The following is a 57,671-nucleotide window of genomic DNA, read 5'->3' as shown; positions in this document are numbered from 1 at the left end:
TAAAGGCAATCAAATCACCGCGCGGCGACCACACAGGCGTTGAATACTGTCCTGGCCCAAAGGATATGCGTGTCGCACCGCTTCCATTTGAGTTCATCACATAAAGCTGCTGAGAACCGCCACGGTCACTTTCAAACACCACCTGACTTCCATCCGGAGAGAAAGAAGGACTGGTGTCGATAGCGGCTGTATTGGTCAGGCGCGTAGTCCGGCGTGTCCGGAGATCCATGAGATAAAGGTTCGCATTGCTGCCCTGCTGCAAGCTCATGATGACCTTTTGACCATCAGGAGAGAAGCGCGGCGCAAACGTCATACCTGGGAAGTTTCCAAGAACCTCACGCTGCCCGGTTTCAATGTTGAACAGGTAAACCTGCGGATTACCGCCTACATAAGACATGTAGGTCACTTCCTGAGAGACAGGAGAGAACCGAGGTGTCAGCACAAGGTCATCACCACGAGTCAGATAGCGAACATTCGCGCCATCCTGATCCATAATCGCCAGGCGCTTACGGCGCGCATCCTTCGGTCCGCTTTCATCAATAAAGACCACGCGGGTATCGAAGTAACCTTTTTCACCAGTCAAACGCTGGTAAACCGCGTCGGAAATGATGTGTGCCAGACGGCGCCAGTTTTCTGGTGTGGTGAAGAACTGCTGGCCAATCAACTGCTGACCGGCAAACACATCCCACAAACGAAATTCTGCCCGGATCTGTCCGTTTGCCTGCTGCGCGATAGAACCAGTCACCAAAGCCTGAGAACCAATGGTTCTCCAATCGCCAAAGCGCGGCATGGTGCCCACATTCATTCCCTGCTGAATATGCGCTGTCGGATCAATCGGGCGGAATAAGCCCGAGCGCTGCAAATCCGCTGCAACAACTTGAGAAATCTGCCCTGCTACGTCTTCCTGCAAGCCGGAACCTGCAAAGGGAGAAATTGCAATCGGCATAGGTTCAACGTTGCCCTGAGTAATATCAAGCTCAATCAGGGCATATGCAGGTTGAGAGATCGCAGCAACAGTAACAGCAGCAGCCACAAGGCGACATGCATGACGCCATAGCTGCTTGACTCCTGTTGTACGCATTGGGTTAAGCCCCATCACAAAGGACATAGACCTAAGCTCCTTTCAATCTCAATACCTAGTATCCAAGCATGTCGCGAGGATCAAAATTCAAGATGACGGTTTTCCATGCATCATATTTAGCTGCTGGCAGAGAATACGGACCGCAGCGATAGACCGCGCGTTCTGCACTGCTTGCAGCAGCTCTGAATGTTGGGTTACTGCTGGAATTCAGAACCTTCATCTGCCCTTCAACTTCACCAGTACGGCTCAGGTTGAATTGCAGACGAACGGTCAGATCTTCAGCACCAGCTGCACCCACAGGCGGGTTCCAGCACCGGGCGACCTGCCCGCGAAGCGCATCCAGTTCAGACTGGCTCATCTTCACGTTGGTCTGACCCAATTCGGATCCAAGAGAAGCCGGCTTGGCAGACTTTGCAGTCCCACTCGACTTCGCATTCGTTTTGTTCAGCAAAGCCGCCATCTTCGAGTTAAAGTCTTCCTTCTTCTTCGGCTCTTCCTTCTTCGGCGCTTTAGGGCGCGCTGGAGGCTTGGGCTTGGAACGTGGACGAACTTTAACGACCTGCTTTGGCTTTTCTGTCTTTTCTATTTCAGGACCAAGTTCTGCAGTCTCCACAGGCGCCTTCTCTTTTGGCACCTCCTTTGGAGCTGGCTCTGGTTCAGCTGGTTCTGGTGGCGGCGGCGGTGTTTCAGCCTGCTGCACTTCCTTCTTCGCTTCCTGAACCTTCTTCACCTCTTTCTTAGCTTCACCGGTCTTTTTCTCCGGTTCTGGCTTTTCTGCAGGCTTCTTGGTCGGCTGCAAAGCAGCCTCTTTGATTTCCTTCGCTTCTTTTGTGCCCAGCTGCAGCTTTGTCAGCTCGCTCACAGGCACAAGATCCACGGGCAGTGAATCCACCGGGGCAGTGTTCAGCTCTTTGCCGAAGTTAAGCGAAACCGCTCCGGCAACAAGCACGACCACGTGAACAATTAGCGATGCGATAAGGCCTGCACGCATTCCCGGTTAACCCTGCTCCTCTAGAGTGACGAGCCCAATGCGCTTGTATCCAGCTGCATTGATGCGACCCATAACTTTCATGATGATTCCGTAATCAGCATCCTGATCACCACGCACGTAAATACGCTCGTTGTAACCATTCTCGGCAATCGCACCGAGTTTCGCGATCAACTCATCGATAGGGATCTCGGTATCCTGAATGAACACGCCCCCATCGGACTTCACCGAAATCGCTATCGGCTCAGTGTCACCCTCCATCGCTTTTGCGCGAGTTTCAGGCAGGTCAATCGGCACGCCGACAGTTAGCAAGGGAGCTGCCACCATAAAGATGATCAGCAGTACCAGCATCACGTCCACCATCGGCGTTACGTTGATCTCGCTCATCGGTGCGTGAGAATGCCTGCGGCGACCACGTCTGCCACCTGCACGACCACCACCACCAGCTGCTCCAGTGCTCATACCCATGGGTTATCCTCGCTCATCAATGCGGCGAGACAAAATGGCGGAAAACTCGTCTGCAAAGCCTTCCATACGCGCGGCAAGCTTGCCGGAATCACTCTGCAGTTTGTTGTAAGCAATAACCGCCGGAATAGCTGCAATCAGGCCCAAACCGGTCGCAAACAGCGCCTCGGCGATACCCGGAGCCACAACGGCAAGGTTGGTATTCTTGGAAGCCGCAATGGACGTAAACGCATTCATGATGCCCCACACCGTACCAAACAGGCCAACAAATGGAGCCGCACTGCCAATCGTTGCAAGGAACAACAGGCGCTTTTCAAGGCGCTCAACTTCGCGGGAGATGGTCAAATCCATCACACGGTCAATTCGCTGCTGCAAGCTGGCAATCGCAGGCTTATCGCCTTCATGAGAGCGCTTCCACTCACGCATCGCAGCCACGAACAATGCAGACATGCCGTTATTCGCGCGGGAGGATAAAGACTTATAGAGCTCTTCGAGAGACTGGCCGGACCAGAACACATTCTCAAAACGGTTCATCTGGCGACGAGAGCGACCGTATAGAACAATCTTGTCAAAGATAATCGCCCAGCTCCAGACAGAAGCAGCGATCAGACCGATCATTACAATCTTGACGACGATGTCTGCTTCCAGAAACAACGAAATGTAGGACAAGCCCGAACCCGGAGCTGCACCCAGCTCAACAGATTGCACGTCCTGAGCCGTTGCAGCCAATGGCGTCAACAAAGCCGCCGCTGCGCTCATGGCCACAACGAGTTTCATCACCTTAGAGTTCATGTAATAAGGACCTCTTGCCCTGATAACCCAAAGACCTGTCCACGGTAGAACCCCTGCCATGGACACAACCAGTCTATTAAACATTTAGCAGCCTTCCTGCCTGTCGAATTTGGCGAAACTTCGACTACAGCCAGCATTGAAGGCATAAATGAAAAGACCTGTTTAAGGTTACTGAAGGATTAAAAGGTTTCCAGTCCCGTTTACTTTGAATGAATATTGGTGATTTTTCGCGATGATTATTGCGCTTATTCGCCGTTCATTTGGGCGACTAGATCCTTGGGCAATCTGCGTGGTTTCCCGTCTGCAGAAATAGCCACAGCAGTCACACGTGCTTTGATCAAAACTTCGTCACCACGCATAACTCTCTGGCTTATAAACATCCGGACACCCTTCACTTCACTGATATCCGTATGAACTTCAAGCACATCATCGATTCGTGCAGGCTTGAGAAAATCAATGTCCATATGACGAACAGCAAACGCCAGACGCTCCCCATGCATGCCTGAATCCAGCTCATGATGATGCACACCGCGCATACGCAGCAGCTCAGTGCGGCCGCGCTCCATGAACTTCAGATAAGCTGCGTGATAGACGACCCCGGAAAAATCGGTGTCCTCGTAATACACACGTACAGGCAAAATATGTTCGTTGCCGTCAATTCGTCCCGTCAGATCGGGCCAATTTGCCTCAGTTTTTTTAGTGTTCATATCTGCAGATCAGTCTTCAGCGTGTTGAAAAAGAGCCATCTGAGGTGCATTCGGATTATCAGGCACCGCCAAACCAAGGTGTTTAAAAGCGATTGGCGTCAAAATTCGGCCACGTGGTGTCCGTTGTAGATAGCCATTCTGGATAAGGTAGGGCTCAACAATCTCTTCAATCGCATCACGTGGCTCAGAAAGAGCTGCTGCAATCGTCTCGATCCCAACTGGTCCACCACCAAAGTTCAGGGCTATCTGCTTCAGATAACGCCGATCAAGACTATCAAAACCAGCGCTGTCCACTTCCAGCTGCCGCAAAGCCCTGTCGGCGAGCCCATTATCAATCTCAGCATCCCCGGCCACAATCGCAAAGTCCCGCACACGGCGCAACAAGCGCCCCGCAATACGAGGCGTCCCGCGGGAACGTTTGGCGATCTCTCGTGCACCAGCATCACTCATGCCGATTCCCAAAAGCCGCGCGCCGCGCTTCACAATCAGCTCCAGTTCTTCTGGAGTATAAAACTCAAGCCGAACAGGAATACCAAACCGGTCACGTAACGGTGTCGTCAGCAAGCCAATACGGGTCGTTGCAGCCACCAGAGTAAACTTCGCCAGATCAATCTTCACAGACCGCGCAGCTGGTCCCTCACCAATGATGAGATCGAGCTGGTAATCCTCCATTGCCGGATACAGCACCTCTTCAACCGCAGGGTTGAGACGGTGGATCTCGTCAATGAACAGAACATCCCGATCTTCCAGATTGGTCAGCAACGCAGCAAGGTCGCCTGCCTTTGCAATCACAGGACCAGACGTCGCACGGAAATTCACACCAAGCTCGCGCGCCATAATCTGCGCCAGTGTTGTCTTGCCAAGGCCCGGAGGCCCAACAAACAACACGTGGTCCAGCGCCTCACTTCGTGCTTTCGCCGCTCCAATGAAAACCTTCAGGTTTTCACGCGCCTGCGCCTGTCCGGTAAAGTCATCCAGTGTTTGCGGACGCGTGCCACTATCAATCTCGTCGCCCCGGATTTCAGGAGTAACAAGGCGATCCTCACCCTCATTCATTACGCAAGTTCCTTAAGGCCGAGGCGAATAAGTTTTTCAGCGCTCGCATCTTCACCCGCCGTTTTCACAGCAGCTGCCACAGCAGCGGACGCCTGTGCAGGCTGATAACCGAGATTGGAAAGAGCCGAGACAGCATCTGCAACAGGCCGGGACGCCACATTTTCCGCAACGCTTTGCGAAACGGCAATGGTGTCATCTTCAACAGAAGCGAAGGCAGGCGCCTTGTCTTTCAGCTCTGTCACGATACGTTCTGCCACGCGCTTACCAACACCCGGCGCCCGTGTAATCGCAGTCTTATCGCCCAGCGCAATCGCATTCGCCACTTCAGACGCCCGCATGATGCCCAAAATGCCCAGCGCAACCTTCGCACCAACACCTTGAACAGTCATGAGAATGCGGAACCACTCACGCTCGCTGTCCTCGGAAAAACCGAAGAGCTTGATCATGTCCTCACGCACCATGGTCTCAATAGCCAGCACAGCGGCTTCGCCTACGCGCGGCAATTGCTGCAGCACACGAGAGGGGCAATGCACCTGATAACAAACACCTTGCACATCCAGCAGGACGAAATCATCGCCGTAACTGTCGACGATACCCTTGAGTTTCCCGATCATTTCAAACGCGCCTCCGCTGCGGCCAGACGGCCCGTTACACTACCCCGGTGATGACTATGGCAGATCGCAATCGCCAGCGCATCCGCCGCGTCGTCCGAATTAAACGTCGCCTTCGGCATCAACACCTTCACCATCATACGGATTTGCTCTTTTTCCGCATGCCCGGTTCCCACCACGGTCTTTTTCACCAGGTTCGGAGCATATTCTGAAACCACGAGATTGTGCAGAGATGGCACAAGCAGAGCGATCCCCCTCGCCTGTCCCAGTTTAAGCGTAGCCCCTGCATCCTTGTTCACAAACGTGTTCTCAACCGCAGCTTCAGAAGGATCAAAGCGTTCAATCACTTCTTGCAAGCCAGTGTACAGCTGCTTGAGACGTTCTGCGAGAGAGTACTTGTTGTTGGATTGTATCGTGCCGCTCCCGATGAAGCTGACGCGATTACCTTTGGCATCAATAATGCCCCAACCAGTGTTCCTGAGACCAGGGTCAACACCCATGATTCGAATTGAATGATCCATAGAACAAACCGGTAACGAAAAATCTCCGAAGACGCTAGCCAGTAACCTCAACCAATCGCCTAATCCGCTAAAATTCAGGAGTAATCCACGCGTTCCTGCGTCAGTTGCAGATTAGGACCCGCAATGATTGAAGCCTTGTACGCCCACTCAGCCTTGCAGTTGTCCTTAGTCGCAGGAGCCATCCTTCTGGCCGGTCTAATGCGTGGTTTCGCTGGCTTTGGGTCAGGCATGGTCTGGATCCCGCTCGCCGCACTGGTCATCGGCCCAAAGCTCGCTGCGGCTACACTTCTCATCCTCGACACCATCATCGCATTGCCGCTCATTTTTCCGGCAACCAAGCTCTGCCGATGGAAAAGCGTAGTGCCTGCTGCCATTGGAGCGATCCTTGCTGTCTCTGTCGGCGCATGGATCCTCGCCAACGCACCACCCATCATTCTGCACTGGGGCATATCCATCGTAGTCCTCGCACTACTCGCCGTCCTCATGTCCAACTGGACCTATTCAGAGGAACCCAGCCGCAAGCAAAACCTCAGTGTCGGTGCGCTCTCCGGCTTGCTTGGCGGTTTCAGTCAGATGCCGTCCATCCCCATCTACACGCTTTGGGCCACCGGCCCCCATCCACAAAACATAATTCGAGCCAACATGATTGTGTTTATCGCGATAGCCGATGTCTCCGCCTATGCCTCTTACGCTTACAACGGTCTTTTCACAAAAGAGCTCATCCCGGTCCTGATCATCGCAGGCCCAATCTATCTGGGCTGCCTTATGTTTGGTGCGAAAGCCTTCAAAAGCGCACCTCCCACCTATTTCAAATGGGCAGCAAAAGGCATCATCTTGCTCGCAGCAGTCGTTTCGCTGCCATTCTTCCACGACCTCTAACCATACCCGCCTCATCCAATTTCCCGCAGTTTCACAAGGCTAACGGGCAGATTGTCATCTCTTGAAGGGGGTAATTGAGAAATTCTCGACAATTCGGCCAATTGTCCCGATTGGAGGAAGGCACCTTCGTAACTTATAGTCCGCACAACTAGGAAGCCTTAAACCGATCTTCTCAGCAGAGGCATATATGCTCCCAGACGTCGCAGGACTCGAATCCCCGACCTTCTTGATGGTGTGCGCAACCATAGCGCTCGCTGGGTTGACTCGTGGGTTTGCCGGGTTCGGAGCCGCGATGATCTACATGCCCATCGCCTCAGCTATTATGGAGCCAAAACTGGCCGCGGCTTCCCTCCTCATGGTCGATGCAACAATCTCACTGCCCATGGTGGTCTCTGCCACCAAAATCTGTGATTGGAGAACGGTTCTCCCCGCAGCAGGTGGGGCAGTGATCACTGTATCTATCGGAGCATGGGTACTCACGAATGCCGATCCCTACGTATTACGCTGGGTTCTGTCCGCGGTGGTCCTCCTCCTGCTTATCATTTTGATTTCAGGCTGGCGCTATACCAAGGCACCCAACAAACGCACGTCTTTCGGTGTAGGCGCAGTTTCTGGCCTGCTCGGCGGCATGACACAACTGGCTGGCCCTCCGGTCATCACCTACTGGATGTCAGGCCCCCTGCCCGTCAGCGTTATTCGCGCCAATCTGATCACCTACTTCTTCTTCACCAGTTTCGGCTCATTTGCGGCGTTCTGGTGGAATGGCCTGATCACACAGGAACTGCTGCTCCTCTCACTCCTGATCTGCCCGGCATATGGCCTGAGCATCTATTTGGGAGCCAAAGGCTTCTCACGATCAAGTGGTCGTTCGTACCGTGCACTCGCTTATTCACTCATATTGGGAGCTGCCATCACAAGCATGCCAATTTTGGATGGAATTCTCAGATGAACTAAGACCAGACATGCGTTGATAACGGCCACAAGAAGCCAAGAACAACCGACACATCTTGCGAAACAAAGAAAAACACCTTAGTTTCCGCAATAATATCCCTATAAACAGACGAAAAAACCAGATTTATGCCAAAAACATCGCTCGACAAGATTGACCTAGAAATCCTGAAAAATCTTCAGGAGGATGGCCGCCTGACCAATGTAGAGTTGGCAGGTAAGGTCGCCCTGTCCCCATCTCCATGCCTGCGCCGCGTTAAAAACCTCGAAGACAGCGGCGTGATCAACGGCTACCAGGCATCCGTAAACCGCAAGACTGTTGGTCTTGGCATGACGGTCTTTGTCGAAATGCGCGTAGGCAAACAGAGCAAAGCGCAGATCATGTCGATCATTGAGCGCGTCACCTCTCAGCCAGAGGTCGTGTCGTGTCATCTGGTCTCAGGACAATCCGATATCCTTGCTGAGATTGTTGTTCCAACGCTGGAAGCCTATGACGTCTTCCTCTCAGATTTCTTGATGTCACTGGACGGCGTCGAGGACGTACGGTCCAACTTTGCCATCCGCACACTCAAAGCAAACGGCGCATTGCCATTACAGCATCTAGAATCCATTATCGACGACGATTAATCAATCACGAGGCGTCCTCGTTTTTACCTGAACCGGTAACGATCTGCGCCATACTGACCAGCTCGGAAATCCTGTCCTGAAGGAAGTTGCTGTTTTGAGCGATGAGCAGCATCTGCCTTTGAAAAAGACAGAAAAAGTAAGCACCAACGCAAAGCCCCAGTCCAATAAGGGAGAGGGGCTGCCCGAGCAAAGCAAGGCCGATGTAAAGCAAAGGTGGGAATACGGTCACAGTGACTGAACACAGGGATACCCACCACTCTCCCTTATGAAAACCATTAATCGGCATGGTCAAAATAGCCGCTGTCGCAATCAGGCAGCGCTCTTTCATAGTTCGTGCAATATTCACTGCCTGCCGCAGATACAACGCCGTCAACAAGCCAGCTACCGTCAACACATACGGTGCACTTAGCACGCAAAAGCCATAGATCCGCGCCACCAACGGCGCCCTCTCCTCCCAGACACCGGAAGGCGTTTCCAGCACGGCACCGATAACCAGCAGCGCCGCGTAGGCAATCGCCAGCAAATGTAACCGCCATGCCGAGCCTATGGCATGCTCAATCACGCGAACCTTATCGTTTTCCTCATTCACGAACTTGCCTTCAACTCTGATCATGGTCGCAAAAAGGTTTCACAGAGCCCCGACTAAGCCAACTCCATTGAAATCAGGGGCGCACTCGCAAAGCAAACACGCAACAAAAAAGGCGGCACGCAAAACGCACCGCCTTTAGAAAACTTAATCAGAAACAGGCTTAGCCGAGCTTTGCCATGATTTCCTCTGAGATGTCGAAGTTAGAGAAGACGTTCTGAACGTCATCATCATCTTCCAGCGCATCCATCAGTTTCATGATGGTGCCAGCTTTCTCTTCGTTCACTTCTACAAGGTTCTGCGGCTTCCAGATGGTCTTCACAGACTCAGCTTCACCCAGCGCTTCTTCCAGTGCTTTGGAAACCTCGGAGATGTCTTCGAAAGCGCAGATAATGGTATGGCCATCTTCGTCGCTCTCAACATCATCGGCACCACCTTCGATGCCAGCTTCCATCACTGTGTCAGCATCACCAGCTTCAGGCTTGTAAACAAGCTCGCCAACACGATCGAACATGAAGGAAACAGAACCTGTTTCACCCATGGAACCACCGTATTTGGTGAAGTAGGAACGCACATTGGCTGCAGAGCGGTTTTTGTTATCAGTCAGCACTTCAACAATAATCGCGGTGCCGCCTGGACCATAACCCTCATAGCGAATCTCGGTATAATCAGCACCTTCACCAGCCTGAGACTTTGCAATCGCGCGGGCAATGTTGTCCTTCGGCATGGACTGGGCCTTCGCGTTCTGCACAGCAAGGCGCAGGCGCGGGTTCTTGTCCGGGTCAGGATCACCCATTTTAGCAGCAACTGTAATCTCTTTGGAAAAGCGAGAGAACAGTTTGGAGCGCACAGCATCCTGACGTCCTTTGCGGTGCATGATGTTTTTGAATTTTGAATGTCCGGCCATAGGTCTTCCCGGCTTGTGTTTAGAATAAAACTTAAAGCTCAAAGGAGCGCTCACCAAGCCGCTGATAGCTTGGACAGCGCTCTCCCCGACACGCATGTCGCCTAAACGTCGAGCAAATTTGATGAAAGCTTATAAGACGCTTACACGACAAAATCCAGAGCAAGAAACTGCGAGAGAGGTCCCGACCTTCTTCTTCCCTGCCAATCACCGTGTAAGCATGACGTTTATTCAGGCTCAGCTGTTTGCTGCACTTGGCCAGAATGGTGGGATAATCTGCGACAAACGCCCACCAATTCGGACCGGAGAGACATGCTTGGCCAGGCCAGTGCGGTCATCCGTCTCAACAGCAACACCACAAATTGTTGCCTCACCCAGCGCAGGTGTAAAACGGCCACCATTCATTTTGCGCAGGAAGCGATTGACTGGCTCTTCCTTATCCATACCCAGAACAGAATCGTAATCGCCACACATACCCGCATCGGACATATAGGCCGTACCGCCCACCAATACCTGATGATCAGCAGTCGGAACGTGCGTATGTGTGCCAACAACCAGAGATGCACGGCCATCACAGAAGTGGCCCATCGCCTGCTTTTCACTGGTCGCTTCGGCGTGCATATCAATAATGATCGCATCAGCCATAGCGCCCAGCGGGCAGTCAGCCAGAATTTTGTCGATAGCGGCAAACGGGCAATCCAGCGCATCCATATAAACGCGGCCCATCACATTCACCACCAGCACGTCAGCACCGTTTCTGGCACGGTAAAGGTTTGCACCCTTACCCGGTGTTCCTGATGGATAGTTTGCAGGGCGCAGCAAGCGGTTCTGACGCTCAATATAAACAAGCGTGTCGCGCTGGTCCCAAATGTGGTTACCAGTGGTCACAACGTCAGCACCAGCATCCAGCACGTTTTCGAGAATTTCTTCGGTGATACCAAAGCCTGCTGCAGAGTTTTCGCCATTCACAACGACGAAATCCAATTGGTTGTCTTCAACAAGTTGAGGCAGTTCGTCAGTCGCGGCATTGCGACCAGCGCGCCCAACAAGATCCCCAAGAAACAGCAGCTGCATCTATACACCCTTTCAAACGTATCCCCGAAACGCCCATTCGGCTTTCTATCAGGACACGCACAAAACAAAACGTAGAACATGACGCGTAACTGCATTTAAACGCAGACATGCCCTGCCACGTATTCCAGACCTAAGGCTTTATAATGAAAGAATACGCGCACATCATTTGGACCAAATCAGATCCGCCAGTTGCCCAGCATTTCATGTAAAACGCTTGAGACTCTATGCCTGACAAATCACTCTAATCACCAGCTCTCAGAAGCCCACGATCCGTCAGGATTCCATCCAGTTGACGATCATGCGGCTCCATCGGAACCTCTTCTACCTCTTGAACCGCAAATGCAACCCCAATCGCAATGAGATTGGTAAGTTTTTCCAGTTCACTCAATGCACGGTCGTAAAAACCTTTGCCATATCCGATGCGGTTGCAATCCTGATCAAAGGCAGACAAAGGCACCAGCACCACATTAGGGTGCACAACCTCGGCCTCAGGCCCCGGCGCCATACTGCCAAAGCCCGCAGGTTCCAGCGCCCCATCCTGGTCCAAACGGCGGAACTCAAGATCATCCCCAACGACAACAGGAAGACATAAAGAACACCCGGTCTTTGCCAGTGCATCCATCAACGGACGCGGATCAACCTCATCTCGAATAGGCCAAAACCCGGCAACAACCGATCCCGGCTCCACTCCAAGCTCACCAGCATACCCAACAAGATCAAGCGACCGCTCAATCCGCTCCACTGGCGATAGAGTTGCTCGTGCAGCAAGTCCGGCTTTCCGCACGTCTCGCTTGGCCAGTTTACAATCGGCATTCTCGGTGTCTTGAGACGTCAACACGCACCTCACTTCTGTTGAATAGCGCATTCCCGAAAGGATTAGATCACTTATTGGGACACAATACGCATGAACGACGCGCATTATGGTGCAGCCTGCGAAAAATCGCAAAGCAAGAGAACATCACTGAAATGAGAGAGGAAAACAAAAAGATAAGAGCGCGCCACGACAGCCGTTGGAGAGTGTGCAATCCCGGAGAACCTACTATGTAGGTGGGCGCCGTGTCCCCAAGCCCACGAGCGAGGGAAGGAACAGCTCCCAAAGGAATGCGTAAGGCCCCGGGGATATGTGTCTCCTGACAAACCGCGCAGCAACGCAATGGGTGATATAGGCCAGAGCCGATATAATTACCAGTCCTTCTGATAAAACCTTCACATTAAATCAAGCGTAACCCACTGTCATAAACAAGTATCGCCAGCTCGTATGCGAGCGCTTTTTTAAGGCTATCAATTCGATTACCGAGAACCGTTCATAACGCAAGGGCATGTTCTGCAGCTTCTTCATAGTTTCCGCGTAAATAGGGGCACAAGAAAAGGAAGCCGGATTTCAAGGCCCCTGGGATTTTTCGAGAGGAAGGAAAGTTGAATGTCAAACAATGCGTTTGCAGGCGTTCAGAAGCTCGGGCAATCCTTGATGCTGCCAATTGCAGTGCTGCCAGTCGCAGCAATCCTCCTGCGCATCGGACAAGCTGACCTTCTTGATCTTCCCTTCGTTGCCTCTGCCGGGAGTGCAATTTTCGCCAACCTGGGCATGTTGTTTGCCGTAGGTATCGCAGTTGGCTTTGCCAAGGAGAACCACGGCGCAGCAGCTCTCGCGGGTTTGGTCGGCTTCCTCGTTGCACAACAAGGCGCTGTTGAACTGGCAGGGCTCAGCCAAGAACAAGCTCTCAAGATGGAAGGCCGTATTGCAGTCCCGGTCGGGATCATCATGGGTGTTACGGCAGGCCTGCTCTACAATAAATTCCGGGATATCAAACTTCCCGATTACCTCGCCTTTTTCGGAGGCCGCCGCTTTGTACCCATCGTGACCGGTCTCGCGGCACTGCTCGTTGCCGCCCTCTTTGGCTATGGCTGGCTTTGGTTCGATAGAGCTTTAATCTCCCTCACAAACACAATCACGCATATGGGTGATGCAGGGTTGTTCCTCTATGGCGCTTTGAACCGGTTGCTGATCGTCACAGGCCTTCATCACATCCTGAACAACATCGCTTGGTTCATTCTGGGCGACTATATTACGGCCTCTGGAGATGTTGTCACCGGCGACCTGAACCGCTTTTTTGCGGGAGATCCAACCGCCGGAGCCTACATGGCTGGTTTTTTCCCGGTCATGATGTTTGGCTTGCCCGCCGCATGCTTGGCTATGTACCATTGCTCAAAGCTAGAAAACCGCAAAGTCGTCGGAGGCATACTGCTCTCTATGGCGCTCACGTCATTCCTGACCGGCATCACTGAGCCCATCGAGTTTGCCTTTATGTTCCTGGCCCCTGCACTTTACGTGATCCACGCAATCCTCACAGGCGTCTCGATGGTTGTCATGAACGTGCTGGGTGTGAAGTTGGGCTTTGGTTTCTCGGCAGGTTTGTTCGACTACCTGATCAACTACGGCATCTCCACAAAACCGCTCCTGCTAATCCCGGTAGGCGCAGCATTCTTCGCCATCTACTATTTTCTGTTCGTGGCAACCATCAAGCTCTTCAACCTAAAAACCATGGGCCGTGAAACTAAAAGAGCGGATAAAACAGCAGACAACCTCTCCGACACGAACAGCAAAGCACATGCTTATCTGGCAGCCTTAGGTGGATCAGCCAACCTTTTGGAAATAGATGCCTGCGCAACCCGGTTACGCCTGAAAGTGAAAGATAGTGATGCCATCAATGAAGCGGATTTAAAACAACTCGGCGTTCACGGTATCATCAAACCTGCTGCTGGCTCTGTCCAAGTGGTTGTTGGCCCGATAGCGGACCAACTGGCAGGCGAGATAAAAGAAGAAACAAAGAAATCTTAAGCCGCGCTTTCGTCTTCGCGCAGCTCGCTGTCCATATCAGCGCTCAACTGCTCAATCTTGTCTGCGCTTTCCAACAGGCGCGCGACAATCTTGGCTTCTTTCTCACGATGCTCTTTTTCAAGCTCTTCAATACGGCTCAAATACCGCTGCTCTTGTGCAGCCAGACGCTCTTCAACAGAAGCCTCGGCTTTTCCAAGCTCTTCGATACGCCCTTCAGCAGCGCGCAATTTCCGCTCAACTTCGGCAAGGTGATCCGTCACCATGATGCCCGCCATCACGGTTAAGCGCTGATCGCCAATCTCACCAAAATTCTCTCTCAGGCTACTGATGCTGTCGTCAAAACGCTGAGCAAGACCGAGAAGCCGTTCTTCCTCACCATCATCGCATGCCATGCGAAAGCTGCGATCATTGATTGTAACTGTAATCTGCGCCATTGATCTTAGCTCTCCTGTCCGTCGAGAACAGTACGAATGGATTCCATGGCAGCAACAAGGCGGCGGGAAACATCTTTGTTGACATCTTCAAGTCGCGAACCACGCGCCTCGGCCTGATCAAGCTTTGATGCCAGCTGTGTTCGATCCTCACCAATTCTCTGCAGGTCGTTTTCTAACGCATCAAGGGTCTTGTCACGGGACGTCCTGCGATGAAGCGCCCCCTCAAGCTTCGTGATGGAGGCAGTAATACGATCCAGCGCACGATCCAGATCTTGCCCACTATCCATCTTCACCTCTGACATCTACCTGTATCCGTACTCACCAAAACATCAGTCACCATTGGGAGATGGTAACCCGACCTAATCCCGTCTAGGGAAGCGGAAGACAATTATCCATTAGCTGGAGGGAATCGTCGAGCTTTATTCACATCATATCTTAGGAATATGCGAGAACCATCTCATTTATCAGTGATTACAGAACTTACAAAGGCCTTCGACTCGGAAAATTACCCGACGCAACATTCGTGAACAAAATACAAGCTTCGCCACCATAAAAATCTAATGAACACGCATTTTACGCTAAGCAAATTCACTCATTAAAGAGACCTTGGCAACATAACTTATGTTGACAAATGCTATTCAAATTTCAAAAGCGCTCAACTTACGCAATAAACGGCACCAGAAGAGCTCAGTTTCATTGACTCAACTTTCTGACCTGCTATGTCTCCTTCCGTTATTCGTTCGTGGACAACTGCCAATTCGCATTAGTCTGGGGCAAAGACTATGGCACCTGTCATCGAATTTACACTAGCTATTAGTAAAGAACCGGCTGCCCTGCCGGGTCGACAGCGGGAATAAGATGACCGATCTCGAAAAGCACTCTCGCATGGCGAATGCGATACGCTTTCTTTCAATGGACGCCGTTGAAAAAGCAAAATCTGGCCACCCAGGACTTCCAATGGGTGCAGCCGACATCGCAACGGTCCTGTTTTCCAAGTTTCTGAAGTTTGATCCGAACTCCCCGAAATGGGCAGACCGCGATCGCTTTGTGCTCTCCGCAGGGCACGGATCCATGTTGCTGTATTCCACACTCTATCTGCTGGGATACGAAGACTTCTCCATTGAACAACTTCAGCAGTTCCGTCAGCTCGGCGCCCGCACATGCGGCCACCCGGAATTCGGTCATGGCGCAGGTATCGAGACCACCACTGGTCCTCTCGGCCAGGGCCTTGGCAACGCAGTTGGCATGGCAATCGCTGAGCGTCTGCAGGAAGAGCGTTTCGGCAAAGACCTCGTAAACCACTACACCTACGTTCTCGCAGGTGACGGTTGCTTGATGGAAGGTATCTCTCAAGAATCCATTTCTCTGGCAGGTCACCTCAAGCTGAACAAGCTGATCCTCATCTGGGACGACAACGGCATCACCATTGATGGTTCCGTAGATCTGTCAGACAGCACCGATCAGATCGCACGCTTCAAGGCATCCGGCTGGAACACCATCTCCATCGATGGTCATGATCCGGAAGAAATCGAAGCAGCGTTGACTGAAGCTCGCAAGAGCGACAAGCCAACAATGATTGCGGCGAAAACCACAATCGGCTTCGGTTCTCCAAACAAGTCCGGCACCAACAAAGTGCACGGTGCTCCTCTGGGCGCTGAAGAAATTGCAGCAACCCGCGAAGCTCTTGGCTGGTCTGCTGAGCCGTTTGAAGTACCAAGCGACGTTCTCGATGCATGGCGCATCTCAGGTCTGCGTTCCGCAAACGCTCGTAAAGAGTGGGAACAGCGCTTCAACGAAGCAAACCCTGAGCAGCGTGGCGAGTTCGAGCGCCGTTGCCGTGGCGACCTGCCATCCGGCTTCGACGCAGCAATCGACGCTTACAAGAAAGAGCTTGCAGACACTCAGCCAAAAATGGCGACCCGTAAGGCGTCCCAGGCTGTTCTGAAAGTAATCACAGGTGCTGTGCCTGAAACCATCGGCGGCTCTGCTGACCTGACTGGTTCCAACAACACCAATACAGAACATACACCACCAGTTACTCCGGACGATTTCTCCGGACGCTTCATTCACTGGGGCATCCGTGAGCACGGCATGGCTGCAGCAATGAACGGTATGGCGCTGCATGGCGGAGTTATCCCCTACTCTGGTGGCTTCCTGATCTTCTCCGATTACTGCCGTCCATCTCTGCGTCTGGCAGCCCTGATGAAGCAGCGCGTCATTCACGTAATGACCCACGACTCCATCGGTTTGGGTGAAGATGGCCCAACACACCAGCCTGTGGAGCACTTCGCGGCTCTACGTTGTATCCCAGATCTGCAGTTCTTCCGCCCAGCGGACATCACTGAGACCCTGGAATGCTGGCAGTTGGCGATGAAAGCCGCTGATAATCCAAGCGTTTTGGCTCTGACCCGTCAGAACCTGCCGTCCCTTCGTCCTCACTACGAAAGCGAAAACCTGTGTGCCAAAGGCGCATACATCATCGCTGACTGTGAAGAAGAAGCGACCGTTACTCTGTTCGCAACCGGCTCCGAAGTTGAAATCGCAGTCGACGCGAAAAAAGAGCTCGACGGCAAGGGAGTTGCGACCCGCGTGGTCTCCGTCCCTAGCTTCGAACTCTTCGAGCAACAATCTGACGCATATAAGAATGCCATCATTGGTGGTAGTCCGGTGAAGATCGCTGTGGAAGCGGGCGTTCGTATGGGTTGGGATCGCTTTGTCGGTTCTGATGGTGGTTTCGTAGGCATGTCAGGATTTGGTGCCTCCGCCCCTTACCAGGAGCTCTATGAGCATTTCGGGATTACTGCTGATGCAGTGGTCCAAGAGGCAGAAAAGCGCCTTGGCGATAGCGATAACGCCTAAAGCTGACTAAATGAAGCTTCTGGCTCCTCTCAGCCAGAGGCCTCTCAGAAGACGGCCGGCAAGAGCTGGCGAATATATAAAACGAGGGCGTTTTTTAAGACGCCGTACCGAAAGAGGTTCTTAAATGGCAGTCAAGGTAGCCATCAATGGCTTTGGTCGCATTGGTCGTAATGTTCTCCGTGCAATCATTGAATCCGGTCGTACCGACATTGAAGTTGTAGCAATTAACGACCTCGGCCCGGTTGAAACGAACGCACACCTGCTGCAGTTTGACTCCGTACACGGCAAGTTCCCTGCAAAAGTGACCGTAGACGGCGACACAATCGATTGTGGTCGTGGTCCAATCAAAGTAACCGCTATCCGTGATCCTAAAGAATTGCCTTGGGGTGAAATGGGTATCGACGTTGCGTTGGAGTGCACCGGCATCTTCACCGCAAAAGAAAAAGCTTCCCTGCATCTGGAAGCTGGCGCAAAGCGCGTTCTGGTTTCTGCTCCTGCAGCAGGCGCTGACAAAACAATCGTTTACGGCGTAAACCACGACACCCTGACTTCTGAAGATCTGGTTGTTTCCAACGCATCTTGCACCACCAACTGTCTGTCTCCGGTAGCTTACGTTCTGGACAAACTGGTTGGCATCGAAAAAGGCTTCATGACCACCGTTCACTCTTATACCGGTGATCAGCCTACTCTCGACACAATGCACAAGGATCTGTACCGCGGCCGCGCAGCAGCTCTTTCCATGATCCCAACCTCCACAGGTGCTGCTAAGGCTGTTGGCCTGGTTCTGCCTGAGCTGGCTGGTAAACTGGACGGCGTTGCAATCCGCGTACCTACTCCAAACGTTTCTGTTGTTGACCTGACCTTCATCGCGAAGAAAGAAACTTCCGTAGAAGAAATCAACGCAGCAATCAAAGCAGCGGCTGAAGGCGAACTGAAGGGCGTTCTTGGTTACACCGAAGTGCCAAACGTTTCTTGCGACTTCAACCACGACCCACACTCTTCCATCTTCCACATGGACCAGACCAAGGTCATGGAAGGCACAATGGTTCGTATCCTTACCTGGTACGACAACGAGTGGGGCTTCTCCAACCGCATGGCGGACACCGCTGTTGCGATGGCAAAGCTCATCTAATCAGAAAAGGGCCGCTTTTAAGCGGCCCTTTTTTCTCACATATACCAGTGCGGAGTGATCCAATCCCTGAGCCGCACCATTCAGTGCGAATACTCCCATAGATTTGATCACGAACTCCGCAAAGTCTTTCTGTAAGTAAGTCGACCAGTATAAGGTCACAGACAGAAATTCCGGAGATTTTTATGTCTTTCAAAACTCTTAGCGACGCCGAGCTTTCCGGCAAACGTGTTCTCGTCCGCGTAGACCTCAACGTTCCAATGAAGGATGGCACCGTTACCGATGCCACCCGTATCGAGCGTGTCCTGCCAACCATCCGCGAAATCTCCGAGGCTGGCGGCAAAGTCATCCTTCTCGCACACTTTGGCCGTCCAAAAGGCAAAGTAGTCGAAGAGATGAGTCTCGCACCTGTTGCTGGCCCTGTTGCAGACCTGCTTGGCAAACCAGTTGCTTTCGCTAAAGATTGCACTGGTGACGTAGCCAAAGCTGCCGTTGATGCAATGGCTGACGGCGACGTTCTGCTTCTGGAAAACACCCGCTTCTATGCTGGTGAAGAAAAGAACGATCCAGAATTCGCAAAAGCACTGGCTGCAAACGGCGACCTATACGTAAACGACGCATTCTCTGCAGCACACCGCGCACACGGTTCCACCGAAGGCATTGCAAAGCTGCTTCCTGCATTCGCGGGCCGCACCATGCAGGCAGAACTGGAAGCACTTGGTTCCGCACTTTCCACCCCTGAACGTCCGGTTCTGGCAGTTGTTGGCGGCGCAAAGGTTTCCTCCAAGATCGATCTGCTCGAAAACCTCGTGTCTAAAGTAGACATTCTGGTGATCGGCGGCGGCATGGCAAACACCTTCCTCGCAGCTAAAGGCGTGAACGTCGGTAAATCCCTGTGCGAGCACGATCTGGCTGACACAGCAAACCGCATCATGGCAGCAGCTGAAAAAGCAAACTGTGAAATCGTTCTGCCAACAGACGCTGTTGTTGCATGGGAATTTGCAGCAAACACCAAGAACGAAACTGTTGCTCTCGATGCAATCCCAGCAGACGCAATGATGCTCGACGTTGGCGCAGCTTCCATCGAAGTTGTGAAAGCAAAAATCGATGAAGCGAAGACCCTCGTTTGGAACGGCCCTCTCGGCGCGTTTGAAATCGAGCCATTCGACAAGGCAACTGTTGCAGCAGCACAGCATGCAGCAGCACGCACCAAAGAAGGTAAGCTGAAAACTGTTGCTGGTGGCGGTGACACCGTTGCAGCGCTCAACCACGCTAATGCAAGTGAAGATTTCTCTTACATCTCCACTGCTGGCGGCGCGTTCCTTGAGTGGCTGGAAGGCAAAGCACTACCTGGCGTTGTTGCTTTAGAAGCATAAGACAGTTAGTTCTTACATTATTCTGGATTGAGGGGCCTTTTTGGTCCCTCTTTTCGTTTTATTCTCGCTTTTGCCTAGAATTTGACACAGCCTCTTGAAAAAGAGAGCAAGACGCTGTTTAGAACTTATCCCAATGAATGGGCCAGAGGCTTGACGTAGGTTACACTACCGCCATGATCTCTTTTTACTGGAATTTTATCAGGAGCAACCTCAGTGCATCCGCGTCTGTATCTTGTCACACCACCAACCTTTGACCTCGACGAATTCGAAGGACAACTCAAACAAGCTTTGGAAGGTGGCGACATTGCGAGCCTGCTGATCTCCATGCCGGACGCAAACGAAAGCGACCTGCAGGCGGCTGCAAAGCGTCTGGTGCCACTGGCACAGGCCAAGGAAGTTGCTGTTCTGATTGAAAACAACACCCAGATCATGGGTCGCTCCGGTGCAGATGGCCTGCACGTTTCCGGTTCTGACAAGGATCTGGAAGAAGCCATGCAGTCCTTCTCGGAAGACCGCATCATCGGGCACGCAGGCGTCAAGACACGCCACGATGCCATGGTTGTTGCTTCTATGGGCGTCGATTACATGTTCTTCGGCCTGCTTTCACTCAATCAGGAAGAAGAGCCACATCGCAAATCACTGGACTACGGCACCTGGTGGTCTGAAGTGTTCGAAACGCCATGCGTCGTCCTGGCGGGCACCTCAGTTTCCTCAGTTGACACCGCAGCCCAAACTGGCGCTGAATTCGTAGCAGTACGTGAAGCTGTCTGGAATCACCCTGAAGGGGCCAAAGCAGCCGTTGAGCAGGCCAATGCAATCCTCTCAACACACACACTGGCGGAAGCTGAGGACTGATATTTTGAAGTTGTCTGGTTCTATCAAACTCGTAACTGTCGCAGCTGTGACCGGCCTGCTCGGCTTACAGGGCATGGCTGTTGCACAAACAACTCCGAGCGGTGGAACCACACCTCAAGGCGCAAGAACCGTTGATCCGTATAATCCAAACGGATCAACCCTGCTGCCCTCTCCTCTTTCAAAAGCACCATTCATTCCGCAGGTTTCACCAACGCCGGAAACCATTAAGGGCGACCCCGCCTATGGTGCCTTCCAACGCGGGTGGTACCTGACAGCTCTGGCACTGGCGACCCGTCAGGCTGAAGCTGGCATCACCAGCTCCAAGACGCTGCTCGGTGTGCTTTACGAATCCGGCAGAGGCGTCCCGCAGGATTTGCCATTGGCCGCAAGCTGGTATGAGCTCGCCTCAAATGATGGCGACCCGCAAGCAGCATTGCGCCTCGGCCTGCTCTATCTGGCTGGTGCTGGCACAACAGCTGACAAGAACAAGGCCGCCCAGCAGCTGGAAAAAGCTGCAGCTGCCAACATTCCCGAAGCACTCTACAATCTCGCCCTCCTTCATCAGGAAGGCAAAGTCCGTCCGAATGATCCCAAGCTGATCAAAGACCTGCTGGAACGCGCCTCAGAAACCGGCGATGCCGACGCCATGCTGGAACTTGGCATCTACCTGAAGGACGGCCCGGAAGAAATCCGCGACCCTCTCCGCGCCGCCTTCTGGATGGGCCGCGCCGCCCGTCGCGGACTGGTTCCTGCGCAGATTTACTACGCAACTCTGCTGTTCAAAGGCGAAGGCCTCGTCCCGAATGAGACCGAAGCTGCTGACTGGTTCGAGCGCGCAGCAACCAAAGGCAACCCAATCGCCATGAACCGCCTCGCCCGCATCTACGCCAATGGCCGTGGTCGACCGGTTGATCTGATTGAAGCCTCTGCCTGGCAGTTCCATGCAGGCCGTCAAGGCATTCTGGATAGTGAGTTGGAAGCGATTTCCAATTCTCTTTCTCTAGAACAGCAAGAGCAAGCTAGCAAACGCGCAGCAGCAATCGGAATTAAGATTGGTGCATCTCCAGTACTCCAATCAACTCAATAGATCTCAACTGAAGTTCTTTTGATGATAAACCTATGAGTTTTTGTGTAAAATTATCAGCAGATAAAGTATAGGAAACAGATAGACTCCAGCACACATCACATCAACTTACAAACGCCCAGCTTCGCGCAACGTCAGACGATTAATTTACTCAAGTCTTTTAATCGCAAAAGAAAACCCATGAAGCAAATAAGTATATTCATCAGTCGCTTGGTGCTAGCCTTAGGTATTGGTGTAATTTCATTTCTGACATTTGGTGAAATGGTCAGAACTGGCTTACTTGATATTGGCACTTCCAACCAAATAGCTGGGCTGGGCAAGGTGGTAACTTTCGTTCTCAGCGTCGTCTTTGTTGTACAGATTACTAAGCGCAGAAGCGATAAAAAGCCCTAAGATTTTCCGCACTCTCCTTGTGGATATGCACCGGAATGTAGGTTCGCGGTGAGCATCCGCTCTTTTTCCTTGAAAAACACGCGAAATTATGTTGCACAGACCTCCAGACAGGCTGCGATCCTAGGCCCAGCGCCAATCCGCATCAGCCTTTGCTAAAGCATATCCCTGATAAGAGCCAACCGGGCGACAGATCAGGATGCGCATGAAAACAAAAGTTAAGAATGTGGCGCGTAAAGATAAGTGAACGCGACATGCTCTGAACTTATCAAACTGATTGGTAGTTCTATGAAACTCAATGGCAACGAAATTAAGCCGGGCCACGTGCTTATGCACCAGGACACACTTTGGGCTGCGGTTAAAGTTCAGCACGTGAAGCCAGGTAAAGGCGGCGCATTCGCTCAGGTCGAAATGAAAAACCTGCTCGATGGTCGTAAACTGAACGAACGCTTCCGCGCAACCGAGTCCGTTGAGCGTGTTCGCCTTGAGCAGAAAGACTTCCAGTTCCTCTATGAAGAAGGCGACATGCTGGTATTCATGGACAACGAAACATATGAGCAGCTCGAACTCCAGAAGGAATTCGTTGGTGAGCGCGCAGCATTCCTGCAGGACGGCATGACCGTGACTGTTGAACTGCACGAAGAAAAGCCAATCGGCATTTCTCTCCCAACCCACGTCACTCTGGAAATCGTAGAAGCTGACGCAGTTGTAAAAGGTCAGACCCAGTCTTCCTCTTACAAACCAGCAGTTCTGGAAAACGGCGTACGTTGTATGGTGCCTCCGTTCATCACCTCCGGTGAGAAGATCGTTGTAGACACCGACTCCGTTGAATACGTTCGTCGCGCAGAGAAATAATCTAAAAGCAATAAAGATGAGGCAGCATACGGCTGCCTCATTACCCATTCAGGAACGGTGAATAAAAAATGGCACGTACGGCCCTTTTAAACGTAATGGTTCAGGCTGCGACAAAAGCTGGTCGCTCTCTGGCACGGGACTTCGGCGAAATTGAAAACCTGCAAGTATCCCGCAAGGGCCCAGGTGACTTTGTCTCCCAGGCAGATCACAAAGCAGAAAAAATCGTTCGTGAAGACCTTCAAAAAGCACGCCCAACCTACGGCCTGCTGATGGAAGAATCCGGCGAGATCGAAGGTACAGACGGTCAGCACCGCTGGATCGTTGACCCGCTCGACGGCACAACAAACTTCCTCCATGGTATTCCGATCTTTGGTGTTTCCATCGCTCTGGAACGCGCTGGTCAGATCGTTGCAGCCGTGATCTACAATCCGATCATGGACGAACTGTACACTGCAGAAAAAGGCGCTGGCGCATTCTGTAATGACCGCCGCCTCCGCGTTGCAGCACGTAAAGACATGACCGACTGCCTGATCGGCACCGGCATTCCATTCATCGGCGTTGGCGACCATGGCCGCGCGCTGAAGGAAATCCGTCACGTGATGGGCGAAGTTGCAGGTATCCGCCGCGCTGGTGCAGCTGCACTGGACCTGGCATGGGTAGCCTCCGGTCGTCTCGATGCATTCTGGGAAAACGGTCTGCATCCTTGGGACATGGCGGCAGGCGTTCTGCTGGTGCGTGAAGCTGGTGGTTTCGTGTCCGATGCCAACGGCAAGGACGACATGTTCGAAACCCGCTCCATCATCGCAGGCAACGAGTTCACACACCTCCAGATGCGTGAACTGCTGGCAAAAGCCAAGGCCTAATAGCTAGGTCGCTTAGCCAATACAAGTTCCAAAAGGCAGCTTGCTCCGGACCACTCCGGCAAGCTGCCTTTTTTGTTCTCAAAATCCTACATCCGCACCTGAAACTTCTTCGCAAGCACCTTCACAGCGGCATCCTCACTCAAACCTGCGATAGCTTGAATTTGCGCGGGCTCGTCAAAGAAACACTTCATCACGGCAATAGCGGGTGATTGATCCCAGTGTGCCCTGTCCACCTGCGAAATCTCCTGAGTGAGCCGCTGGTGGAACCGGTGCAGAGCAAACTTCGTGCTGTGCTTGGTCAGCGTATCAATGGCATGTCTCTTAATCTCCGCAACAACGGTACTTCGCCGCGCAGACCCACCCTGCCCAGTCGTAATATTATGCTTACGCGCATATTTCTGCATGGCTTGCTGATCACCCGCAATCACCTTCTGAAGCTGTTTGCTTTGATAATGGTGCACGCCCCATCTGATCAACCGCGTGGCCACAAAGGCCACTGAGCCCAAAACAAACGCCCCGCCAATTGCAGCCCCAACCGGTCCAGCCGCAGCTGCAACGCCAGCAGCCGCAACGCCTCCAGTGGCCGTCGCAACAACACCCGCAACACCGCCTACAGTCAGCGCAGCAAATCCAAGCCCGTCAACCGCAGACAAAACAGCCTTACCAATCTTGGTGTTTCGCGCCTTGGACTGATTGTTCGCAATGGTCTTTGTAATCATCGCCAGCTCCGCGTCCCGCGGTTGTGAGACCTTCCGCGATCCGTCCAGCCCTGAAACTGGCACCTCCTGCTGCTCTGAGAACAAGCGATGCAGAGCTTGCGCCTTTTTACCGGTCTGATGGTGCTTAAAAGCTTTGATAGCCGTGACACTGGCATCATAAGCCGACAGGCCAATCGCAAGTACACCAACGCCTGCTCCAACAGTGCCGGCAGCATAACCCAACCCGGTCGTAACCAGAGAAACCCCTTCAACATTTGAGGTCAAAGCTCTTTCCGCGATCGCCATGCCATCAGCAACCATGGCAAGCCCCCACACTTCTGCAGAGAAAATACTCACATGCATCTGTTTGTGGTAGTCATCTCGCATGGCCTTCGCCAGCTCAGCATTTTTGCCATAATTGGCAACAAGCCCGGTCAGTGTTTTATGAGCCCGATCAGCCTCTCGCACTCTCTGCTTAAGTGCGCCCTCAAGATGATCCAGACCACCCTTCAAATGCGCACTGTCAGTGGTGGAACTCTCGCCATAATGCAGCGCCACTTCATTGCGCAAAGTGGTCAGGCACTCAGTCTCTCCAGCGGTTCCCATCTCAGTTTTAACGTAAGCGTCCAAAGCAGCACTCGCGCGTGGTGATAAATCAGGAAACACCCCATGCAAAGCAACACCAAGTCCGTCCTGGGAAACCTTACCTGCCTTTACCGCCTGAGCCATCGTATCCAGCAGCGTTAAAGGGGAACCGCCACCTTTCTGCACATCCTTGACCATGCGGGACAACGCAGCCACTTCAGCAATATTCTTTTGCGCCTCAAGAAACTGCGAAGCCTCAGAGCGAAAGGTATCCAGTGCTGCATCCGCAGCTTTCATGCTCGTATAAGCAGACCGCGCTGAAATCAGGCTCTGGATTGCACCTAGAGCGTAATAAAAGCTGGTAAACCCGAAGCGACCATAAGCAACGCCATCCGTTATCGGGATTTCACCACGGAAAATCTCTGCGCGACCATTCACAGCTCCGTTGATCAACGGCGTGACATTGTGAGGAAACTTACCCAGAACATTTCTCACAAGCCCCTCTGTCTGCACGCCCTCAACAGCGGCTCCTCGTGCAGTCACCCGGGAGGGATGATACCCAGCATCTTTATCCTGCCCACCCGCAATCTCGGAAAGCTGCTTGGTCCGAACTTCATTCCATTCTGTCTGGCTGGCACGCAGCCGCGACTGCGCTCTGCCACCATCCAGCGCCCGATCAAGCGCAGGTTGCCTCTCTTCAACGTGGCGGTGTAGGTCTTTAATGACAGGCCCAAGAACACGCAGGGTCTGGCGGTTCGGCGTCGCTCCCCGTGCAATTCTCTTAAAGTGATCGACGAGGGTTTGCTTGGTCTCAGCCTGCTCAGGGTCAGAAAACGAGACAGCCGCCAGCTGCTTTTGCAGGTCAGCAGCCCGCTCTTTCGTTAGCAAGCTTGGGTCTTTGGCAAATGCCTGCAGCTCCTGCAGCATACGGTTCTCAGCACCAACCCCAGCAACCTTGTCACCAAACCGGGCCGTATGGCCCAGATAATCACGCTGAACAGGTTGAAGCTTAAGACGTGAATCCAGAAGCGCCCGCTCCATGGAGGAAATTGCAGGTGCCTCTGGTGCGAGCCGCGCAGTTTGCCCGGACACGCCAGAAGAAGGAACACGCCGGGGCTGAAAACTTGCCAGAGAGACCCTGCTTTGTTGAGAGGGAACACGCGCGTCTCGCCCACCACCAGCTACAGGTACTGCCGAAAGCCGGTAAGGCATCCGCGCAGACTGAGTATTGGTCCGCACCCTTTCCGGTCTGGTCTCTGTCGACCCAGAAGCCAGACTAACATTTGAACTGGCCGTACTGGCCTGCGTTGATATTCCGGTATTCCTCATAGTGGCGTCCCTCCCAAACCACTCAGACCAAAATATGCTCTGAGGACCACTGGCTTTCTGCGTCTCCGGCGTTGACCAGCGAATGGCGCAGCTGCAAAGCCTCACCAATAAAGCTCTTCAAAGCCTCCATCAGGTGTTCAACCGGATCAGTCATTTGCAAAAGGAGGTGTTGCCGCACAGCATAGCGCTGCCGGGCATCGAGTATCAGGCCACAGGACGTCAGTTGGCCCACACGAGCCAACAGGGTTTTCAGTTGAGGCAATTCCAGATCATTTTCTGGAAACACATCAGCTTCCAACTGAACCTCATAGCGCCGTTCCTGAAACCGCGCCCAAATCATTGTCGTAAGATGATGTTCATCAGAGTGAAGGGCAACTTGCCCAGCTCCGTTCGGCGCCAGAGCAGGCAATTGAAGCTCCGCCGCCAAACCATCAAATAGGTCTTGTAATTCCGTTTCCTGACATCGCTCCAAAATGCTCTCCCAAACAACTGCATGAAGCAAAAGCGAACAGGACAAGCCTAGAGAAGCAGTTGATGCACAAGTGTATCGAAGAGCACAACCACACCGCTAAGTTGATATTTTATTTCTCTACAATTCTAATCATTGAAATAAAATAACCCAAACTCAATAAAAGGTGCTGAAAAGAAGCAACGTGTATGGATGCTCTCCTCACACGTTGCCCAGCAGTCATGCGTAAACCTAAAGCAAAAGGTCTTCCTAAGGCTTTGGTCTCACGGCTTCATGCAAAATTGCAGGTTTAATATCAAGCAGTTTGGTCTCATTCAGGCAATCAAGACCCCGAACAGTAATCACACCATCTCCGATACTTAGAATTGGCAATTGAGAGACTGCAATGGGGTTGGGCCGATGAGGTGAGCGAAGCGCGAAACTCCCAATAAGGTCATCAGTTGAGTGGCTGCACCCTTTCTGCTGGATGAGAGATCTTTGCGTATTTTCAAACCAGTACAGCAACATAATCGCCTGCCCCGGCTGAAGGCCCTTTAATCCTGCCCAATAATCATGTTTCAGGATGACTTTGCATTCTGGCCCTTCAGGCTGAATGTTGTTCGGGCAATCCTCAACATCAAAATACGGGGTTTCAATATGCCCGATATAGATAAGTTCTCCAGTCATACTATACTCCTTAAGCTTCTTCCCTGCCGGAAATCACTGCGTAAATAAGGATCGTCACGACGATAATCGTGCCACCGATGAAGCTTTCCTGGTGCGGTATCTCACCAAAAAAACCGAAGGCAAAAAGAGGGGCCAGCACCGTCTCTATCATCAGCAACATGCCAACCTCTGGCGCTGTGATATAGCGCGTCGCAACTTGAGAAAGGACACGACCAAATGGAGCGGTAAACAATCCCATCAAGCCCATAATGACCCATGTGTTCAGGCTGTAAGTGGACGGCGCAGCGAGAAAAAACATAGCCACCGCCAACAGGAAGCCACCAACACCAACGCTCGCCATGCGGCTGACACCTTGATACTTGCGCAAGAGTGTTTGATTGAGAGACAAACACGTCACCGCTAGCCCTGCCAGTACATCCCCCATAAGAGTTCCGGACCCAAACGAACCGGAGACAACAATCGCAATTCCAATCATTATCGAAATGATAGAAATCCACGTTGCGCGTTTCGTCACCTCCCCAAGAAAAAGCCAGCTGAACGCAGCAGCTAATGCTGGTGAGATACTGAGGATAACAAAAGTGTTGGCGACCGATGTCAGCTTGATACTCAGCACCAGCGAAGAAGCACTCCCCAACATCAACAAGCCGGAAAACAAGACTGGCCATCCGCTCGCCCGCAACGCCCCAATCACCCCGCGCTCATCCCGCATCTGGATAAAGAATGGCATTGAGATAGCTGTAAAAAGCCCGAATAAGAATGCTGTATCAAACCCGCTTACACCCGAATACCGGATGAAGATCGGGTCAAAGCTCATCAGCACAGCACCCAGCAGGGTGATAAGAATTCCGGATACTCTCAGATTTTTCTGGTCTAACGTGTACCCTGTTAGATAAGACATGATGTATACCTTCAATAATCATACCGCTCAGTATGATTTATTCAGATACACACGAATGTCAACAAAATCATACTGATTGGTATGATTTTGTTGCAAAGGGCAAAGTATGGGGAAGATCGAGCAAAACAAAGAGAAGAAGCGCCGTGCGATTCTGGAAGCAGCACAACACGTGTTTCTCTCAGAGGGCTATATACTGGCCAGCATGGACAAGATCGCTGATCAGGCTCAGGTCACAAAGCAAACGGTTTACCGTTACTTCTCCTCCAAAATCGACCTGTTTCAAGCAACCTTGATGCACATGGGATCCGATTCAGAAGACAACTTCTTCGATCATCTAAAAAAGCCTGACACAAAGGATGCTCTGGAAGGTTTTGGTGTAAGCTTCATCCATGCGCACTTATCCAGCAATCACCTGAGCACATTCCGCTTGCTGGTGGCCGAGAGCGCAAAAGCACCAGAAATAACAAGCACCTTCTTCTCGGTCGGCCCCAATGAAACCGATACACCCCTCGCCGTGTTCTTTACCGACAGGTTGGGTCTGGCTGAACCAGACACAGCCGTCCGGCTCTGGACGTCAATGCTGCTTGGCTTCAGAGACTGCGTTTTGATGGGAATGCCCCGCCCTTCTGATCAGCAGATAGAACAGCATGTCAAAGCCGCCACAGAGCTGCTGTTAGCCAACACGGCCAAGCAACAAGCCTAGACAACCCAAAGGCAAGATAACGAGCACGATTAACCTGAGAGAAATTATCCATTAAAATTTAGAGAATGCCCTTGACCTCAAGTCGACTTGAAGTGGCACTTTGCCGCCAACTCCTTATCAGGAAAGGCAAAGTCATGCACACAACAAGTCTTCTGATCAATGCTATACTGCTTGGCATTGGCGCAACAATTTTCATGGATCTGGTCGCCTGGGTGCGCCTGCGTTTTTTCGCGATCCCATCTCTGGATTACCGGTTGGTGGGTCGTTGGTTGCTGAGCATGCTGCGCGGGCAGTTCCAGCACCAAAACATCATGCAGAGCTCTCCGCAGCCGTTTGAACGCTCCACCGGATGGATCGCCCATTACGTCATCGGCGCTGTATTTGCGTTCTTTTTGCTGGCTGTGACCGGGCCCACCTGGCTGCAAAACCCAACCATCCTGATGCCCCTCATAATCGGCCTGCTTTCAGTGGGCTTCCCCTTCTTCTTCATGCAACCAGCGTTCGGTTTTGGAATTGCTGCCTCCAAAACGCCAGCGCCAGCAATCGCAAGAACGAGAAGTCTTATCGCCCACCTTTCATTCGGCATAGGCCTTTACCTCACCGGACTATGCCTCAGCCTACAGCGTATCGCCGAAAAGTGGGAACCGATTTTCGGATAAAGATAAGCAAAAACAAAGGCTAAAGCAGTTCAGATGTTTCAACCTAAATGCGAACTGCTTTATTGCTGCTAACCGGAGCAACATCGGCTGCTACTTCTCCTCATCCCGCAGCTGATCAATCACAGCACGAAACTCACTGATGCCCGGCAACAGCACAGAGACCTGCTCAGGTGGAAACCGCTCAGCCAGCTTTTGAAACAGTGGCTCCAGCTGCTGCACAGCATCATCACGAAACTGCCGCCCCTGCGGTGTCAACCACACCCGCTTGGAGCGCCCGTCATCCGGGTTGGGGCGCAGTTCCACAAAACCGTGCTTTTCCAACCCGCCCAGCGTATGCGTCATGGTTGTTTTCGCAACTTGAAACGACCGGGCAAGCTCCAGCGGAGTGGCGCCATCAAACCCACGGCTCAAATGGCTGGTCACCCCAAAATGCGAAACCAAAAGACCCTTTGGCAGCCGCGCTTCCAAAAACGCGGAGCCAATCTGGTTTATAATCCCTGCCTCAACGAACATGGAAAAAAAAGGTGTCAGATCGCGGGACAGGGTATCGTCAGACATTCGCCACTCGTGTTTCCAAAGGCCAGCGTGGGCTGGGATCAATTTTGGGACCATACCCCAATCGTGCAAGCATTTGAACAGTCTCACCCGGGCCAGCCAGCATTTCGTGCACCGCAGAATAATGCTCTGCCATTTCAGGAAACTCCTGCAGCGCCTGACTCACCGGCTGCATGGAAAGGCCCAATCCAGTTGCCGCAAGCTGCAACCTGATCCATTCATACCCTGCTTTAATCTGATCAACCCGCGAATTGCCCGGGCTGGTGACCACCGCATACGCCTGCGTCGCATTCATCGCATCCCGGATCATATCCCGCCCCTGCTTGAAGCTTGAGCTGGTCTGATCCGCCTGATCTTCGCGGCTCAACATCCCAGCGAGCATCAGGCTTTCCAAAAACGGACCACTCAGTGCAATACCATCCGGGTTCGCCTCAATCTCGGCTTTACCAAACCGCATCAAATCAACGCTTTCCATCATCACATGCTGCGTTGTCAGCTCAACATCCATGGCTTCCCATGTCAGCTTCCGCAGAGCTGCCACCTCAGCCTTATCGCTTTTGATCGTGGCATAGTCAGCCAAAACCGCTTCCGCCTCTGCTGAAACAGACACATCCTTATAAGCCTGCCGGTTGGTGTGCCGCTCAAAAACATGCGCAAACAGCGGATCAGGCGTGCCCCCCTTCGCGAAGTAGGCCGTCGCAACGGGCCCGTCTTCACCAAGCGGAAACAGCTCCGTCTGCAAATCGTACCCATCTTCTGCCGCAGCCATGCGCAACAATTCCAGAAAACACCCCATGCCAACGGTCAACTGGCGGTCAAACGGATCAGTCTCTGGCAGGTTCAATCTCTTGTCGCGGTAAATGGCCAGCATGTTGCTCCCACGCAATTCAGCCACCCAAGGCTGACGATTGTGAGGGTTCGGCGCAAGCAATGCATAGGACAGCGCCTTCATCCGCGGCTCAGTGTAAGCGCCAGCAGTGTCCCAGGGAGCCAACGCCCGTGTTGGACGACGTGTCGCCAGAAATCCACCAGCTGAGGCAGTCGCTGCCACAACCACACCACCACCCATTAGGCCAATCATCTTGCGTCTGGAAAGTTTCATCGTTCAACTCCATTTAGTGCGATATCGAACTATAAACACACCACCACACACAAAACAAGTGCGATATCGAACTATTTTTATCAAACCAGTTCCAACCACCCATCAATCAGAGCCTTTCCCACAGCCTCAAAGCCAACAAATTGAGGCTGTGGGTTTGCTCCTCATTCGTTTTCTTAAAGTAGATTGGACCACCAGTGACCGCGACACAGACCAGCATTTGGAACGGGACGACCATGCAAAACACCCATCCAACTCTTCCGGAAGGGACCCGCATTTATGCAACGGGAGACATCCACGGCAGGCTGGACCTGCTGAAGATCATGGGCAATGCTATTGAGAGCGACCTGAAAAAACGCCCGGTGACCGACCCGATCTCAGTCTTCCTCGGAGATTACATCGATCGCGGCCCGGACAGTCAGGGCGTCATTGATTTCCTTGTCGATCACCACCACCGCACCCCGCGCCAGATCTGCCTGAAAGGCAATCACGAAGCCTCACTGCTGGAGTTTTTGGAGGATGCGGGCACGCTCTATCACTGGGAGGATCTGGGCGGCACCGAAACCCTGCTCTCCTACGGCCTCTCCATTCATGATCTTATGGGCTCGGCAGGCGCTGAAAGCGTGCAGACCATCTTTAAGGAAAACCTTTCCAAGCTGCACGAAACCTTCTTCGAATCCCTGCCCCTCCACTACCAATGCGGAGATTACCTGTTCGTCCACGCCGGTATTCGCCCAGACGTTCCGCTGGAAGAACAACGCGCAGAAGAACTCATGTGGATCCGCGGTCCTTTCCTCAATTCGCAAGAGGACTTCGGCGTCTTCGTCGTCCACGGCCACACCCCCACAGAGCGTATTGACCGCCACCCCAACCGGCTCGGTGTAGACACAGAAGCCTACGCCTCAGGCCGGCTCACCTGTGCGGTGCTGGAAGGCCAGGACATGAAGTACATCACCGCCACCACCGACGGCTGGGAACTCTTCGACTTCATCCCCACCCACAAATAGCCCCCACACAGCAAAGCACTGGCCTGCGGAAGAATGACAGCTCCGCAGACCAACAGGACACCCACTGAGGGCTGCATCCTAATTAGTCAGCCTCACGCGAGGAAAAGCGATTAGCCATTTCACTAAGAAGATGTAGCAATCATGCAACTACTATAGATTTTATACCTACATAGATTTCCATTATGAGTTGCATATTGTATGCATCAATCATGCTTTCTCGTCGTTTCATGTGAGTTTTAAAATGAAAAAGAATCTCTTGATCGCTCTTGCAGCTGCTGCAATTTCTACAGTCGCCATGACATCCGCAAATGCAAATGAATGGTACGTTCAGGGCACTGGTGGCCTATCTTTGGGCAAGCTCACAGTACACATCGATGGCGATGATGATGGGTCCTTTAAAGACGAAGGATTTAACGGCCGTATTGGCGCTGGCACATACCTTTCCAACAATGTCCGCGTTGGTTTGGAAGGCGGATACGCTGCATTTTCTGAAAATGATACAGATCTCGATGTATGGGACATTTTGGCAGTCGCATACTACGACTTCAAAAACGAAACCGCCTTTACACCATACATCGGCTTAGGCGCTGGTTTCTCGCAGGTGAAACTCGATTTTGATAATGGGGTCGACTCCCTCAAAAAATCAACCAACCACTTCTCTACGAAATTAGGCGCTGGTGTTGGCTACGGAATCTCTGAAAATCTTGAGCTGCTCGCTGAGTACTCGTTCCAGTACAATTTCAAGACAGAGGCATTCGAGGATGCCGATTACTCCGCTCACCAGAACCAGTTCAACGTAGGTTTGCGCTACTCTTTCTAAGAGAGTTCACTCAACATCATTTCAAAAGCGGGTTGCCTCAGGCAATCCGCTTTTTTATTGCAGAAGGTACACTCATCCCCACGCACAAATGGCTCCCACACACAGCAAAGCACTGGCCTGCGGAAGGATGACAGCTCCGCAGACCAGCAGGACACCCATTGAGGGCTGAGCAAGGGTGTTAGAGGCCGCCCTTCAGGTGCCGATCACAGTGATCGGATCAGGAAGGCACTGTCAGGTTTATTGGCTGCGGACGATCGACACCGCTCCCGGCGAATCCCCGAAAAGCACCCGCTCGCTTTGGGTGGAGATGCGCTTTGGATAGTGTTCCGCAAGCCTTTTCTAAAGCCTCCAGGCGGTCTCGAAAGGCATAATGCAAAGTGAGCAAAGCATCCCGCCCACTCGGTTCCTGCATCCTCTCACTCAGCACAAGCTGCTGAATATAAGCAAGGTTCTGCAAGTCCGAGACAGCAATGGTTACTTCGTCAATTTCATTCTGAAGAGTATTTGTGGCGCTACACGCGCATGCGGAGTCGGTCATATTCAAAGCCTCGTTGTTGGCTGTTGAAGGACCGCAAGACAAACGAGTTTTCTACGACCCGCTGGCGAGCGGGAGGGTAGAAACCTGACAACGACAGGCGGGCTTATTCCCTCCCGAAGGAGGTGTTGTATTCACCGCCCTCCCGCTCATAGCAAAGGCTTCGCGCCCTTAGAAAAAAGGCACAAAAAATCCGCCAATTACGGGAGCGGGTACCGCGCTGAGAGGTTTCTACGCCTCACCAGCAAATGTGGAATGAAACACGCATCTTGTCAAACTGCAACTTCTAACAAGTGTGCGTAACGGGAGAGGTGTCATCCCCCTGCATCACCACCAACCCACCGCCGTCATCCCGCGCAAACACAGTACGACGCGAGAACCAGTGCGACACAGTAAGCCGCGAGCAGTATCCCCGGTGTCTTCCCGGGCGAAGCGCAGCGCAGACCCGGGATCCATACCCACAAACCTGCCGCTTAATGATTGAACCGCAAATACAAGTCATCCCACTTCGGGTTCAGGCCTTCAATCGCATCGATCTTCCAGACCCGGCGCCATCGCTTCACTTGCTTCTCCCGGCGGATCGCGTCATTCACATCCCTGAATTGCTCAAAGTAAACCAGCTTCGAAACACCATATTTCGCGGTAAAGCGACACCCAACCTTGCTTTTATGCTCATAAACCCGCCGCGCAAGATCATTCGTCACGCCAGTATAAAGCGTCCCACGCGGCTTACTCGCCAGTATGTACATGAAGTAAGACATGGAAGCAGTTTGGCCACCACAACACGCTCCCACAATCACCCAAACACACCATCATCATTTGAGGGACCACCTCATAGATCCTGGCTCAATGGCCGGGAAGACACCGGTGTTGCAGCGGCGGCCAGTGGCCAACCACTAGCCTACACAGGGAGCTCAGTAAGGCATCCATCAATAGCACCACTCCACCTCGTCATCCCGCGCAAACGAAGTGCAACGCGGGAACCAGAGCCCCACGCACAAGCCTCGCAATACGGCACTGGATACCGGATCAGCACTCCGTTTGTCCGGTATGACGTTGGGGACATAGCTCTCAGGCTTCAACAACAGACATTGCCTCACTAACAAACCACCGACTGCCAACAACACTACGCCTTGGTGTCATCCCAGGCGAAGCAAAGCGAAGACCCAGGGACCAGAGCTAAACCCGCAGTCCTCCTCAAATAATCCGGATACCGGATCTCCAGTACGCTCCATCCAGCATGACCTTAGGAACCATCCATTCTGACAAAAGCTATGGATGTCGAAGCCGAATTAACCTACTAAAGATCATTGCATCGGGTTGCTCTGGAGATATTGAAAGTGGCAAGTTTAGTAGAAGAAATCCAACGTGAAGCATTAGACACGAGAACCTCTATTACAACACTGCTCCGAAAGGTAAAACTTGCTGCTGCAAAGCTAAGGCTGTCTGAGATTGAAGCGTGGGTAGATAATGAACTAAATGGCTATTTCAATAAGGATGTCCCTCCTTATCGTAAAGCAAGAGGTATTCCTAAAGCGCATAATCCATTTAATGGTTGGATTCCCATTATGGATAGAGATGGCAGCCTTATAGAGCTCATTAGTCAGGTTAAGCTTAGACAAGCAATTTCAGCAATAGAAGATCTTCTTACCAACGGTGATGGCGACTCATTTCAAGTCCCATTACCACCTAAGTTAATAAGTCAGTTAAATGCACAAGCAGGCTTTGAATTTGGTGAAATGGTCAATTTTATTGGCCGAGGTGCTTTGGTAAATGTCATAGACCAAGTTCGGACAAAAGTTTTGGACTGGGCAATCGAACTTGAAAAGTCAGGAATAAAGGGCAATGGGATTTCTTTTAATGCAGAAGAGATACAGGCCGCTAAGAACAATGCAGGGATTAACATTGGCTCTGTCGGCACGTTAGTTGGGGTCATTGGAAATCAAAATCAGGTCAACGATATAGTTGGAGGTAATCTGAACACCTCTGAGGTGAGACGCTTAGCCCAGCAACTCGAGATCAACTTACCCGAATTAGTGTCCTCAGGAGCTAATGAAGACTTTCTATCACCAACTATTCAGAAGTTATTGAACGAAACTGAAAAGCCAGATCCAAGTAAAAAAGCGATTAACGGCTTACTTGGCGATCTCAGAACTGCGTTGGCTGGCGCAACTGGCAACCTCATGGCTACAGGTGCTCTTTCAATGATAAACAGCATACTTGGTGCATAGTCAAACCAAGTATGCCGACTAGACATACAAAGTAGAGCTCCGATATTGAGCGTCTGAAATCGCCGCCGCAAGAAAACTTGCAATAATTTATTGTGAGAAGAACACCTATTCAGTCTAGCAAAACACCAAACTCACACCATGACCACATCCCGCCCAAAACACGGCAGCACGCGCACAAAAATGCGACTTATTTAAAAACTTACGCTTTTCTTGCCCAATCGCAGCGATTTGCGGTTTCCTATTAACCGGAAATCGCGTTATCTAAAGACATCATTAACTTTAAAGCGGGTTCTGCTTGATTGGTCTGACCAGACAAAGAGAAGCCGCTTTGCTTTAGATGTACGCAGGATAATGGCACGCGACTACGATCCCTACAGTCTGTCGAGCCCACAGGTTTACCTGTGGCGCATGATTATTTTTCTGGTCCTGGCAGGCTTCATCGCCTTTGTCCTGATCGGGCAAATCACAGCAGCCTTCATGGCAAACCCCGCATTGAACGGCCTGATCGTAGGCGTCGCAGCACTGGGTATACTTCTGTCTTTCAGGCAGGTCCTGCGAATTTTCCCGGAAGTATCATGGGTTAACGGCTTCCGCCTCGGCGATCCACGCCTGGAGGTACGCCGCCCACCTATCCTTCTGGCGCCAATGGCAACCCTGCTTGGCAACAAAGCAGGCGACATGACCATCTCGCCAACCACCATGCGCTCTATGCTGGATTCCATCGGCATGCGCTTGGATGAATCCCGCGAGATTTCACGTTACCTCACCCGCTTGCTCATCTTCCTCGGTCTGGTCGGTACCTTCTGGGGCCTGATGCAAACAGTAAGCGCCGTGGCAACCACCGTCAGCACGCTGAATGCAGCAGGCGGCGATGCCAACGTGCTGTTTGAAGATCTGGTCTCCGGCATCACCGCACAGATGACCGGCCTCGGCATCGCGTTCTCCTCCTCCTTGCTTGGTTTGACCGGTTCCCTCGTTCTAGGCTTCCTCGACCTGCAGGCAGGACAGGCACAGAACCGCTTCTATCAGGAACTGGAAGACTGGCTCTCCACCCTGACGGATATCGATCCCGATGAGCTGGGCAACGGCACATCTGCTGATATGGCAGCAGACCTGCGCGTCACCCTCGACAAACTGCGCAAGTCTATGGAAGCAAAAGGCGCTGAGCCGGATGACAATTCCAACGCTGCCATGAGCAAACTGGCAGAAGGCATTCAGGGCCTCGTCCAGCACGTACGTTCCGAGCAAAAGATGATGCGTGAATGGGCTGAGGCCCAGTCCATGCAACAGCGCCGGATTGAACGCTTCCTGAAAACGCTCACCGCAGAGGTAGAGCGGGAGAAGGAATAAAGCATGGCTGGTGTACGCACACGCAGGTCTCAAAACAACTCAGAGGATTACTGGCCGGGTTTCGTGGATGCCATGTCCGCACTCCTGCTGGTGTTCATCTTCCTGCTCTCCATCTTCATGATTGCGCAGTTCTTCCTCAGCCAGCAGCTGTCTGGCCGGGATAAGGTGCTCAACCGCCTCAACCAGCAAATCGCAGAGCTCACTGAGCTGCTGGCGCTGGAAAAGGCGAGTGTTGGAGATCTGGAATCCACCATCTCCTCCCTGCAATTGGGGCTGGATCAGACCGCAAGTGAACGGGACCGTCTTCAGGGCTTGCTCAACGAACGCTCCGGCCAGATTGATGAGGCAGGCGGTGCTCTGGCATCCCTGCGTGCAAAGCTGGAAGGCGAACAGCAGATCAGCGATAAGGCTCTGGCACAGGTAGAACTGCTCAACCAACAGATCAGCGCCCTGCGCCGCCAGATCGCCGTGCTGGAAGACGCACTGGACGCATCAGAAACGCGTGACAGAGAAAGCCAGACACGCATTGCAGACCTTGGCAAGCGGCTCAACGTCGCCCTCGCCCAGCGCGTACAGGAACTCTCACGCTACCGCTCCGACTTCTTTGGCCGCCTGCGCGAAATCCTCGCCCAGCGCTCCGATATCGAAGTTGTCGGCGACCGTTTCGTGTTCCAGTCCGAGGTGCTGTTCTCCTCCGGTGATGACGAGGTCAACCCACAGGGCAAAAACCAGCTGGATATCCTCGCAAGCGCCATTTTGGAGCTTGAAGGACAAATCCCCGCCGAGATCAACTGGGTCCTACGCGTGGATGGTCACACCGATGCCCGTCCCCTCTCCGGCACAGGCCGCCTGCGCGACAACTGGGAACTCTCAGCCGCACGCGCCATCTCGGTGGTCAAATACCTCATTGCTAGAGGCGTAGAACCAGACCGCCTGGTCGCCGCCGGCTTCGGCGAGTTCCAACCCCTGGAAGAAGGCACCAGCAATGAGGCCAACGCCAAAAACCGCCGCATCGAGCTAAAACTCACACAGCGGTAAAGGCCGATAAAACCAGACACAAAAACAGGCGCTTGAGCATGAAACTCAAGCGCCTGTTTTCATTCTGGATACCGGATCTCCACGACGCTCCATCCGACATGACGGCGGTGGGACTTCAACCAGCAAAACTACAATCTTCTCAAGAGCACAGCACCAAAACGACGTCATCCCTGACTTGATCAGGGATCCAGAGCCTCATCTATCCGTCCAAGGCTATAAAAAGTGCTCAATGGGATAGGCTTAACTGACGCAAAACAACTAGCCTTCAAGGCATGAGACAACCGTTATGCGGACAAACCGGACATTCGTTGCATTGCGATAATTCATAAGAATGAGAAGCGACTGCCAGTGCCCAAGAGCTAGAAGCTGACATTTGACCACTTCAGCCAATGATTGCCGAGCCTGCACAGCAGAAATCTGTATCTCGTTTTCGAAAAGCTTTTTTTCGTAGAATAATCGATTGAGGACTGAATAAGGGCGGGGTTATCCGAGCCTAAAATAGCCATTCAGATTACTCAGAGTGAACTGCCGCTCGTATTGTAAACATGAGCGGCCAAGTGGCATCATGTAGTTTGCAGAACTTTTTGAATTGCCACATGGACTACGAACTGCTTATCTAAGAGTGGGGTAGGATATCCTCGATTAGCCCACGTCTGTCGTGGAAAATTATCTGATGTAAAGTACGCATTTCCAATTGCACCAACTCTGTATAGTATACTTAAATGTTTGCTAGCATCGTTGTCTACATCAAATACTCTTTTATTGACGTTTGAATTGTGTTCAATCATCCGCGCTCGAAAATCCTGTAAACTGAAAACGCTACTTTTTCCTCGCAGCAAGGAGAGTGTTAGCTCAACTTCTTCCTCAAACATAGTTGCTGATAGTTCTTCTTTATATTCGTCCAGCATCGCGATGCCAAAACTATTGTCATCATCAGCAAAGTGCTTGGCTTCAAACTTCTTTGCTCCCCAAGCACGTTCAACTGCGGCAAGGAGGCATAACAATACTCCGCGCGGCCTATGCCCACCTTGATCAAGAATATATTTTGAGAATTGTTTACCTGCGACTTCTTTTGGGAAATATTTTGTTAGGGCGTCGTCCTGAAACCCGCCAGTTTCTTCAATCTCAGATCGTATAATTTTATTTTCAAAGATATCGAGTATCGTACTCCTCTGATCATTTTGTGGCTCCCAGCTAAGACTTGCGCCAAACGCCCTGGTAATTTTTCCTACTTCTTGTGAAGAGCCAGGAAACGATTGCAAGACTTCAGATCTTACGGCGGCATAATACAAGACGTCGATGTTACATTGCTGGAAGAGAAGGTTGGTACTATAGATGGCAAAAATTAGATCACGGACCATTCGGCGATCTCTTTCGCCAGTTCCGTCTTTTTCGAGAGAAAACTCTAGCTCATCAAAATAGAGCCTACACTTTACCTCTGGCTTAAGCTTAACCTTATGGAGGGCGTCTTGCACAAGGCGCACAAGGTCTAAAAGCGCGATTTCATCTCCAGATACTTTACGAGCATTAATTTCCGCACCTATCTCTGTTTGCAGAATTCCTGTATCAAACTTGAGCTTAATATTACCTCTTGCCCCTTCAACTTTTACAGATTCGAAAAGAGCAGAAAATTTGTCTTTATTTGCCTCCAAAAGTAACGCAATATCCCGAAAGATGTCTTTACCTTCGATTACATCGCTATCATCTAGCAGCCTTAGAAAATTTTTCAGTAAGTACCATTCCCAAATCGTTCGATAGTCGGTGTCCATCGAGTAGGAACCAACGCCTTCTACAAATATCATTTTGGCCAATTTGTCCAAATTGTTACGGTCTTCATGCCGAATGTTACTTTTGAATAACACTAAACGTGAATATTCGGCTACTTCACCTCTCATTAAATAGAGTAAGAGAGTGGTTTTCCCCGATCCTTTAGGGCCAATTATTAGATATTTTGCCCCTGTCTTCAACTCACTGATGTCGGTTCGAGGCGGAGCCACAAATGAATTTTGAAGAACCATAGAATTAGCTTTATCTTGCTTCATAAATTCGTGCAGCGCATCGGGATCGCCGAAACGAATTTTCTGAACTTCAATGTTTTCTAGTGTAATCATTTTGGGTTTTCTCAAATGGTGTTTGTAGCCGAAGACAAAGCATCATTCCCGACATTAGGGAGCAGTGTTTGGACTAGAATCATATCTGCAATTGATTGTGGCAATGTATGGTAGGTAAATAATAAGTCCAGACGGAATTCAATTCATTACACGTAGCCGACCCTCCTCCTCTACCAACTCTGTTGGTAAGCAAAGACCGCCACAGACTAAAAGCTGTCGCAAGACGCATTTTGCACCAATGCTCGTTTTACCCAGCATGAAGGCCTCTGTGTTTCGGTAGCGCAGCTAGCGAGGGGGCTCGACAGTCTCCAATCCGAAATCGACCTGCGGTTGAAACTTGCTGAGAAGGCTCGAATTTCATATCACGGCCAATGTCCACAAAGGTCACAACAGCAACATGCGGCACATGTGAAAGGTCGAGCGAAGCTGGACGGCAGCTATGGGCTCATACCCACCTCACAGCACTCACGGACACCTCCTCCCCTCAATCCGGCTATCACACACCTTTACACGAGACAGATAACCTGACCATTTCGCAATATCCGCCTTACGCACCTTTGAGCGCCAGGATTTGATGACAAAATAGGTGCGGAGATGCAGCTGGTAAGAAACAAACCGAACTCGTAACCGTTCTCGCGCCCCTTTTTCAGCAAGCGCCCGTCTTGCTGCTTGCAGATAGGGCTCTTCACCTGCGTATACTGCTTCTCCAGCACCTTCATTGGTACTCGACGAGAAAAGTGGATCTGGACGGTCACCATGTCCTTCCAGGTCTTGAGGGATTGCCCGTGCGGGATCATCTCTGAAACCAGCAGCCCATTCTTGTTCTGTGAAAAGGCAACCTTGTAGCCCTCAGGCATCCCGACCAGAAGGTTCTCATCCTTCAGGCCAGAGGCAAACGAAACACCACTTGCAACAAGCAATGCCAATACAGCACCAAACAATCTACGCATCAGAGCAACGATCCAATCAATCAGGATTTGAAGTGATGCTACATCATAGCCTCAAACCTCAACAAGGGGAGTAACTTCCCTGATGGAGGAGGCCAACGTGCTGCCAGCAAATTCAAAGCTCCCCAACCTGCATGGCACCAATGAACACAGCAACGCAGCCAGAACGTAAAAAACGCAGAATAACGCAAAGCTGCACATAGCAACGCAAACACGAAAAAAGCCGCTCCCCGGTAGGCAGCGGCTTTTCATGTTATCCAACAAAGGAAAGGGCAAGCTCTTTTAGAGTTATGCCCCTTCCAAGCGCGTTCCATTTGATTGAGTTCAATCAAATGATAAGAATTCGCTCTAAAGGCGCTCTTAGCGCTCGTCTTCGTCCTCATCGCTGTCACCAGTGGATTTGAAGTTCGCGAACACAGCATCTGCATCCACGGCTTCTTCAACTTCACGGGTCTTCGGCGCAGGTGTCGCAAACGCAGCAGCCATTGCTTCTTCGCTTGTTGTTTCATCAACAGGCAGAAGGGATTGCGGCTCTTCACCTTCAATCGGTTTCGGAGCGTTCTTCGCAGCTTTCTCAACTTCAATGTCCAGCTCAATCTGGGAACACAGCCCCAGAGTAACTGGATCCATCGGATCAAGATGCGCAGAGTTCCAATGCGTTCTTGTACGAATTGCTTCAATCGTCGGCTTGGTTGTGCCAACAAGACGCATGATCTGAGCATCAAGCAGCTCAGGATGGTAACGTACAAGCCACAAAATTGCGTTCGGGCGATCCTGACGACGAGAAACAGGAGTGTAACGAGGACCTTTGCGCTTGTTCTCTGGAACACGCACTTTGGACTCGAAAATCTGCATACGGTAGCGCGGATCGTTCGACGCTTTTTCAATTTCGTCGCGGGTCAGCTGACCTGCCAGAACAGGGTCCATACCCTTGATGCCCTGAGCAGCTTCACCATCAGCGATCGCCTTCACTTCAAGCGGATGCAGCTTACAAAACGCAGCAATCTGATCAAAGCCAAGAGCGGTGTTATCTACCAACCATACGGCTGTTGCCTTTGGCATAAGCGGCGCGTTGGACATTGTATAAATCCCTCCTGAGTGCTCCACAGCCTAATCAAAGGTGGCGAAGCCGAATTCCATAAGAGTTTTTGGGAAACTTGAGCGCACTATACGCTCACATTTTCCCAAAAGCAAACCAGATCAACACAGGCCTCCACCATCTTTAGGAAACCTGTGAGAATTCAAAACCGGCCTATGCACTTTCCCTAGGCAACCTTGAGGATGATCTTTCCGATATGACCGGAACCTTCCATCCTGTCATGCGCGGCCTTTACATCACTGAGATCAAAGACCTTATCCAAAACCACCTTGACGCGGCTGGTTTCCAGCAGTGGCCAGACCTTCTCACGAAGAGCCTCAGCGATCTGACCTTTATACGCGTTGGTCCGTGGTCGCAGTGTTGAACCGGTGTGCGTCAGCCGCTTCATCATTAATCGGCTAAAGTTGACATTTTCCGAAGGCCCATGAAGCGTCGCAATCTGGCAGATGCGCCCATCAACCGCCGCAACAATCCAGTTCTTCTCAACGTAATCGCCGCCAACCATATCGAGGATCACTTCAACCCCCTGCTTAGCTGTGATGTTGCCAATCTCTTTTACAAAGTCAGTCGTGTGATAGTTGATCGCATAGTCCGCTCCGAGTTCACGAACTGCCTGTGCTTTCTCCTCAGACCCAACAGTTGTAAACACTTCAGCACCAAACACTTTTGCCAGCTGAATGGCCGTTGTTCCGATCCCGGAAGACCCGCCATGCACAAGGAACTTCTCACCGGACTGAAGCCCCAAACGATCAAACACATTGGACCACACCGTAAAGAAAGTCTCGGGAATGCCAGCGGCTTCCTCCATAGATATCCCCGCAGGTACGGGCAGAACATGAGCAGCAGGCGCAACACAATACTGCGCGTACCCACCACCCGGTGTCAGTGCACAAACCCGCTCGCCTAAACTATGAGAAGCAACACCTTCTCCCAGCTCTACAATCTCACCGGAGACTTCCAATCCCAGCAAAGGAGAAGCCCCAGGAGGTGGCGGATATGCCCCCGTCCGCTGAATGACATCTGGACGATTTACCCCCGCCGCATGAACTTTGATCAGCACCTCACCAACACCAGGCCTAGGGACATCAACCTCTGCAATTTCAAGAACTTCCGAACCTCCGACGCCATTCATAACAACGGCTTTCATTTGTGCTGAACGATCATCTACTGTCATAAGCTGCCTCGATTTTTGCAAATAGCGAAACTGCTGCTTGCTCACCTTCTCAATTAGGTAAAGAATAGTTAGCAACAAGTGCCCGTCTACCCCACCAAAGGTGAATTCTCGCATTTTTGAAAAAGAGAATACCCCAAAGGCCAACACAAGGAGTTCATAAACGCTATGGGTTTATTCGATGATGATGACACACCTCGCCCAGCAACCTCCGGAGTAGTGGTGGGAGAGCCCCTCACGAACCTTTCAATCCACGAATTAAGTGAGCGTCTTGAGCAGCTTAAGGCAGAGATTGTGCGCGTTGAGAATGAGATCAAAACAAAATCTAACGCCAACACATCTGCAGAAAGCTTCTTTAAGTAATCAAACAATATTTAAAACAGAAATTTATTCAAATTCATATAAATGCAAGATACAAATTGCAAATAGATGATTTGGATACTTACAATTTACGTATCGTTAACCATTTTAAATTAGAACTTAGTTATTCCAGTTGATCTGGAACCAGAGTGAACGTTCACTCTGCTTGACGCCTCCCTGTTAAAACACCTCAGAGCCGCACCGATGCGGCTCTTTTTTTTCTGCCCATGCAACACCCAGTCCCGGTTTAACCACTCTATTCACAACCATGAGTTGGCACGGGCTTTGCTCCGTTCAGATTGAAGTAAGATCTCTTGCTCCATTTCGAGACAGTTTTATTCTTTCTAATAGGCTCACTTCAATTTTCGAGCCGTAATTGTTTCAGACTGGGAATTTAAAGGACGCGAGTGAGAGAAACCTAAGGCAGTTATTGAAGGGATTTTTAAGATGGGTGAATTCAAGACTGAAACTGGGCCAGAGAACACCTTCAACTTCGCGCAACGGCTCATGTCCTCCCAAAACTTCACGGAGCTTTTCCGAGAAGGTATGGGTCTTATTGAAGACACTGCATCTTATCTTGATGGCCCGGGAAGGAAACAGAGCAAAGCTCTTGGTCCCGCCGCTTCTCTTGCTTACGCAACCGAGTCCATGCGCCTCACCACGCGCCTCATGCAAATGGCCTCCTGGCTTCTCCTGCAACGGGCAGTCAATGACGGTGAGATTGTACAAGCAGAAGCTCAGAATGAGAAAAACAAAATCCGCGTCGATAATGCGACCAAGGAAATGCAGAACCCGGCCTGGCCAGACCTGCCAGACACACTTCGCACCCTGATCGAAACCTCATTCCACCTGCAAAGACGCATCAAGCACGTCGATAGCATGCTCAAGGAGGAGCTCCTGCGCGAACAAGCGGCAAACACCTCCAATCCAGTGGGTGATCAGCTCTCTCAAATCACAGCAGCGTTTAAATAGCCTGATAAGTTTCGCTAGCGCCAAACTCCGCTAGCAACCCTGCGCACTCCTCAAACGCGCACAAAAAAACCCGAAGCAAACGCTTCGGGTTTTTTAATTTCGCAAACTTCAAAGCAATTATTTGCCCAAGAAGCCACCAAACTTGTTGGTGAAGCGGGACACGCGACCGCCACGGTCCATGAGCTGACGGTCACCACCAGTCCATGCTGGGTGGGAGCTCGGATCGATGTCGAGCTGCAGGGTGTCACCTTCTTTACCGTAAGTAGAACGGGTGGTGAATTCGGAACCATCAACGAGCTTTACGGTGATGGTGTGGTAATCTGGATGGATGTCCTGTTTCATGACTAAACTGTCCTGTCAGCAACGGCTGGGCCGCCTCAATCAAAAGATGGGCTTAGGGCTGGCCTGAAGCATCGGTAGAAAGAAGCCGCACTTTTCCAAGAACGGCACAATTGTGAAGGGGTCTATACCCCATCCAAACAGAGGAAACAAGAGGGTACAGCCCGCAGAAAACCAGAGAAAGCGCTTGTAATTAAATCTATCGGGACACATCTACTGCATCATACGATAAACTTAGATGATTTCGCAGATATCCGGGGGTGGCATGAGCCAGCGGGACTCAAACAATCGGGAAAAGACCTTGCGTCCGCTCGCAACACTTTTCCCTTATCTTTTAAGGCACAAGGCCCGTCTGGTTCTGGCAACCTTTGCTCTGCTAGCTGCAGCTGGCCTCACTTTGGTTCTGCCAATAGCCGTCCGCTACATGGTTGACTACGGCTTTACCGGCGACAATCCCAATTTGATCGATGACTATTTCATTGTCATTATTTTTGTAATCGCGCTACTCGCCCTCACCAGCTCTCTTCGTTACTACATGGTCATGATGATTGGTGAGCGAGTCGTGGCGGACTTACGCTCTGACGTGTTCCGTCACCTCACTTATTTATCCCCCTCATTCTACGACAAAACAAAGTCCGGCGAGATCATTTCACGCCTGACAGCCGACACAACCCTCATTCAGTCAGCTTTTGGAGCCAGCGCATCCATTGCCCTGAGACACCTGCTGATGTTCGCCGGTTCGACGACCCTAATGGTCATCACCAGCCCGCGCCTCTCCTTGTTTGTATTGCTTGCGATCCCGCTCATTGTCCTACCACTGCTTGGCTTTGGCCGTGCAGTTCGTAACAGAACCAGCCATGCCCAATCCACACTCGCAAATGCAATTGCTTACGCAACAGAAGCACTTGGTTCCATCCGCACACTTCAGGCTTTCACCAATGAAAAAAGCGTTTCAGACAGGTTTGCAGGAGATATCGAAACAACTTACGAAGTTGCTCTCATCGCCACCCGCGCTCGCTCATTCCTGATCGCCACAATCATCCTGATCATCGCTTCAAGTATTGTGGCGGTACTCTGGGTCGGCGCATTGGACGTGATTGATGGCCGTATGAGTGGAGGTCAGCTCACGCAGTTCCTCATCTACTCCATCATCGCTGCAGGGGCTATGAGCGAACTCTCTCAGGTATGGGGCGAACTGGCAAAAGCTGCGGGTGCAGCAGACCGCATTACGGGGCTGTTACATGCCCCATCCGAAATTAATGCACCAACCAACCCAGTCGAACTTCCCTCTCCTGCCATTGGTGAGCTCGAATTTGATGATGTCGACTTCCATTACCCAACAGCAAAAGAAGCTGGTGTCTTAGAGGGACTGAACCTTTCCGTCAAAAAGGGCGAAACGGTCGCGATTGTCGGCCCGAGTGGCGCAGGCAAGTCCACACTGTTCCAGCTCTTGATGCGATATTATGATCCAGTTGCAGGTAAAGTTACACTCGACGGTATCGAGCTGAACTCAGCTGATCCACGAGACCTACGCGAGCACATCGCTCTGGTCCCACAGGACACCGCAATTTTCGGCAGCTCAATTGCAGAGAACATCGCATTCGGCAAAGAGATCGCATCCAGAGAGCAGATTATTGAAGCGGCAAAGTTCGCCTTGGCTGATGAATTCATCAACAACATGAAAGACGGCTACGACACCCTCATTGGCGAGCGTGGAGTAACCCTCTCAGGGGGCCAACGACAGCGTATCGCGATCGCCCGGGCCATCCTGAAAGATGCCCCTGTTTTGCTGCTGGATGAAGCCACCAGTGCGCTGGACGCTGAAAGCGAGACCATCGTTCAAAAAGCGCTCGATAAGCTTATGGAAGGCCGGACCACGCTGATTATTGCGCACCGTCTGGCAACTGTCCTTAAAGCAGACCGTATTGTTGTTATGGACGGCGGCAAGATCGTGGAAGAAGGTACCCACGACACGCTGGTCGCCCAGAACGGCCTTTACGCCAAACTCGCCAGAATGCAGTTTGAGATTGGAGCTGAAGCGCTCAACTCGCAGGAAAAAGCAAGTTAGAGCATATTCCAAAAAAGGGGTTCGATCTTCGGACTGGAGTACTCTAAACAAAAAAGCCGCGCTTTCAGAAGCGCGGCTTTTTCAATTCTATCTGCGAAGATTACTCAGGCTCACGCACATCCACTGTATAGTTCAGCGGCATCCGCGCGCCATCAGCGTAAATGGTCTGCCCGGAAACGTAGCTCGCATCATCTGAAGCAAGGAAAGCAGCAATGCTGGCCACTTCAGCAGGTTGTCCCAAACGACCAAGCGGTGTCCGGGAAAGAACCGTTTCCATCTTGCTCGCATCCTGCACAACGCTCTTGAGCATCTCGGTCTCAATGGACCCAGGACCAATACCGTTCACGCGAATACCGTGTTTTGCCAACGCAACAGCCGAAACGTGCGTCAGCTGGTTCAAGCCACCTTTAGAGATCGTGTAAGGGACCTGATCAGGGATCGCCAGAACACTATTCACGGAGCTGATATTGATGATTGAGCCAGCAGAACCGCCCTCTTCAACCTTCTCGACCATGTGCCGCGCAACAGCTTGTGAGCACAAGAATGCCCCCTTCAGGTTGACGCGCAGAACCCGATCAAAATCATCTTCGGAAAGCTGAAGAAAATCACCAGCAGCTGTGATGCCAGCATTATTAACCAGCACGTCAATGTCACCAAACTCATCCAGAGTGTTCGCAACCATGTTGCGCACATCAAGGCGGACACTTACATCGCAATGGCAGAACGCCACATGCCCAAACTCGGAGAGAGCTTCCTGAGCAGCTTCACCGGCACGCTCATCCGCATCGGAGAGCATGACTTTGGCGCCATCTTGCAAAAAACGCTGCGCAATAGCGTAACCGATGCCTTGAGCGCCACCGGTTACAATCGCAACTTTCTTCTCTAGTTTCACTTTGAAGATACCTCTGGCAATGCCGAAATTTCGCCGACCTTAGTCTCAAAGCCTAAATATGTCGATGCACTTCTCCAGTAAAACTGCTTAGCTCCTCTGAATTTAGCTGACAGATGCCACCCCACGAACAGAGATCGCTTCTGCAATCTCCTCAAGAATGGCAGGGTCATCAATTGTCGCTGGCATCTTGAACTCTTCACCATCTGCAATCTTCCGCATAGTCGCACGAAGGATCTTACCAGACCGCGTTTTTGGAAGACGTTCAACGGTAATCGCCAGCTTAAAGGCAGCCACCGGACCAACCTTTTCTCGCACCAGAGCAACCAGCTCTTTCTCAATCACAGCAGTCGGTTTTTCAACACCACTCTTCAGAACCACAAAACCGCATGGCAACTGACCTTTGAGATTGTCTGCGATGCCGATCACAGCACACTCGGCCACATCCGGATGCTCAGAGAGGACTTCTTCCATGCCTCCAGTAGACAGCCGGTGCCCAGCCACGTTGATGATGTCATCGGTACGAGCCATGATGAAAAGATAGCCCTCATCATCCATAAGACCAGCATCTGCGGTCTTGTAATAGCCTGGGAACTCAGTGAGATACGCTTCCTTAAACCGGTCGTCGGCATTCCAAAGCGTTGGCAGTGATCCAGGTGGCATCGGCAGCTTCACAACAATGTTGCCAAGTTCACCCGCACCAAGCTCATTCCCTTCGTCGTCCAGCACACGCATATCGTATCCCGGCATCGGGACAGTGGAACTACCCAGCTTGATAGGCAGCTTACCAAGGCCAAGAGGGTTACCAGCGATGCACCAGCCAGTCTCCGTCTGCCACCAATGATCGATGACAGGCACGCCAAGCAGGTTTTCCGCCCATAAAATGGTATCTGGATCAGCTCGCTCTCCCGCAAGGAACAGCGACCGCAACCCGGCAATGCTGTACTTCGCCAGCTCTTTACCTTCCGGATCTTCTTTCTTGATCGCACGGAAAGCGGTTGGCGCAGTAAACAGTGAAACCACGGAATGCTCGGAAATCACCCGCCAAAACGCACCAGCATCCGGTGTTCCAACTGGCTTACCTTCATAAAGAATAGTCGCGGCCCCATGAAGCAGCGGCGCATAAACGATGTAAGAGTGACCAACCACCCAGCCCACATCAGAAGCAGCCCAGAACACTTCACCCGGATCAATGCCGTAGAGGTTCTCCATAGACCACTTAAGTGCAACCATATGCCCGCCGTTGTCACGCACCACGCCTTTCGGCTGTCCGGTCGTACCAGAAGTGTAGAGCACGTAAAGTGGGTCAGTTGCAGCAACAGGAACACATTCGGTGGTCATCTTTTCTGCCACCGCAGTTTCCATCAGCGCGCCCAAATCAAAATCACGGCCTTCAATGAGGCCAGCAATCTTTTGCTCACGTTGCTGGATAAAACAGAAATCAGGTTTGTGGGAGGACAGTTCGATAGCACGATCCAGCAGCGGCTTATATTCAACCACACGACCCGGCTCGATACCACAAGACGCACTGATGATGGCTTGAGGCTTACAATCCTCGATACGAACAGCCAGCTCTTGAGCCGCGAAACCGCCAAATACAACAGAGTGAATAGCACCAAGACGCGCGCAGGCAAGCATCGCAAACGTCGCTTCAGGGATCATGGGCATATAGATCAGCACCATAGTGCCTTTCTCAACGCCCTTCTCACGCAGCAGCGCAGCCATAGCTCCCACTTGCTCCTGCACTTCCAGATAGGTGTAAGTGCGCTTCTCACCAGTCACGGCGCTGTCGTAGATAATCGCAGGCTGCCCTGGACGACCATGCTCTACGTGGCGATCAACACAGTTATAGCAGGTGTTGCACTCGCCTCCGACAAACCATCGTCCATATGTGCCTTGCGAAGCATCGAAAGTCTTGGTGTAGGGCGAGAACCAGTCAATGCCCTTAGCAGCTTCATCCCAGAAGGCTTCTTTGTTTTCTTTCCATCCATTGTAGATGTCGTGGTATCGGCTCGTCATAGCTGCTCTCCTCCCATGCACCCCTGCATAGTACCTGTCCACAGGTTCGGCTAAGACTGAGCCTTGAATGACCTAAAGGCAAGTTTTGCTATATTAGAAAATCGGCTTATAACTAAAGATGACCCTATAGTTTTCAACCCGCCTATTTCTTAGTTTCCTCTTAAATAAAAAGGACTTGCCTGCACCACTGCGGGAAATAAATCATGCTGCCAATTACCGATCCCTTCTTCTACCTCTGTGCAATACCTGCTGTTTTCATTGTTGGCATGGCCAAAGGAGGATTCGGGGGCGGCCTTGCCCTTGTCGGTGTGCCGCTTATGTCATTGGCAATTCCACCTGTGCAGGCAGCAGGAATACTCCTCCCGATCTTGCTAGTTATGGACGCAGTCGGGCTTATCTCTTACCGAGCAATCTTTTGCAGAAAAACATTGGCTATTCTCATACCAGCAGGTCTGATGGGAACCCTGATCGGCTACTTTGCAGCAGCCTACATTTCTGAGACCCACATCAGGCTGGTCACTGGAGCAATCGCTTTGATCTTTGTGCTCGACTATTGGTTCAACAACAAAGCCAACAAACCGCCGAAGCCTCAGAATGTATTTTTAGGGGGATTCTGGGGCACTGTTTCTGGCGTCACCAGTTTCATCGCTCACGCAGGCGGAGCCCCATTTCAGATGTATGTCCTGCCCCTCAGACTGGCACCACCAGTCATGGCAGGCACCGCTGTCATCTTCTTCTCAGTCGTGAACTTCTCAAAGGTGTTCCCTTACTTCGCCCTTGGTCAGTTTGATGCCAAGAACATCGCAACATCTCTTGTGTTGCTCCCGTTGGCCCCTCTGGCGACACTGGCAGGTATTAAGATCGTAAAACACATCAACAAAGAGCTGTTCTACAAGATCACTTACGCAGCGCTGTTTGTTATCGCACTCAAACTGATTTGGGATGGCGCATCAGGCTTTTAAGGCGTGTTATACGGTGCAGAGAAAGGATGTAGCATAAGCCATCAACTACGTGAGTATCAGTCGCGCTCACCCAAGCCGTGGTAAAGCACACTCTTGATCATGCCGATTGGCCCGTCGACCTCAAAAGCAGCATCCGGCATTGTCTTCCAGGTCACTCCGTTATGAAAGAAGCCCGAGGGGTCGGTCAGATCCAGATCACCACGCGCAGGCGAAACAATCCGATACCGAACTTGCTTTGCATTATACATATCTGACGGCTTACCAGCGTATTCTGAGCTTGGAGGTTGCCCTTCGACCCACGAGAAGAAGTAGGTACGCAGTTGATCTGCCATAGTACCTGTCGAATTAAGCTGGCCAAAGTTGAGTTGAAGTCCGACAACCAGACAAACGGCTGTCGATATCGCCCAAAGATACCAATGATCGCGGATGTGATTCAGAATAACAGCACGATTGAGATAGAGCTGGATTAGAACAGGGAATGCCACCAGCAGCACAAACCACTGCGCATCCTGTGATCGCTGTGGTCCAAGGGTGAAAATATAACCCGTCAGAGCCACGGTAATCGCGCAGAAAACCACGCCAAAAAATAAGGCGATCTTCCCCTGTCGATTTGGTGTCACTACGGTCATACGAGCCCTGCTTGTTCGTCACTCACCGTATCAAACGGGTCGCGATTTATTCTTTTATCAGACAGGTCTACATTACAAATCGAAAGGCAAACGGGGAAGACTTCTGAGGTGTTGCAAATTGTCGCGAGCGTTTGTCTTGCCCAAAAACGCAACAAGATTTCACCTTTACCGTTAAGTTAAGGTGCCAGTTGCAACCACCGCATTTAAATTTGCCGAATATATCGACACCAATCCACAAAACATCTCAAAAATACTTATAGATGAAAGTCTAATAGCAAGAAGACCCTCAGACTAACATCTAAGTCATCTGAACTACCCCCTACGCCTATACTCAGATATATCAAAATATGCGACACTCTTAATTCCAAGCTCTTCACCGGAGCCAATAACTATCTTGGGAAAGCTGATAGCCAGCTCAAAGGATCTTCGCAGTTCTCTTGAGCGGAATTTGAATGCCTGGGGAATTTCATGAAAAACAATAGTCCAAACACATCATATTTCGACAAAGACCTCCCAAAAACCGACGCAAATTACACGCCGTTAAGCCCGCTCAGTTTTCTGGAGAGAGCTGCAAAAGTTTTTCCAACCCACACAGCCATCATTCACGGTAAGATTCGCCGTTCTTATAGCGAGTTCTACGAGCGCTCCATCAAACTCGCGAGCGCCCTTGAAAAGTACGGTATCGGCAAGAATGATTGCGTGTCAGTCATGCTGTCCAACACACCACCCATGCTTGAAGCTCATTACGGCGTGCCTATGGCTGGTGCAGTACTCCATGCACTCAACACCCGTCTCGATGCCGCTATCATTGCATTCCAGATAGACCATGCGGAGAGCAAGCTGGTGATCGTGGACCGCGAGTTCTCGAAGGTCATGACCGAGGCGTTAGAACTGGCAGCCGTGAAGCCGATCGTCGTGCTCTACAACGACAAGGAATTCCCGCAATCAGCTCCCACAATTGGAGAGTTGGAGTACGAGGAGCTGATTTCCAGCGGTTCAGATGACTTTAAATGGCAACTTCCTGCCGATGAATGGGATGCAATCTCACTCAACTACACATCGGGTACAACGGGAAACCCGAAAGGTGTCGTTTATCATCATCGTGGTGCCTACCTTCTCGCCCAAGCAAACATCATCACCGCAGCCATGGGCAAAAAACCAGTCTATCTCTGGACACTGCCAATGTTCCACTGCAATGGCTGGTGCTTCCCATGGGCTTTGTCACTCGTTGCCGGAACGCACGTCTGCCTCCGACAGGTACGACAAGCGCCAATCTGGAACGCGCTGGCGGACGAGAAAGTCACGCACCTCTGTGGTGCTCCAATCGTGATGTCTACGTTACTCAACACCCCTGAAGATCAAAAACGTGCATTCACCCACGATGTTGAGTTCTTCACCGCAGCAGCTCCACCGCCTGAAGCTGTTCTGGCCGCTATGGCAGAGGAAGGTTTCAACGTTACCCACCTGTATGGGCTCACAGAAGTCTATGGCCCTGCCGTCGTCAACGAATGGCATGACCATTGGAATGAGCTTCCCTCATCGGAACAAGCTGCGTTGAAAGCCAGACAAGGGGTCAATTACGTCGCCTTGCAAGACCTTGCTGTGCTTGACCCCGAAACCATGAAACCAGTCCCTGCTGATGGAGAAACCATCGGCGAAGTTATGTTCAAGGGCAATGTTGTGATGAAAGGGTATCTGAAGAACCCAACGGCAACACAGGAAGCCTTCGACGGTGGTTGGTTCCATTCAGGAGACCTGGGCGTTCAACACGAAGACGGATACGTCCAACTCAAAGACCGCTCCAAAGACATCATCATCTCAGGAGGTGAAAACATCTCATCCATTGAGGTCGAAGAGGTCCTTTACAAACACCCGGAAATCTCTGCAGCAGCAGTGGTCGCCCGTCCTGATGACAAGTGGGGGGAGACTCCATGCGCATTTGTGGAATTAAAAGAGAACAGCAGTGTGACGGAAGACGATATCGTAACCTACTGCAAGCAACATCTGGCCAGTTTCAAATCACCAAGAACTGTCGTCTTCACAGACCTGCCAAAAACCTCAACAGGCAAGATCCAGAAGTTCGTATTGCGCGAAGAAGCAAAAAAGATCGACTGACCTCAAACAAAAAATGCGCCGCTAAAAGCGACGCATTTTCTATTCAGTTAAGAAAGAGGAAGCTACCCTGTCACTCGTAATCGCGAGATCTCATCCTTAAGCTTCAACTTTTGCCTTTTTAGATTGCCTAGTTCGATCTCATCCATCGACGGATGGTGCTTGGCTGTTTCCAGCTCCCTCTCAAGGGTAGCATGGCGGCGTTCCAGCTCAGTCAAATGCTCACGGATGGACATAGGTTTTGATCCTCCTACATTGTCTCTGTTACAGGAGGATGATGGCACCATTTTATTGAGTTGTCGAACGATGATTAGCTGTTTTTTTCGGGCCTCTACAACGCGAGATCGCTAATTCATGAAAAACTTAGGGAACTTATAAATGACCCAGTAAATTTAATGGGTTTCAAATTCTACTCAAAAGAGAACTCCACTAAGTATTCAACCCTATATATACGCTGCGTAAATCCGCCATGAGACAACACTTCCTGTAAGAATCGAGAGACTCTTGTTCATCATCGCTGCACATTCGGTATACTGTCATCGAGCGGCAAATTGCGACAACGCGCCCCACCAGATTTGATCAATGATGGGTCTCGTTGCACACAGACCGATAAGTGTCATGTGAGGACAAAAACTATGACGGAAGACAACCTCGATCAGGATAGCAAGCGTTCCGAGCTCGCTGAGTTGCGACAGGAGCATCGGGATCTTGATCATTCTATCGACGCGCTCATTGAAACGGGACGGGCGGATGTTCTCCAGCTGCAACGTCTAAAGAAGAAAAAACTGATGCTAAGAGACCAGATTCAAGTACTGGAAACACAGCTCTTACCTGACATTATTGCCTAAATTAGAGGCAGAGCTCTAACCTTCGTATACTATTGGCATTTCTTATTGTAATTGGGTTGAAACACGCCGCGTTATTTCTATAATCCGCGCTTTCTTCCCAGACGCTCAGAGGGTGCCCGTTTTATGAACCGCACAGATCAGCCAGAAGTCGCTATCATCATGGGAAGCCAATCCGATTGGCCAACCATGAAAAATGCTGCAGATACGCTAGAAGCACTGGGAGTTTCCTATGATGCTCGCATCGTCTCAGCACATCGCACCCCGGACCGTCTGGTAGAATTCTCCAAAACAGCAAAAGAGAACGGCTTCAAGGTTGTTATCGCTGGTGCTGGCGGTGCAGCCCATCTTCCCGGCATGGCCGCATCCATGACCCCGCTGCCGGTATTTGGCGTTCCAATTGAGTCGCGTGCCCTTAAAGGACAGGACAGCCTTCTTTCCATCGTCCAAATGCCGGCAGGCATTCCGGTTGGCACTCTTGCAATCGGTCGCGCAGGTGCTGTCAACGCAGCATTGATGGCTGCTGCTGTTCTGGCACTCAACAATCCGGAGATCGCCGCCAATTTGGATGACTGGCGCGAAAAGCAAAGTCAGGCTGTGGCTGAAAAGCCAGTCAATCCGGAAGAGTAAGAGTTTCAGAGGCGCCCATTTGCAGGCGCCTCATTTGTTTCAAGCCGCCCCTAACATCTGGCCCCTAACATCTGGAAAGTTTCGAAATGGGTTCCACACTACGTCCTGGCGACACGATTGGTATTTTGGGTGGAGGCCAGCTTGGCCGTATGATCGCACAAGCCGCCAGCAGGATGGGCCTGAAGTGCCATATCTATTGCCCGGATGAAAACAGCCCCGCTTTTGAGGTCTCAGAAATGAAGACCATTGCGGCATACGAAGACGAACAAGCACTCACCCAGTTTGCAAAAAGCGTCTCTGTTGTTACCTATGAGTTCGAAAATGTCCCCGGCGAGACAGCCCGCATTCTGGAACAGTTCGTTCCAGTTCGCCCTGGTCCGCATGCGTTAAAAGTCTCCCAGGACCGCCTAGCAGAAAAGACCTTCCTTTCAGAAAAAGCCGCAACGCAGGTCGCTCCGTTTATAAAAGTCGACACACAGGCAGAGCTGGAAGCTGCGCTCATGGAGCTCGGCGGTCAGGGCGTACTGAAAACGCGCCGATTTGGATATGATGGCAAAGGCCAGATCATGATCCGGACACCTGAGGATATCGAAGGTGCCATGAACAAGCTTGGCAATCAGCCATCTATCCTCGAAGGCATTGTCCCATTTGAAAAAGAGATCTCCGTCATCGTCGCTCGCGGCGTGGATGGAACAGTCAAATGCTACGATCCGGCCGACAATTACCACAAGAACCACATTCTGAAGACTTCCAGCGTACCAGCAGACATCCCAGCAGAAACGACGCAGGAAACCATCGAAATGGCAACCCGCATCGCCGTTGCGCTTGATTATGTCGGAGTGATGGGCGTGGAGCTCTTTGTCGTCAGAAATGGCGATACCACCGAGTTGAAAGTCAACGAGATCGCACCACGCGTTCACAACTCAGGCCACTGGACAGAAGACGCCTGTCCAGTGAACCAGTTTGAACAGCATGTTCGCGCAGTTGCTGGCTGGCCACTTGGCATGCCAACCCGAGCACACAACGTCATCATGGAAAATCTAATTGGTGATGATGTTAACTCGTGGGAAGCAGCATTACTGGAACCAAATGCTCACCTGACCCTCTACGGCAAAGCAGAGACACGGGAAGGCCGCAAGATGGGCCACATCAATCGTCTCTCCCCAAAATCCTGATCGCATTATTCTACAAAGAAAAAGCCCCGAAGATCTGCTCATCTTCGGGGCTTTATTTTGTTTGAGCCGAACTATCCCAGCCTCACGAGACCAAGTTGATCACGTTTCTGGAACCGGATCAGCAACAGGATACCAGTGATAAAGAGACCACTGGCCAAACCAACCCAGATCCCTTCTGGCCCCCAGTTAAAGGTGAACGCCATCACATAAGAAAGCGGCACACCAATAATCCAGTAGCCAATCACCGCAATCACCATCGGCACTCGCGTATCTGAAAGACCGCGCAGAACACCACCAGCAACCACCTGAATACCATCAACCACCATGTACACCGCTGCAATAAAGACCAGCGGCACACCAAGGCGGATCACATCCGCTGCATCTGGATTACTGCTATCCAGATAGAAGGAAATCAGCGTATCAGGAATCGCAACAAACAAGACCGCACCAAGCAGACCAATCACTATGGACCAAATCAGAGCCACCCAGCCAGCACGTGTAATGCCATCAGCATCGCCACGACCAGATGCAATGCCAACACGCACAACAGCAGCGTTAGCAAAACCAAGCGGAATCATGAACGCAATACCAGAGAGCTGAACTGCAATCCCGTGAGCTGCAAGTTCCAGCGTCCCAATCCAGCCCATCATCAGAGCAGCTGCAGAGAACAAGCCTACTTCAGCGACCAACATGAGGGAAATCGGCCAACCGAGACGGAGGATTTCAAAGAACGCAGGCCAGTCAGCACGCCAGAAGCGAACAAACACCTCATACTTGC

At 51.6% G+C, this 57,671-nt stretch carries 58 protein-coding genes and 1 other RNA gene (2 of these 59 only partly in view); 26 read left to right on the top strand and 33 right to left on the bottom strand.

Translation table 11 applies throughout. The features are described 5' to 3' along the window. The 8 genes from tolB to ruvC all read right to left on the bottom strand — a co-directional run. Positions 1-1,081, bottom strand: the 5' portion of a protein-coding gene (gene tolB / locus BM231_RS13605) for a Tol-Pal system beta propeller repeat protein TolB (RefSeq protein WP_063291572.1). The gene continues 257 nt to the left of window position 1, outside the view; 1,081 of the gene's 1,338 nt are visible here — the first part of the coding sequence; the start codon lies at positions 1,079-1,081; its stop codon lies off the left edge, out of view. Between the two features lie 55 nt (positions 1,082-1,136). Then, on the bottom strand, positions 1,137-2,072 hold the full coding sequence (locus BM231_RS13600) for a cell envelope biogenesis protein TolA (protein WP_093520146.1): 936 nt from the start codon (positions 2,070-2,072) through the stop codon (positions 1,137-1,139). Positions 2,073-2,078: 6 nt separating this feature from the next. Beyond that, positions 2,079-2,537 carry a protein TolR gene (gene tolR / locus BM231_RS13595; protein WP_057461980.1) on the bottom strand — a complete coding sequence of 153 codons (459 nt, stop codon included), beginning with the start codon at positions 2,535-2,537 and terminating at the stop codon, positions 2,079-2,081. 3 nt (positions 2,538-2,540) lie between these two features. After that, entirely contained in the window at positions 2,541-3,326 is a 786-nt protein-coding gene (gene tolQ / locus BM231_RS13590; protein WP_063291532.1) for a protein TolQ, read from the bottom strand. Positions 3,327-3,571: 245 nt separating this feature from the next. After that, complete coding sequence (gene ybgC / locus BM231_RS13585; RefSeq protein ID WP_063291531.1) at positions 3,572-4,033, bottom strand: tol-pal system-associated acyl-CoA thioesterase; 462 nt, start codon at positions 4,031-4,033, stop codon at positions 3,572-3,574. 9 nt (positions 4,034-4,042) lie between these two features. Further along, the gene (ruvB, locus tag BM231_RS13580; RefSeq protein ID WP_063312761.1) at positions 4,043-5,089 is read right to left on the bottom strand and encodes a Holliday junction branch migration DNA helicase RuvB; all 1,047 of its coding nucleotides are present in this window, start codon (positions 5,087-5,089) and stop codon (positions 4,043-4,045) included. Continuing rightward, positions 5,089-5,703: a Holliday junction branch migration protein RuvA gene (gene ruvA / locus BM231_RS13575; RefSeq protein WP_063312762.1), complete on the bottom strand. Its 615-nt coding sequence runs from the start codon at positions 5,701-5,703 to the stop codon at positions 5,089-5,091. The genes ruvB and ruvA overlap by 1 nt, the downstream gene beginning before the upstream one ends. Further along, entirely contained in the window at positions 5,700-6,221 is a 522-nt protein-coding gene (ruvC, locus tag BM231_RS13570; RefSeq protein WP_084403842.1) for a crossover junction endodeoxyribonuclease RuvC, read from the bottom strand. Before ruvC ends, ruvA begins: the two co-directional genes overlap by 4 nt. 123 nt (positions 6,222-6,344) lie before the next feature. Here ruvC and BM231_RS13565 point away from each other — a divergent pair, with 123 nt between their 5' ends. From BM231_RS13565 to BM231_RS13555, 3 genes are all read left to right on the top strand, one after another. After that, positions 6,345-7,100 (top strand): sulfite exporter TauE/SafE family protein, encoded by a 756-nt coding sequence (locus tag BM231_RS13565; protein WP_093520144.1) that lies wholly within the window; start codon positions 6,345-6,347, stop codon positions 7,098-7,100. A gap of 187 nt (positions 7,101-7,287) precedes the next feature. After that, entirely contained in the window at positions 7,288-8,049 is a 762-nt protein-coding gene (locus BM231_RS13560; RefSeq protein WP_208860347.1) for a sulfite exporter TauE/SafE family protein, read from the top strand. Positions 8,050-8,177: 128 nt separating this feature from the next. Further along, entirely contained in the window at positions 8,178-8,675 is a 498-nt protein-coding gene (locus tag BM231_RS13555; protein ID WP_063312764.1) for an Lrp/AsnC family transcriptional regulator, read from the top strand. 4 nt (positions 8,676-8,679) lie between these two features. Here the strand turns inward: BM231_RS13555 and BM231_RS13550 are convergent, their stop codons facing one another. From BM231_RS13550 to ssrS, 5 genes are all read right to left on the bottom strand, one after another. Next, entirely contained in the window at positions 8,680-9,264 is a 585-nt protein-coding gene (locus BM231_RS13550; RefSeq protein WP_093520267.1) for a hypothetical protein, read from the bottom strand. Between the two features lie 160 nt (positions 9,265-9,424). Next, positions 9,425-10,168, bottom strand: coding sequence for a YebC/PmpR family DNA-binding transcriptional regulator (locus tag BM231_RS13545; RefSeq protein WP_093520142.1), 744 nt, complete (start codon positions 10,166-10,168; stop codon positions 9,425-9,427). 234 nt (positions 10,169-10,402) lie between these two features. Next, positions 10,403-11,239, bottom strand: a complete 837-nt coding sequence (locus BM231_RS13540) for a TIGR00282 family metallophosphoesterase (RefSeq protein ID WP_093520140.1) — start codon at positions 11,237-11,239, stop codon at positions 10,403-10,405. Between the two features lie 241 nt (positions 11,240-11,480). Next, complete coding sequence (locus BM231_RS13535; protein WP_093520138.1) at positions 11,481-12,074, bottom strand: 5-formyltetrahydrofolate cyclo-ligase; 594 nt, start codon at positions 12,072-12,074, stop codon at positions 11,481-11,483. Positions 12,075-12,231: 157 nt separating this feature from the next. Then, a non-coding RNA gene (gene ssrS, locus BM231_RS13530) (6S RNA) lies at positions 12,232-12,391 on the bottom strand. 268 nt (positions 12,392-12,659) lie between these two features. On the opposite strand from ssrS, the gene nagE reads away from it, so the two are divergent. Further along, a complete protein-coding gene (nagE, locus tag BM231_RS13525) occupies positions 12,660-14,078 on the top strand; it encodes an N-acetylglucosamine-specific PTS transporter subunit IIBC (RefSeq protein ID WP_093520136.1) in 1,419 nt (472 codons plus the stop codon). Here nagE and BM231_RS13520 read toward each other — a convergent pair. Then, the gene (locus tag BM231_RS13520; protein WP_057461990.1) at positions 14,075-14,512 is read right to left on the bottom strand and encodes a cell division protein ZapA; all 438 of its coding nucleotides are present in this window, start codon (positions 14,510-14,512) and stop codon (positions 14,075-14,077) included. The two genes, nagE and BM231_RS13520, sit on opposite strands and share 4 nt — an antisense overlap. 5 nt (positions 14,513-14,517) lie before the next feature. Continuing rightward, positions 14,518-14,814: a DUF4164 domain-containing protein gene (locus tag BM231_RS13515; RefSeq protein ID WP_093520134.1), complete on the bottom strand. Its 297-nt coding sequence runs from the start codon at positions 14,812-14,814 to the stop codon at positions 14,518-14,520. A gap of 556 nt (positions 14,815-15,370) precedes the next feature. Between BM231_RS13515 and tkt the strand changes: the two genes are divergently transcribed. The 7 genes from tkt (at position 15,371) to BM231_RS13475 (ending at position 23,923) form a co-directional block, all read left to right on the top strand. After that, positions 15,371-17,371 (top strand): transketolase, encoded by a 2,001-nt coding sequence (gene tkt, locus BM231_RS13510; protein ID WP_093520132.1) that lies wholly within the window; start codon positions 15,371-15,373, stop codon positions 17,369-17,371. A 124-nt stretch (positions 17,372-17,495) separates the two neighbouring features. Next, positions 17,496-18,503, top strand: a complete 1,008-nt coding sequence (gap, locus tag BM231_RS13505; protein WP_057461993.1) for a type I glyceraldehyde-3-phosphate dehydrogenase — start codon at positions 17,496-17,498, stop codon at positions 18,501-18,503. A gap of 182 nt (positions 18,504-18,685) precedes the next feature. Continuing rightward, complete coding sequence (locus BM231_RS13500; protein ID WP_093520130.1) at positions 18,686-19,876, top strand: phosphoglycerate kinase; 1,191 nt, start codon at positions 18,686-18,688, stop codon at positions 19,874-19,876. A 213-nt stretch (positions 19,877-20,089) separates the two neighbouring features. Continuing rightward, positions 20,090-20,731, top strand: a complete 642-nt coding sequence (locus BM231_RS13495; RefSeq protein ID WP_063312771.1) for a thiamine phosphate synthase — start codon at positions 20,090-20,092, stop codon at positions 20,729-20,731. Between the two features lie 4 nt (positions 20,732-20,735). Continuing rightward, complete coding sequence (locus tag BM231_RS13490; RefSeq protein ID WP_208860345.1) at positions 20,736-21,818, top strand: tetratricopeptide repeat protein; 1,083 nt, start codon at positions 20,736-20,738, stop codon at positions 21,816-21,818. Between the two features lie 675 nt (positions 21,819-22,493). Continuing rightward, the gene (gene efp, locus BM231_RS13480) at positions 22,494-23,060 is read left to right on the top strand and encodes an elongation factor P (RefSeq protein WP_063312791.1); all 567 of its coding nucleotides are present in this window, start codon (positions 22,494-22,496) and stop codon (positions 23,058-23,060) included. 68 nt (positions 23,061-23,128) lie between these two features. Further along, positions 23,129-23,923 (top strand): inositol monophosphatase family protein, encoded by a 795-nt coding sequence (locus BM231_RS13475; RefSeq protein WP_057461997.1) that lies wholly within the window; start codon positions 23,129-23,131, stop codon positions 23,921-23,923. Between the two features lie 86 nt (positions 23,924-24,009). Here BM231_RS13475 and BM231_RS13470 read toward each other — a convergent pair whose 3' ends face one another. From BM231_RS13470 to BM231_RS13455, 4 genes are all read right to left on the bottom strand, one after another. After that, complete coding sequence (locus BM231_RS13470; protein ID WP_208860344.1) at positions 24,010-26,535, bottom strand: hypothetical protein; 2,526 nt, start codon at positions 26,533-26,535, stop codon at positions 24,010-24,012. A gap of 22 nt (positions 26,536-26,557) precedes the next feature. Beyond that, positions 26,558-27,007, bottom strand: a complete 450-nt coding sequence (locus BM231_RS13465; protein ID WP_208860343.1) for a hypothetical protein — start codon at positions 27,005-27,007, stop codon at positions 26,558-26,560. 246 nt (positions 27,008-27,253) lie between these two features. Beyond that, a complete protein-coding gene (locus tag BM231_RS13460) occupies positions 27,254-27,670 on the bottom strand; it encodes a TrmO family methyltransferase domain-containing protein (protein WP_093520126.1) in 417 nt (138 codons plus the stop codon). A 10-nt stretch (positions 27,671-27,680) separates the two neighbouring features. Then, entirely contained in the window at positions 27,681-28,568 is an 888-nt protein-coding gene (locus BM231_RS13455; RefSeq protein ID WP_093520124.1) for a DMT family transporter, read from the bottom strand. A 106-nt stretch (positions 28,569-28,674) separates the two neighbouring features. Between BM231_RS13455 and BM231_RS13450 the strand changes: the two genes are divergently transcribed. Then, a complete protein-coding gene (locus BM231_RS13450; RefSeq protein WP_093520122.1) occupies positions 28,675-29,271 on the top strand; it encodes a TetR/AcrR family transcriptional regulator in 597 nt (198 codons plus the stop codon). A gap of 134 nt (positions 29,272-29,405) precedes the next feature. Further along, the gene (locus BM231_RS13445; RefSeq protein ID WP_093520120.1) at positions 29,406-29,930 is read left to right on the top strand and encodes a DUF2938 domain-containing protein; all 525 of its coding nucleotides are present in this window, start codon (positions 29,406-29,408) and stop codon (positions 29,928-29,930) included. Between the two features lie 90 nt (positions 29,931-30,020). Here the strand turns inward: BM231_RS13445 and BM231_RS13440 are convergent, their stop codons facing one another. Together BM231_RS13440 and BM231_RS13435 are read right to left on the bottom strand one after the other, a co-directional pair. Continuing rightward, the gene (locus tag BM231_RS13440; protein WP_093520118.1) at positions 30,021-30,488 is read right to left on the bottom strand and encodes a MarR family winged helix-turn-helix transcriptional regulator; all 468 of its coding nucleotides are present in this window, start codon (positions 30,486-30,488) and stop codon (positions 30,021-30,023) included. Next, a complete protein-coding gene (locus tag BM231_RS13435; protein ID WP_093520116.1) occupies positions 30,481-31,587 on the bottom strand; it encodes an Acg family FMN-binding oxidoreductase in 1,107 nt (368 codons plus the stop codon). Before BM231_RS13435 ends, BM231_RS13440 begins: the two co-directional genes overlap by 8 nt. Positions 31,588-31,820: 233 nt before the next feature. On the opposite strand from BM231_RS13435, the gene BM231_RS13430 reads away from it, so the two are divergent. Continuing rightward, positions 31,821-32,591, top strand: a complete 771-nt coding sequence (locus tag BM231_RS13430) for a metallophosphoesterase family protein (protein ID WP_093520114.1) — start codon at positions 31,821-31,823, stop codon at positions 32,589-32,591. A 241-nt stretch (positions 32,592-32,832) separates the two neighbouring features. Next, positions 32,833-33,411 (top strand): outer membrane protein, encoded by a 579-nt coding sequence (locus tag BM231_RS13425; RefSeq protein WP_093520112.1) that lies wholly within the window; start codon positions 32,833-32,835, stop codon positions 33,409-33,411. 217 nt (positions 33,412-33,628) lie between these two features. On the opposite strand, the gene BM231_RS27350 is transcribed toward BM231_RS13425, so the two are convergent. Together BM231_RS27350 and BM231_RS13415 are read right to left on the bottom strand one after the other, a co-directional pair. Next, positions 33,629-33,949: a hypothetical protein gene (locus BM231_RS27350; RefSeq protein WP_093520110.1), complete on the bottom strand. Its 321-nt coding sequence runs from the start codon at positions 33,947-33,949 to the stop codon at positions 33,629-33,631. 470 nt (positions 33,950-34,419) lie between these two features. Next, positions 34,420-34,707, bottom strand: a complete 288-nt coding sequence (locus BM231_RS13415) for a GIY-YIG nuclease family protein (RefSeq protein WP_208860342.1) — start codon at positions 34,705-34,707, stop codon at positions 34,420-34,422. A 579-nt stretch (positions 34,708-35,286) separates the two neighbouring features. On the opposite strand from BM231_RS13415, the gene BM231_RS13410 reads away from it, so the two are divergent. From BM231_RS13410 to BM231_RS13400, 3 genes are all read left to right on the top strand, one after another. After that, positions 35,287-36,177, top strand: a complete 891-nt coding sequence (locus BM231_RS13410; RefSeq protein ID WP_093520108.1) for an AbiTii domain-containing protein — start codon at positions 35,287-35,289, stop codon at positions 36,175-36,177. A 351-nt stretch (positions 36,178-36,528) separates the two neighbouring features. Further along, a complete protein-coding gene (locus BM231_RS13405; RefSeq protein WP_093520106.1) occupies positions 36,529-37,527 on the top strand; it encodes a flagellar motor protein MotA in 999 nt (332 codons plus the stop codon). Positions 37,528-37,530: 3 nt separating this feature from the next. Next, positions 37,531-38,565, top strand: coding sequence for a peptidoglycan -binding protein (locus tag BM231_RS13400; protein WP_093520104.1), 1,035 nt, complete (start codon positions 37,531-37,533; stop codon positions 38,563-38,565). A gap of 563 nt (positions 38,566-39,128) precedes the next feature. Here BM231_RS13400 and BM231_RS13395 read toward each other — a convergent pair. The 4 genes from BM231_RS13395 to BM231_RS13380 all read right to left on the bottom strand — a co-directional run bounded on the left by BM231_RS13395 (position 39,129) and on the right by BM231_RS13380 (position 43,896). Then, positions 39,129-40,676 carry a P-loop ATPase, Sll1717 family gene (locus BM231_RS13395; protein ID WP_093520102.1) on the bottom strand — a complete coding sequence of 516 codons (1,548 nt, stop codon included), beginning with the start codon at positions 40,674-40,676 and terminating at the stop codon, positions 39,129-39,131. A 506-nt stretch (positions 40,677-41,182) separates the two neighbouring features. Beyond that, positions 41,183-41,626: a hypothetical protein gene (locus BM231_RS13390; RefSeq protein WP_093520100.1), complete on the bottom strand. Its 444-nt coding sequence runs from the start codon at positions 41,624-41,626 to the stop codon at positions 41,183-41,185. 357 nt (positions 41,627-41,983) lie between these two features. Beyond that, entirely contained in the window at positions 41,984-42,703 is a 720-nt protein-coding gene (locus tag BM231_RS13385) for a DUF1013 domain-containing protein (RefSeq protein ID WP_093520098.1), read from the bottom strand. A gap of 185 nt (positions 42,704-42,888) precedes the next feature. Beyond that, positions 42,889-43,896, bottom strand: a complete 1,008-nt coding sequence (locus BM231_RS13380) for an NAD(P)H-quinone oxidoreductase (RefSeq protein WP_244527171.1) — start codon at positions 43,894-43,896, stop codon at positions 42,889-42,891. Positions 43,897-44,061: 165 nt separating this feature from the next. Here BM231_RS13380 and BM231_RS13375 point away from each other — a divergent pair, with 165 nt between their 5' ends. Together BM231_RS13375 and rcdA are read left to right on the top strand one after the other, a co-directional pair. Further along, positions 44,062-44,256: a DUF1192 domain-containing protein gene (locus tag BM231_RS13375; protein ID WP_093520096.1), complete on the top strand. Its 195-nt coding sequence runs from the start codon at positions 44,062-44,064 to the stop codon at positions 44,254-44,256. A 444-nt stretch (positions 44,257-44,700) separates the two neighbouring features. Further along, positions 44,701-45,225, top strand: a complete 525-nt coding sequence (gene rcdA, locus BM231_RS13370; RefSeq protein WP_093520094.1) for a protease adaptor protein RcdA — start codon at positions 44,701-44,703, stop codon at positions 45,223-45,225. A 117-nt stretch (positions 45,226-45,342) separates the two neighbouring features. Here rcdA and rpmE read toward each other — a convergent pair whose 3' ends face one another. After that, positions 45,343-45,567, bottom strand: coding sequence for a 50S ribosomal protein L31 (rpmE, locus tag BM231_RS13365; protein ID WP_008551475.1), 225 nt, complete (start codon positions 45,565-45,567; stop codon positions 45,343-45,345). 262 nt (positions 45,568-45,829) lie between these two features. On the opposite strand from rpmE, the gene BM231_RS13360 reads away from it, so the two are divergent. Continuing rightward, positions 45,830-47,632 carry an ABC transporter transmembrane domain-containing protein gene (locus tag BM231_RS13360; RefSeq protein WP_208860341.1) on the top strand — a complete coding sequence of 601 codons (1,803 nt, stop codon included), beginning with the start codon at positions 45,830-45,832 and terminating at the stop codon, positions 47,630-47,632. Between the two features lie 100 nt (positions 47,633-47,732). On the opposite strand, the gene BM231_RS13355 is transcribed toward BM231_RS13360, so the two are convergent. Together BM231_RS13355 and BM231_RS13350 are read right to left on the bottom strand one after the other, a co-directional pair. Then, the gene (locus tag BM231_RS13355; protein ID WP_093520092.1) at positions 47,733-48,524 is read right to left on the bottom strand and encodes an SDR family NAD(P)-dependent oxidoreductase; all 792 of its coding nucleotides are present in this window, start codon (positions 48,522-48,524) and stop codon (positions 47,733-47,735) included. Positions 48,525-48,626: 102 nt separating this feature from the next. Beyond that, a complete protein-coding gene (locus BM231_RS13350) occupies positions 48,627-50,540 on the bottom strand; it encodes a propionyl-CoA synthetase (RefSeq protein ID WP_093520090.1) in 1,914 nt (637 codons plus the stop codon). Between the two features lie 203 nt (positions 50,541-50,743). Between BM231_RS13350 and BM231_RS13345 the strand changes: the two genes are divergently transcribed. Next, on the top strand, positions 50,744-51,502 hold the full coding sequence (locus BM231_RS13345) for a sulfite exporter TauE/SafE family protein (RefSeq protein WP_093520088.1): 759 nt from the start codon (positions 50,744-50,746) through the stop codon (positions 51,500-51,502). A 56-nt stretch (positions 51,503-51,558) separates the two neighbouring features. Here BM231_RS13345 and BM231_RS13340 read toward each other — a convergent pair whose 3' ends face one another. After that, complete coding sequence (locus BM231_RS13340; RefSeq protein ID WP_093520086.1) at positions 51,559-52,131, bottom strand: hypothetical protein; 573 nt, start codon at positions 52,129-52,131, stop codon at positions 51,559-51,561. A gap of 468 nt (positions 52,132-52,599) precedes the next feature. Here BM231_RS13340 and BM231_RS13335 point away from each other — a divergent pair, with 468 nt between their 5' ends. Next, positions 52,600-54,246, top strand: a complete 1,647-nt coding sequence (locus BM231_RS13335; RefSeq protein WP_093520084.1) for an acyl-CoA synthetase — start codon at positions 52,600-52,602, stop codon at positions 54,244-54,246. A gap of 62 nt (positions 54,247-54,308) precedes the next feature. On the opposite strand, the gene BM231_RS13330 is transcribed toward BM231_RS13335, so the two are convergent. After that, positions 54,309-54,479 carry a YdcH family protein gene (locus tag BM231_RS13330; protein WP_093520082.1) on the bottom strand — a complete coding sequence of 57 codons (171 nt, stop codon included), beginning with the start codon at positions 54,477-54,479 and terminating at the stop codon, positions 54,309-54,311. Positions 54,480-54,878: 399 nt separating this feature from the next. On the opposite strand from BM231_RS13330, the gene BM231_RS13325 reads away from it, so the two are divergent. From BM231_RS13325 to BM231_RS13315, 3 genes are all read left to right on the top strand, one after another. Continuing rightward, positions 54,879-55,091: a YdcH family protein gene (locus BM231_RS13325; protein WP_093520080.1), complete on the top strand. Its 213-nt coding sequence runs from the start codon at positions 54,879-54,881 to the stop codon at positions 55,089-55,091. A gap of 123 nt (positions 55,092-55,214) precedes the next feature. Further along, positions 55,215-55,718 (top strand): 5-(carboxyamino)imidazole ribonucleotide mutase, encoded by a 504-nt coding sequence (gene purE, locus BM231_RS13320; protein WP_008551529.1) that lies wholly within the window; start codon positions 55,215-55,217, stop codon positions 55,716-55,718. Positions 55,719-55,804: 86 nt separating this feature from the next. Beyond that, on the top strand, positions 55,805-56,893 hold the full coding sequence (locus BM231_RS13315) for a 5-(carboxyamino)imidazole ribonucleotide synthase (RefSeq protein ID WP_093520078.1): 1,089 nt from the start codon (positions 55,805-55,807) through the stop codon (positions 56,891-56,893). 71 nt (positions 56,894-56,964) lie between these two features. Here BM231_RS13315 and BM231_RS13310 read toward each other — a convergent pair whose 3' ends face one another. Continuing rightward, positions 56,965-57,671: the 3' portion of an MATE family efflux transporter gene (locus BM231_RS13310; protein WP_208860340.1), read on the bottom strand. The gene runs 694 nt beyond the window's last position; the window shows 707 of its 1,401 coding nt (coding positions 695-1,401); its start codon lies beyond the right edge, outside the window; its stop codon occupies positions 56,965-56,967.

Origin of the sequence: Pseudovibrio ascidiaceicola, from assembly GCF_900114245.1 — a bacterium.
GTDB lineage: Bacteria > Pseudomonadota > Alphaproteobacteria > Rhizobiales > Stappiaceae > Pseudovibrio > Pseudovibrio ascidiaceicola.
The sequence above is the reverse complement of the archived record's forward strand: the minus strand, read 5'-3'. Positions and strand labels throughout refer to the sequence as shown.

Coding starts and splice junctions, on each gene's coding strand:
- BM231_RS13600 (WP_093520146.1), bottom strand. CDS start 2,072: ATGCGTGCAGGCCTTATCGCATCGCTAATTGTTCACGTGGTCGTGCTT.
- tolR (WP_057461980.1), bottom strand. CDS start 2,537: ATGGGTATGAGCACTGGAGCAGCTGGTGGTGGTGGTCGTGCAGGTGGC.
- tolQ (WP_063291532.1), bottom strand. CDS start 3,326: ATGAACTCTAAGGTGATGAAACTCGTTGTGGCCATGAGCGCAGCGGCG.
- ybgC (WP_063291531.1), bottom strand. CDS start 4,033: ATGAACACTAAAAAAACTGAGGCAAATTGGCCCGATCTGACGGGACGA.
- ruvB (WP_063312761.1), bottom strand. CDS start 5,089: ATGAATGAGGGTGAGGATCGCCTTGTTACTCCTGAAATCCGGGGCGAC.
- ruvA (WP_063312762.1), bottom strand. CDS start 5,703: ATGATCGGGAAACTCAAGGGTATCGTCGACAGTTACGGCGATGATTTC.
- ruvC (WP_084403842.1), bottom strand. CDS start 6,221: ATGGATCATTCAATTCGAATCATGGGTGTTGACCCTGGTCTCAGGAAC.
- BM231_RS13565 (WP_093520144.1), top strand. CDS start 6,345: ATGATTGAAGCCTTGTACGCCCACTCAGCCTTGCAGTTGTCCTTAGTC.
- BM231_RS13560 (WP_208860347.1), top strand. CDS start 7,288: ATGCTCCCAGACGTCGCAGGACTCGAATCCCCGACCTTCTTGATGGTG.
- BM231_RS13555 (WP_063312764.1), top strand. CDS start 8,178: ATGCCAAAAACATCGCTCGACAAGATTGACCTAGAAATCCTGAAAAAT.
- BM231_RS13545 (WP_093520142.1), bottom strand. CDS start 10,168: ATGGCCGGACATTCAAAATTCAAAAACATCATGCACCGCAAAGGACGT.
- BM231_RS13540 (WP_093520140.1), bottom strand. CDS start 11,239: ATGCAGCTGCTGTTTCTTGGGGATCTTGTTGGGCGCGCTGGTCGCAAT.
- nagE (WP_093520136.1), top strand. CDS start 12,660: ATGTCAAACAATGCGTTTGCAGGCGTTCAGAAGCTCGGGCAATCCTTG.
- BM231_RS13520 (WP_057461990.1), bottom strand. CDS start 14,512: ATGGCGCAGATTACAGTTACAATCAATGATCGCAGCTTTCGCATGGCA.
- BM231_RS13515 (WP_093520134.1), bottom strand. CDS start 14,814: ATGTCAGAGGTGAAGATGGATAGTGGGCAAGATCTGGATCGTGCGCTG.
- tkt (WP_093520132.1), top strand. CDS start 15,371: ATGACCGATCTCGAAAAGCACTCTCGCATGGCGAATGCGATACGCTTT.
- gap (WP_057461993.1), top strand. CDS start 17,496: ATGGCAGTCAAGGTAGCCATCAATGGCTTTGGTCGCATTGGTCGTAAT.
- BM231_RS13500 (WP_093520130.1), top strand. CDS start 18,686: ATGTCTTTCAAAACTCTTAGCGACGCCGAGCTTTCCGGCAAACGTGTT.
- efp (WP_063312791.1), top strand. CDS start 22,494: ATGAAACTCAATGGCAACGAAATTAAGCCGGGCCACGTGCTTATGCAC.
- BM231_RS13475 (WP_057461997.1), top strand. CDS start 23,129: ATGGCACGTACGGCCCTTTTAAACGTAATGGTTCAGGCTGCGACAAAA.
- BM231_RS13470 (WP_208860344.1), bottom strand. CDS start 26,535: ATGAGGAATACCGGAATATCAACGCAGGCCAGTACGGCCAGTTCAAAT.
- BM231_RS13460 (WP_093520126.1), bottom strand. CDS start 27,670: ATGACTGGAGAACTTATCTATATCGGGCATATTGAAACCCCGTATTTT.
- BM231_RS13455 (WP_093520124.1), bottom strand. CDS start 28,568: ATGTCTTATCTAACAGGGTACACGTTAGACCAGAAAAATCTGAGAGTA.
- BM231_RS13450 (WP_093520122.1), top strand. CDS start 28,675: ATGGGGAAGATCGAGCAAAACAAAGAGAAGAAGCGCCGTGCGATTCTG.
- BM231_RS13445 (WP_093520120.1), top strand. CDS start 29,406: ATGCACACAACAAGTCTTCTGATCAATGCTATACTGCTTGGCATTGGC.
- BM231_RS13440 (WP_093520118.1), bottom strand. CDS start 30,488: ATGTCTGACGATACCCTGTCCCGCGATCTGACACCTTTTTTTTCCATG.
- BM231_RS13435 (WP_093520116.1), bottom strand. CDS start 31,587: ATGAAACTTTCCAGACGCAAGATGATTGGCCTAATGGGTGGTGGTGTG.
- BM231_RS13430 (WP_093520114.1), top strand. CDS start 31,821: ATGCAAAACACCCATCCAACTCTTCCGGAAGGGACCCGCATTTATGCA.
- BM231_RS13425 (WP_093520112.1), top strand. CDS start 32,833: ATGAAAAAGAATCTCTTGATCGCTCTTGCAGCTGCTGCAATTTCTACA.
- BM231_RS27350 (WP_093520110.1), bottom strand. CDS start 33,949: ATGACCGACTCCGCATGCGCGTGTAGCGCCACAAATACTCTTCAGAAT.
- BM231_RS13415 (WP_208860342.1), bottom strand. CDS start 34,707: ATGTCTTACTTCATGTACATACTGGCGAGTAAGCCGCGTGGGACGCTT.
- BM231_RS13405 (WP_093520106.1), top strand. CDS start 36,529: ATGGCACGCGACTACGATCCCTACAGTCTGTCGAGCCCACAGGTTTAC.
- BM231_RS13400 (WP_093520104.1), top strand. CDS start 37,531: ATGGCTGGTGTACGCACACGCAGGTCTCAAAACAACTCAGAGGATTAC.
- BM231_RS13395 (WP_093520102.1), bottom strand. CDS start 40,676: ATGATTACACTAGAAAACATTGAAGTTCAGAAAATTCGTTTCGGCGAT.
- BM231_RS13390 (WP_093520100.1), bottom strand. CDS start 41,626: ATGCGTAGATTGTTTGGTGCTGTATTGGCATTGCTTGTTGCAAGTGGT.
- BM231_RS13385 (WP_093520098.1), bottom strand. CDS start 42,703: ATGTCCAACGCGCCGCTTATGCCAAAGGCAACAGCCGTATGGTTGGTA.
- BM231_RS13380 (WP_244527171.1), bottom strand. CDS start 43,896: ATGACAGTAGATGATCGTTCAGCACAAATGAAAGCCGTTGTTATGAAT.
- BM231_RS13375 (WP_093520096.1), top strand. CDS start 44,062: ATGGGTTTATTCGATGATGATGACACACCTCGCCCAGCAACCTCCGGA.
- rcdA (WP_093520094.1), top strand. CDS start 44,701: ATGGGTGAATTCAAGACTGAAACTGGGCCAGAGAACACCTTCAACTTC.
- rpmE (WP_008551475.1), bottom strand. CDS start 45,567: ATGAAACAGGACATCCATCCAGATTACCACACCATCACCGTAAAGCTC.
- BM231_RS13360 (WP_208860341.1), top strand. CDS start 45,830: ATGAGCCAGCGGGACTCAAACAATCGGGAAAAGACCTTGCGTCCGCTC.
- BM231_RS13350 (WP_093520090.1), bottom strand. CDS start 50,540: ATGACGAGCCGATACCACGACATCTACAATGGATGGAAAGAAAACAAA.
- BM231_RS13345 (WP_093520088.1), top strand. CDS start 50,744: ATGCTGCCAATTACCGATCCCTTCTTCTACCTCTGTGCAATACCTGCT.
- BM231_RS13340 (WP_093520086.1), bottom strand. CDS start 52,131: ATGACCGTAGTGACACCAAATCGACAGGGGAAGATCGCCTTATTTTTT.
- BM231_RS13335 (WP_093520084.1), top strand. CDS start 52,600: ATGAAAAACAATAGTCCAAACACATCATATTTCGACAAAGACCTCCCA.
- BM231_RS13330 (WP_093520082.1), bottom strand. CDS start 54,479: ATGTCCATCCGTGAGCATTTGACTGAGCTGGAACGCCGCCATGCTACC.
- BM231_RS13325 (WP_093520080.1), top strand. CDS start 54,879: ATGACGGAAGACAACCTCGATCAGGATAGCAAGCGTTCCGAGCTCGCT.
- purE (WP_008551529.1), top strand. CDS start 55,215: ATGAACCGCACAGATCAGCCAGAAGTCGCTATCATCATGGGAAGCCAA.
- BM231_RS13315 (WP_093520078.1), top strand. CDS start 55,805: ATGGGTTCCACACTACGTCCTGGCGACACGATTGGTATTTTGGGTGGA.